At 73.9% G+C, this 55823-nt stretch carries 54 protein-coding genes, 1 pseudogene and 1 riboswitch; of the genes and pseudogenes, 35 read left to right on the top strand and 20 right to left on the bottom strand.

Annotation, left to right across the window (positions count from 1 at the left end):
* Nucleotides 1–8 precede the first annotated feature (8 nt).
* Both abc-f and BZZ08_RS17975 read left to right on the top strand, forming a co-directional pair.
* On the top strand, nucleotides 9–1643 hold the full coding sequence (abc-f, locus tag BZZ08_RS17980) for a ribosomal protection-like ABC-F family protein (RefSeq protein ID WP_104633259.1): 1635 nt from the start codon (nucleotides 9–11) through the stop codon (nucleotides 1641–1643).
* 78 nt (nucleotides 1644–1721) lie between these two features.
* Complete coding sequence (locus BZZ08_RS17975; protein WP_104633258.1) at nucleotides 1722–2177, top strand: NAD(P)H-dependent oxidoreductase; 456 nt, start codon at nucleotides 1722–1724, stop codon at nucleotides 2175–2177.
* Nucleotides 2178–2221: 44 nt separating this feature from the next.
* Here BZZ08_RS17975 and BZZ08_RS17970 read toward each other — a convergent pair whose 3' ends face one another.
* The 5 genes from BZZ08_RS17970 to BZZ08_RS17950 form a co-directional block, all read right to left on the bottom strand.
* A complete protein-coding gene (locus BZZ08_RS17970; RefSeq protein WP_104633257.1) occupies nucleotides 2222–2995 on the bottom strand; it encodes an ABC transporter ATP-binding protein in 774 nt (257 codons plus the stop codon).
* Nucleotides 2992–4017: a FecCD family ABC transporter permease gene (locus BZZ08_RS17965; protein ID WP_104633289.1), complete on the bottom strand. Its 1026-nt coding sequence runs from the start codon at nucleotides 4015–4017 to the stop codon at nucleotides 2992–2994. The genes BZZ08_RS17970 and BZZ08_RS17965 overlap by 4 nt, the downstream gene beginning before the upstream one ends.
* 32 nt (nucleotides 4018–4049) lie before the next feature.
* Nucleotides 4050–5126 (bottom strand): ABC transporter substrate-binding protein, encoded by a 1077-nt coding sequence (locus BZZ08_RS17960; protein WP_241965501.1) that lies wholly within the window; start codon nucleotides 5124–5126, stop codon nucleotides 4050–4052.
* A gap of 64 nt (nucleotides 5127–5190) precedes the next feature.
* Nucleotides 5191–5376, bottom strand: a riboswitch (cobalamin riboswitch).
* A gap of 195 nt (nucleotides 5377–5571) precedes the next feature.
* The gene (locus tag BZZ08_RS17955; protein WP_104633256.1) at nucleotides 5572–6504 is read right to left on the bottom strand and encodes a M56 family metallopeptidase; all 933 of its coding nucleotides are present in this window, start codon (nucleotides 6502–6504) and stop codon (nucleotides 5572–5574) included.
* Between the two features lie 6 nt (nucleotides 6505–6510).
* Nucleotides 6511–6939: a BlaI/MecI/CopY family transcriptional regulator gene (locus tag BZZ08_RS17950; protein ID WP_104633255.1), complete on the bottom strand. Its 429-nt coding sequence runs from the start codon at nucleotides 6937–6939 to the stop codon at nucleotides 6511–6513.
* A 94-nt stretch (nucleotides 6940–7033) separates the two neighbouring features.
* On the opposite strand from BZZ08_RS17950, the gene BZZ08_RS17945 reads away from it, so the two are divergent.
* On the top strand, nucleotides 7034–7609 hold the full coding sequence (locus tag BZZ08_RS17945) for a TerD family protein (RefSeq protein WP_104633254.1): 576 nt from the start codon (nucleotides 7034–7036) through the stop codon (nucleotides 7607–7609).
* Between the two features lie 91 nt (nucleotides 7610–7700).
* Here BZZ08_RS17945 and BZZ08_RS17940 read toward each other — a convergent pair whose 3' ends face one another.
* Together BZZ08_RS17940 and BZZ08_RS17935 are read right to left on the bottom strand one after the other, a co-directional pair.
* Nucleotides 7701–8393, bottom strand: a complete 693-nt coding sequence (locus tag BZZ08_RS17940; RefSeq protein WP_104633253.1) for a lytic polysaccharide monooxygenase auxiliary activity family 9 protein — start codon at nucleotides 8391–8393, stop codon at nucleotides 7701–7703.
* 228 nt (nucleotides 8394–8621) lie between these two features.
* Nucleotides 8622–10721 carry a DUF1996 domain-containing protein gene (locus BZZ08_RS17935; RefSeq protein WP_104633252.1) on the bottom strand — a complete coding sequence of 700 codons (2100 nt, stop codon included), beginning with the start codon at nucleotides 10719–10721 and terminating at the stop codon, nucleotides 8622–8624.
* 470 nt (nucleotides 10722–11191) lie between these two features.
* Between BZZ08_RS17935 and BZZ08_RS17930 the strand changes: the two genes are divergently transcribed.
* The 19 genes from BZZ08_RS17930 to catB all read left to right on the top strand — a co-directional run bounded on the left by BZZ08_RS17930 (nucleotide 11192) and on the right by catB (nucleotide 27404).
* A complete protein-coding gene (locus tag BZZ08_RS17930) occupies nucleotides 11192–11845 on the top strand; it encodes a class I SAM-dependent methyltransferase (protein ID WP_104633251.1) in 654 nt (217 codons plus the stop codon).
* A 42-nt stretch (nucleotides 11846–11887) separates the two neighbouring features.
* Entirely contained in the window at nucleotides 11888–12205 is a 318-nt protein-coding gene (locus BZZ08_RS17925) for a gas vesicle protein GvpO (RefSeq protein WP_104633250.1), read from the top strand.
* Between the two features lie 36 nt (nucleotides 12206–12241).
* Entirely contained in the window at nucleotides 12242–12754 is a 513-nt protein-coding gene (locus BZZ08_RS17920) for a gas vesicle structural protein GvpA (RefSeq protein ID WP_104633249.1), read from the top strand.
* Nucleotides 12751–13539, top strand: coding sequence for a GvpL/GvpF family gas vesicle protein (locus BZZ08_RS17915; protein WP_104633248.1), 789 nt, complete (start codon nucleotides 12751–12753; stop codon nucleotides 13537–13539). Before BZZ08_RS17920 ends, BZZ08_RS17915 begins: the two co-directional genes overlap by 4 nt.
* 4 nt (nucleotides 13540–13543) lie before the next feature.
* The gene (locus tag BZZ08_RS17910; protein ID WP_104633247.1) at nucleotides 13544–13822 is read left to right on the top strand and encodes a gas vesicle protein GvpG; all 279 of its coding nucleotides are present in this window, start codon (nucleotides 13544–13546) and stop codon (nucleotides 13820–13822) included.
* Nucleotides 13819–14415 (top strand): hypothetical protein, encoded by a 597-nt coding sequence (locus BZZ08_RS17905; protein WP_104633246.1) that lies wholly within the window; start codon nucleotides 13819–13821, stop codon nucleotides 14413–14415. The genes BZZ08_RS17910 and BZZ08_RS17905 overlap by 4 nt, the downstream gene beginning before the upstream one ends.
* Nucleotides 14412–15332 (top strand): SRPBCC family protein, encoded by a 921-nt coding sequence (locus tag BZZ08_RS17900; RefSeq protein ID WP_104633245.1) that lies wholly within the window; start codon nucleotides 14412–14414, stop codon nucleotides 15330–15332. The genes BZZ08_RS17905 and BZZ08_RS17900 overlap by 4 nt, the downstream gene beginning before the upstream one ends.
* Before the next feature lie 21 nt (nucleotides 15333–15353).
* On the top strand, nucleotides 15354–15701 hold the full coding sequence (locus tag BZZ08_RS17895) for a gas vesicle protein (RefSeq protein WP_104633244.1): 348 nt from the start codon (nucleotides 15354–15356) through the stop codon (nucleotides 15699–15701).
* Nucleotides 15698–16546, top strand: coding sequence for a GvpL/GvpF family gas vesicle protein (locus BZZ08_RS17890; protein ID WP_104633243.1), 849 nt, complete (start codon nucleotides 15698–15700; stop codon nucleotides 16544–16546). Before BZZ08_RS17895 ends, BZZ08_RS17890 begins: the two co-directional genes overlap by 4 nt.
* Complete coding sequence (locus BZZ08_RS17885; RefSeq protein WP_016325204.1) at nucleotides 16543–16791, top strand: gas vesicle protein; 249 nt, start codon at nucleotides 16543–16545, stop codon at nucleotides 16789–16791. The genes BZZ08_RS17890 and BZZ08_RS17885 overlap by 4 nt, the downstream gene beginning before the upstream one ends.
* Nucleotides 16788–17090 carry a gas vesicle protein K gene (locus BZZ08_RS17880; RefSeq protein ID WP_104633242.1) on the top strand — a complete coding sequence of 101 codons (303 nt, stop codon included), beginning with the start codon at nucleotides 16788–16790 and terminating at the stop codon, nucleotides 17088–17090. Before BZZ08_RS17885 ends, BZZ08_RS17880 begins: the two co-directional genes overlap by 4 nt.
* Before the next feature lie 114 nt (nucleotides 17091–17204).
* The gene (locus BZZ08_RS17875; protein ID WP_104633241.1) at nucleotides 17205–18308 is read left to right on the top strand and encodes a substrate-binding domain-containing protein; all 1104 of its coding nucleotides are present in this window, start codon (nucleotides 17205–17207) and stop codon (nucleotides 18306–18308) included.
* Nucleotides 18309–18433: 125 nt separating this feature from the next.
* Nucleotides 18434–19765 carry an ABC transporter substrate-binding protein gene (locus BZZ08_RS17870; RefSeq protein WP_104633240.1) on the top strand — a complete coding sequence of 444 codons (1332 nt, stop codon included), beginning with the start codon at nucleotides 18434–18436 and terminating at the stop codon, nucleotides 19763–19765.
* Nucleotides 19766–19791: 26 nt separating this feature from the next.
* Nucleotides 19792–20778 (top strand): carbohydrate ABC transporter permease, encoded by a 987-nt coding sequence (locus BZZ08_RS17865; RefSeq protein WP_104633239.1) that lies wholly within the window; start codon nucleotides 19792–19794, stop codon nucleotides 20776–20778.
* Nucleotides 20775–21638: a carbohydrate ABC transporter permease gene (locus BZZ08_RS17860; protein ID WP_104633238.1), complete on the top strand. Its 864-nt coding sequence runs from the start codon at nucleotides 20775–20777 to the stop codon at nucleotides 21636–21638. Before BZZ08_RS17865 ends, BZZ08_RS17860 begins: the two co-directional genes overlap by 4 nt.
* Entirely contained in the window at nucleotides 21635–22666 is a 1032-nt protein-coding gene (locus BZZ08_RS17855) for a hydroxyacid dehydrogenase (protein WP_104633237.1), read from the top strand. The genes BZZ08_RS17860 and BZZ08_RS17855 overlap by 4 nt, the downstream gene beginning before the upstream one ends.
* Nucleotides 22663–24561 (top strand): DUF2264 domain-containing protein, encoded by a 1899-nt coding sequence (locus BZZ08_RS17850; protein WP_104633236.1) that lies wholly within the window; start codon nucleotides 22663–22665, stop codon nucleotides 24559–24561. Before BZZ08_RS17855 ends, BZZ08_RS17850 begins: the two co-directional genes overlap by 4 nt.
* A 201-nt stretch (nucleotides 24562–24762) precedes the next feature.
* Nucleotides 24763–24990: a hypothetical protein gene (locus BZZ08_RS17845; protein ID WP_104633235.1), complete on the top strand. Its 228-nt coding sequence runs from the start codon at nucleotides 24763–24765 to the stop codon at nucleotides 24988–24990.
* Nucleotides 24991–25124: 134 nt separating this feature from the next.
* A complete protein-coding gene (catB, locus tag BZZ08_RS17840; protein WP_104633234.1) occupies nucleotides 25125–27404 on the top strand; it encodes a catalase CatB in 2280 nt (759 codons plus the stop codon).
* Between the two features lie 54 nt (nucleotides 27405–27458).
* Here catB and BZZ08_RS17835 read toward each other — a convergent pair whose 3' ends face one another.
* Nucleotides 27459–28340: a diacylglycerol kinase family protein gene (locus BZZ08_RS17835; RefSeq protein WP_104633233.1), complete on the bottom strand. Its 882-nt coding sequence runs from the start codon at nucleotides 28338–28340 to the stop codon at nucleotides 27459–27461.
* A 73-nt stretch (nucleotides 28341–28413) separates the two neighbouring features.
* The gene (locus tag BZZ08_RS17830) at nucleotides 28414–30012 is read right to left on the bottom strand and encodes an FAD-binding oxidoreductase (protein ID WP_198601551.1); all 1599 of its coding nucleotides are present in this window, start codon (nucleotides 30010–30012) and stop codon (nucleotides 28414–28416) included.
* 72 nt (nucleotides 30013–30084) lie between these two features.
* Between BZZ08_RS17830 and BZZ08_RS17825 the strand changes: the two genes are divergently transcribed.
* Together BZZ08_RS17825 and BZZ08_RS17820 are read left to right on the top strand one after the other, a co-directional pair.
* Nucleotides 30085–30702, top strand: coding sequence for a TetR/AcrR family transcriptional regulator (locus BZZ08_RS17825; protein WP_104633232.1), 618 nt, complete (start codon nucleotides 30085–30087; stop codon nucleotides 30700–30702).
* Entirely contained in the window at nucleotides 30699–32282 is a 1584-nt protein-coding gene (locus BZZ08_RS17820; RefSeq protein WP_104633231.1) for a glycerol-3-phosphate dehydrogenase/oxidase, read from the top strand. Before BZZ08_RS17825 ends, BZZ08_RS17820 begins: the two co-directional genes overlap by 4 nt.
* Nucleotides 32283–32395: 113 nt before the next feature.
* On the opposite strand, the gene BZZ08_RS17815 is transcribed toward BZZ08_RS17820, so the two are convergent.
* Entirely contained in the window at nucleotides 32396–32674 is a 279-nt protein-coding gene (locus tag BZZ08_RS17815; protein ID WP_241965504.1) for a hypothetical protein, read from the bottom strand.
* Between the two features lie 174 nt (nucleotides 32675–32848).
* On the opposite strand from BZZ08_RS17815, the gene BZZ08_RS17810 reads away from it, so the two are divergent.
* On the top strand, nucleotides 32849–33214 hold the full coding sequence (locus tag BZZ08_RS17810; protein ID WP_104633230.1) for an STAS domain-containing protein: 366 nt from the start codon (nucleotides 32849–32851) through the stop codon (nucleotides 33212–33214).
* Between the two features lie 8 nt (nucleotides 33215–33222).
* On the opposite strand, the gene BZZ08_RS17805 is transcribed toward BZZ08_RS17810, so the two are convergent.
* Nucleotides 33223–33651 carry an ATP-binding protein gene (locus BZZ08_RS17805; protein ID WP_104633229.1) on the bottom strand — a complete coding sequence of 143 codons (429 nt, stop codon included), beginning with the start codon at nucleotides 33649–33651 and terminating at the stop codon, nucleotides 33223–33225.
* 177 nt (nucleotides 33652–33828) lie between these two features.
* Nucleotides 33829–35175 (bottom strand): endo-1,4-beta-xylanase, encoded by a 1347-nt coding sequence (locus BZZ08_RS17800; protein WP_104633228.1) that lies wholly within the window; start codon nucleotides 35173–35175, stop codon nucleotides 33829–33831.
* 255 nt (nucleotides 35176–35430) lie between these two features.
* Between BZZ08_RS17800 and BZZ08_RS17795 the strand changes: the two genes are divergently transcribed.
* The 3 genes from BZZ08_RS17795 (at nucleotide 35431) to csnA (ending at nucleotide 41861) form a co-directional block, all read left to right on the top strand.
* The gene (locus BZZ08_RS17795) at nucleotides 35431–38007 is read left to right on the top strand and encodes a SpoIIE family protein phosphatase (protein ID WP_198601550.1); all 2577 of its coding nucleotides are present in this window, start codon (nucleotides 35431–35433) and stop codon (nucleotides 38005–38007) included.
* 121 nt (nucleotides 38008–38128) lie between these two features.
* Nucleotides 38129–40876 (top strand): SpoIIE family protein phosphatase/ATP-binding protein, encoded by a 2748-nt coding sequence (locus BZZ08_RS17790; protein ID WP_198601549.1) that lies wholly within the window; start codon nucleotides 38129–38131, stop codon nucleotides 40874–40876.
* Between the two features lie 142 nt (nucleotides 40877–41018).
* Nucleotides 41019–41861 carry a chitosanase CsnA gene (gene csnA / locus BZZ08_RS17785; protein ID WP_104633225.1) on the top strand — a complete coding sequence of 281 codons (843 nt, stop codon included), beginning with the start codon at nucleotides 41019–41021 and terminating at the stop codon, nucleotides 41859–41861.
* Nucleotides 41862–41972: 111 nt separating this feature from the next.
* Here the strand turns inward: csnA and BZZ08_RS17780 are convergent, their stop codons facing one another.
* Complete coding sequence (locus BZZ08_RS17780) at nucleotides 41973–42146, bottom strand: CsbD family protein (protein ID WP_104633224.1); 174 nt, start codon at nucleotides 42144–42146, stop codon at nucleotides 41973–41975.
* Nucleotides 42147–42321: 175 nt separating this feature from the next.
* On the opposite strand from BZZ08_RS17780, the gene BZZ08_RS17775 reads away from it, so the two are divergent.
* Nucleotides 42322–42468, top strand: a complete 147-nt coding sequence (locus BZZ08_RS17775) for a hypothetical protein (RefSeq protein ID WP_104633223.1) — start codon at nucleotides 42322–42324, stop codon at nucleotides 42466–42468.
* Between the two features lie 31 nt (nucleotides 42469–42499).
* On the opposite strand, the gene BZZ08_RS17770 is transcribed toward BZZ08_RS17775, so the two are convergent.
* Nucleotides 42500–43972 carry an MFS transporter gene (locus BZZ08_RS17770; RefSeq protein WP_104633222.1) on the bottom strand — a complete coding sequence of 491 codons (1473 nt, stop codon included), beginning with the start codon at nucleotides 43970–43972 and terminating at the stop codon, nucleotides 42500–42502.
* A 242-nt stretch (nucleotides 43973–44214) separates the two neighbouring features.
* Between BZZ08_RS17770 and BZZ08_RS17765 the strand changes: the two genes are divergently transcribed.
* Nucleotides 44215–45579, top strand: a complete 1365-nt coding sequence (locus tag BZZ08_RS17765; protein ID WP_104633221.1) for an FAD-dependent oxidoreductase — start codon at nucleotides 44215–44217, stop codon at nucleotides 45577–45579.
* Between the two features lie 90 nt (nucleotides 45580–45669).
* On the opposite strand, the gene BZZ08_RS17760 is transcribed toward BZZ08_RS17765, so the two are convergent.
* From BZZ08_RS17760 to BZZ08_RS17745, 4 genes are read right to left on the bottom strand one after another with little or no spacing between them, the layout of a single operon-like run.
* A complete protein-coding gene (locus BZZ08_RS17760) occupies nucleotides 45670–46044 on the bottom strand; it encodes a hypothetical protein (RefSeq protein WP_104633220.1) in 375 nt (124 codons plus the stop codon).
* 42 nt (nucleotides 46045–46086) lie between these two features.
* The gene (locus tag BZZ08_RS17755) at nucleotides 46087–46611 is read right to left on the bottom strand and encodes a roadblock/LC7 domain-containing protein (protein ID WP_104633219.1); all 525 of its coding nucleotides are present in this window, start codon (nucleotides 46609–46611) and stop codon (nucleotides 46087–46089) included.
* Between the two features lie 38 nt (nucleotides 46612–46649).
* Nucleotides 46650–47435 carry a hypothetical protein gene (locus tag BZZ08_RS17750; protein WP_198601548.1) on the bottom strand — a complete coding sequence of 262 codons (786 nt, stop codon included), beginning with the start codon at nucleotides 47433–47435 and terminating at the stop codon, nucleotides 46650–46652.
* Nucleotides 47432–47827 carry a hypothetical protein gene (locus BZZ08_RS17745; protein ID WP_104633218.1) on the bottom strand — a complete coding sequence of 132 codons (396 nt, stop codon included), beginning with the start codon at nucleotides 47825–47827 and terminating at the stop codon, nucleotides 47432–47434. Before BZZ08_RS17745 ends, BZZ08_RS17750 begins: the two co-directional genes overlap by 4 nt.
* A 192-nt stretch (nucleotides 47828–48019) precedes the next feature.
* Between BZZ08_RS17745 and BZZ08_RS17740 the strand changes: the two genes are divergently transcribed.
* Complete coding sequence (locus BZZ08_RS17740; protein ID WP_198601547.1) at nucleotides 48020–49102, top strand: YihY/virulence factor BrkB family protein; 1083 nt, start codon at nucleotides 48020–48022, stop codon at nucleotides 49100–49102.
* Nucleotides 49103–49145: 43 nt separating this feature from the next.
* On the opposite strand, the gene BZZ08_RS17735 is transcribed toward BZZ08_RS17740, so the two are convergent.
* A complete protein-coding gene (locus BZZ08_RS17735) occupies nucleotides 49146–49940 on the bottom strand; it encodes an SDR family NAD(P)-dependent oxidoreductase (RefSeq protein ID WP_104633216.1) in 795 nt (264 codons plus the stop codon).
* Between the two features lie 195 nt (nucleotides 49941–50135).
* Here BZZ08_RS17735 and BZZ08_RS17730 point away from each other — a divergent pair, with 195 nt between their 5' ends.
* The 4 genes from BZZ08_RS17730 to BZZ08_RS17715 all read left to right on the top strand — a co-directional run bounded on the left by BZZ08_RS17730 (nucleotide 50136) and on the right by BZZ08_RS17715 (nucleotide 55210).
* Nucleotides 50136–51311, top strand: coding sequence for a hypothetical protein (locus tag BZZ08_RS17730; RefSeq protein WP_104633215.1), 1176 nt, complete (start codon nucleotides 50136–50138; stop codon nucleotides 51309–51311).
* Nucleotides 51312–51499: 188 nt separating this feature from the next.
* Nucleotides 51500–52063 (top strand): 2Fe-2S iron-sulfur cluster-binding protein, encoded by a 564-nt coding sequence (locus tag BZZ08_RS17725; RefSeq protein WP_104633214.1) that lies wholly within the window; start codon nucleotides 51500–51502, stop codon nucleotides 52061–52063.
* The gene (locus BZZ08_RS17720; RefSeq protein WP_104633213.1) at nucleotides 52060–53052 is read left to right on the top strand and encodes an FAD binding domain-containing protein; all 993 of its coding nucleotides are present in this window, start codon (nucleotides 52060–52062) and stop codon (nucleotides 53050–53052) included. Before BZZ08_RS17725 ends, BZZ08_RS17720 begins: the two co-directional genes overlap by 4 nt.
* 28 nt (nucleotides 53053–53080) lie before the next feature.
* A complete protein-coding gene (locus tag BZZ08_RS17715; RefSeq protein ID WP_104633212.1) occupies nucleotides 53081–55210 on the top strand; it encodes a xanthine dehydrogenase family protein molybdopterin-binding subunit in 2130 nt (709 codons plus the stop codon).
* A 73-nt stretch (nucleotides 55211–55283) separates the two neighbouring features.
* Here the strand turns inward: BZZ08_RS17715 and BZZ08_RS17710 are convergent.
* Nucleotides 55284–55823, bottom strand: a pseudogene (locus BZZ08_RS17710) (hypothetical protein); the annotation flags it as partial.

Raw genomic sequence — 55823 nt, 5'->3', positions numbered from 1 at the left:
TCGTCTCCATGTCCGACGCCGTCCTGCGCTGCTCCCACCTGTCCTTCTCCTGGCCCGACGACACCCCGGTCTTCGAGGACCTGTCGTTCACCGTGGGCGCGGGCCGCACGGGTCTCGTGGCCCCCAACGGGGCCGGCAAGTCCACCCTGCTCAAACTGATCGCCGGGGAGCTGCGGCCCACCGCGGGCTCCGTGACGGTCTCCGGAGTCCTCGGCCATCTGCCGCAGACCCTCCCCCTGACGGGGAACCTGACCGTCGCCGAGGTCCTCGGTGTCGACGCCGTGATTCGGGCCATCGACGCCGTCGAGTCCGGGGACGTGGCCGAGGAGCACTTCACGGCCATCGGCGACGACTGGGACATCGAGGAACGCACCCGCGCCCAGCTCGACCGCCTGGGCCTGGGCGACCTCGCCCTGGACCGGCGGCTCCGCACGCTCAGCGGCGGTCAGGTCGTCTCCCTCGGACTCGCCGCCCAGTTGCTGAAGCGGCCCGACGTACTGCTGCTCGACGAGCCCACCAACAACCTCGACGCGGCCGCCCGGAGCAGACTCCACGACGTGCTCACGGACTACAACGGCTGTCTGCTGCTGGTCAGCCACGACCGGGAGCTGCTCGACCGCATGGAGCGCATCGCCGAACTCGACCGCGGCGAACTGCGCCTCTACGGCGGCAACTTCACCGCGTACGAGGAGGCCGTCCGCGCCGAGCAGGAGGTCGCCGAGAAGAACGTCCGCAACGCCGAACAGGAGTTGAAGCGGGAGAAGCGGGAATTGCAGCAGGCCCGCGAGCGCGCCGACCGCCGCGCGAGCAACGCCGCCCGCAACCTCAAGAACGCCGGGCTCCCCCGCATCTTCGCGGGCACCATGAAGCGCGGGGCCCAGGAGTCCGCGGGCCGGGCGGGCCAGACCCACGCCAGCCGGGTCGGTGAGGCGAGGGCACGGCTGGACGAGGCGGAGCGCTCACTGCGCGAGGAACAGCGCATCACGCTGGACCTGCCGGAGACCGACGTCCCCGCGGGACGCACCCTCTTCCTCGGTCAGGGGCTGCGGATCCGGCTCGGTGAGCGGGAGGTGTTCGCCGCAGCGGGCGTCGACCTGACGGTCCGGGGGCCCGAGCGGATCGCGCTGACCGGGTCCAACGGCGCGGGCAAGAGTACGCTGCTGCGGCTGTTCAACGGCGACCTGGAGCCGGAGGGCGGCGACCTCAGGCGCGCCGACGGGCGCGTCGCGTACCTCTCCCAGCGGCTCGACCTGCTGGACGAGGAGCGCACCGTCGCCGAGAACTTCGCCGCCTACGCCCCTCACCGTCCGGAGGCCGAGCGGATGAACCTCCTCGCGCGCTTCCTCTTCCGGGGTGCCCGCGCCCATCTGCCCGTCGGCCTGCTCTCCGGCGGCGAGCGGCTGCGGGCCACGCTGGCCTGCGTCCTGTGCGCGGAACCGGCCCCGCACCTGCTGCTCCTGGACGAGCCGACGAACAACCTCGACCTGGTCGGCGTGGGCCAGCTGGAAAGCGCCCTGAACTCCTACCGGGGTGCGTTCGTGGTCGTCAGTCACGACCGGCGGTTCCTGCGTGAGATCGGCGTCGACCGCTGGCTGCGGCTGGCGGACGGCGAGCTGACGGAGACGGCGGCGACCGAGGAGTAGGGCGCGGGCCGGGGGCGGACCCCCGGGTGCCGTGGGGTCCGTTTGCGGTTGGCGGGTGCCGCGCGGCAGGCTGCCGGTGTGGCCACTTTGCTGATCGTGCATCACACGCCGTCGCCGAACTGCCAGGCGATGCTGGAGTCCGTCGTGTCCGGGGCGACCGCGCCCGAGATCGAAGGGGTACGGGTGGTCCGGCGGGCGGCCCTGGCGGCCACGGCCGTCGACGTGCTGGAGGCGGACGGCTTCCTGCTGGGCACCCCGGCCAACCTGGGCTACATGTCGGGTGCGCTCAAGCACTTCTTCGACCAGGTCTACTACCCCTGCCTGGACGAGACGCGGGGCCGCCCCTTCGGCTACTACGTGCACGGGGGCAGTGACACCACGGGCGCGGTGCGCGGCATCGAGTCGGTCACGACCGGCCTCGGCTGGCAGCACGCGGCGCCCGCGGTGAACGTGGCCGGTGAGCCCGGCAGGGCCGACCTGCGGGCCTGCTGGGAACTGGGGGCCACGCTCGCCGCCGGTCTGATGGACGACTGAGCCGGCCGGCTGAGCCCGCTCCGGGTGACCGCTCGCACGGGCTCCTAGCGCGGCAGTGTGCCCAGGAAGCGCACGTGCGGGCGGCCTGCCGGACCGGCGCGGGTGATCTCGGCGTCGACCCGGTAGACCTTCGCGACCAGGTCCGTCGTCAGGACCTCCGTCGGTTCGCCGCAGGCCACGACCCGTCCCTCCGAGAGGACGACGAGGTGGTCGCAGTACATCGCGGCGAGGTTGAGGTCGTGCAGCGCGACCACGCTGGTGACCGGCAGGGCGGCGACGAGGGCCAGCACGTCCAGCTGGTGCTGGATGTCGAGGTGGTTGGTCGGTTCGTCGAGCAGGAGTTCACGCGGCTCCTGGGCGAGGGCGCGGGCGATCTGCACGCGCTGGCGTTCGCCACCGGAGAGGGTGTGCCAGAGGCGGTCGGCCTGACCCGTCAGTTCGGTGCGGTCCAGGGCGTCCGTGACCGCCTCCTCGTCGGCCGCCGACGCCGGTGACCAGGCGCGGCGGTGCGGGATGCGGCCGAGCCGGACGACGTCCCGGACCGTCAGTTCCACCTGCGTGTCCGTCTGCTGCTCCACCACGGCCACGCGCCGGGCGACGTCCCGGCGGCCCACCCGGTCCAGGGGGCGTCCGTCGAGGGTGACGCGGCCGGAGGTCGGGGAGAGTACGCCGGCGAGCAGCCGCAGCAGGGTGGACTTGCCGGAGCCGTTGGGGCCGAGCAGGCCCGTCATGGCGCCGTCGCGCGGGCTCAGGTCGACGCCGTCCAGGATCAGCCGGCCACCGGCGGTGCGGGAGACCCGCTCGGCGTTCAGGGTCACCGTGTCCTCCGCGTGCGGTACAGCACGAGCACGAAGGCCGGTACGCCGATCAGCGAGGTCACCACTCCCACCGGGACCTCCTGGGGTGCGAGGACGGTACGGGCCAGGGTGTCGACCCACACCAGGAACACGGCACCGGCGAGCGCGCAGACCGGCAGCAGCCGGGCGTGTCCGGGACCGGTGAGCGCCCGTACCGCGTGCGGCAGCACCAGCCCGACGAAGCCGATCGCGCCGGCCGAGGCGACCAGGGCGGCGGTGAGCAGGGCGGTGGCGCACAGCAGCACCAACCGGGTGCGGGCCACGTGGACGCCGAGCGCGGCCGCCGCGTCCTGGCCGAAGGCGAAGGCGTCCAGCGTCCTGGCGTGACCGAGGCAGACGGCCAGGACCAGCAGCAGGACGGCCGTGCCGGTCCACACGTCGCTCCAGCCCGCGCCGCCGAGCGAGCCGAGCAGCCAGAACAGCACGCCGCGGGTGGTCTCGGCGTCGGCGGCGGTCATGACCACGAAGGAGGTGAGCGCCGAGAACAGCTGCATCGCCGCCACGCCCGCGAGCACCACCCGGTCCGTGGTGCCGCCGAGGCTGTGGCTGAGCAGCATCACCAGCGCGAAGGAGCAGACCGCGCCGATGAACGCCCCGCCGGGGACGGACAGCGCGCCGCCGCCCACGCCGAGCACGACGACCAGGACGGCGCCGGTCGAGGCGCCGGAGGAGACGCCGAGGACGAAGGGGTCGGCGAGCGGGTTGCGCAGCAGGGACTGGAGGACGGCCCCGCACACGGCGAGTCCCGCTCCGCACACCGCGGCCAGGAGGGTGCGGGGCAGCCGCAGGTCCCAGACGATGCCGGCGCGGATCGGGGACACGTCCCCGGCGTCGGTGCCGGCGCCGAGGTGGGCGGCGATCACGGACCACACGTCGGCGACACCGATGTCCGCCGGTCCGATGGTGACGGCGACGGCCACGGAGACGCACAGGGCGACGGTCCCGGCCGCCGCCCACACGAGGGCGCTACGCGGCGCGCGTATGCCGGAGACGGGCGCCGTCCGGCTCGCGGACGTCACTTGGCGAGCCCGAACTCGCGCAGGGCCGCCGCCACCTGTTCCACGCCCTCGACGGTACGGATGGTGGGGTTCATGGCCTGCCCGCTGAGCAGCACGTAGCGTTTCTCGCGGACGGCGGTCATGTTCCTGGTCACGGGGTTGGACTCCAGGAACTCGATCTTCTTCGCGGCCGTCTCGGCCGTCTGCGACTTGCGGGTGAGGTCGCCGAGGACCAGGACGTCGGGGTCCCGGTCGGCGACGGTCTCCCAGCCGACCTGCGGCCACTCCGCGTGGGTGTCGTCCATGGCGTTCTCGGCGCCGACCGCGCGGGTGATGACGCCGGGGGCGCCGCAGCAGCCCGCCAGGTAGGGGGAGGTGGAGTTGGCGAACCAGTACATGAGGGTGACGCCGGAGGCGTCGATGCCGGAGGTCGCCTTGTCGACCCTGGACTCGAGTTCGGCGACGAGTTCCTCGCCGCGCTGCTCGACGTCGAAGAGGCGGGCCAGGTCCCGGACTTCGCCGTAGACGGTGTCCATGGTGAGGGGCTCGTTCCGGACCCCGTCGCCGTCGCCGCTGTTGTCCTTGCCGGCGCAGTCGGACGGCGACAGGTAGGCGGGTACGCCGAGTTCCGTGAACCGTTCGCGGGTGGCCACGCCGCCGGTGCCGAGGGTGGAGGCGAAGGAGGCGGCGACGAAGTCGGGTTCGGCGTCCAGGACCGTCTCGAAGGACGGCATGTCGTCGGCGAGCCGGGGGACGCCGGCGTTCGCCTTCTCCAGTCCCTTCATGACCGGGTCGGTCCAGGTGGCGGTGCCCGCCAGGCGGTCGGCGAGCCCGAGCGAGAGCAGGATCTCGGTGGTGCCCTGGTTGAGGGAGACGGCCCGGCGCGGCGGCGCGTCGACCCGGACGTCGCGCCCGCAGTCACGGACGGTGCGCGGGTAACCGGCCGCGTCGGCCCGGGCGGCCGGGTCGTCGGTGCCCGCGCCGGACCCGCAGCCGGACACCAGCAGGGCGCCGGACAGGAGCAGGACGGGACCGCGCAGGGCACGGCGGGAAAGGAGGAGTCGCCGGGGGCCGGCGGGGCGTGCTGCGGGCAAGGAAGGATCCTCTGGCGTCGAGGGCTCATGCGCGAAGCCCGTCCGTACGATGCGGCCCGCGCCGCACGCGGCACGGGTGCCAGCAGGTCTTCGGACTCGGGATCGACCGGACGGGACGCCTTCCCGGACGGCGTACGCCGCCCAGTGGCCCGTGTCCCGCCCGTCCCCCTCACCGCTGCGCGTCAGTTCCGGATTCGCACCGGATTCCCTGACCCACCAGGTGGGTTCGACTGGCTTGCGCAAGCTACCACAGGGGCATCGCCCCGCCGGGGGACGGGCCACTGCCTGCCCCGCTCCCCCGGCCCCCGGCCCCCGGACCGCCACGGGGATCCGGAGCGGCCCCCGTTGCGGATTGGCCCCTCACCCGATCGAGTGAGGAAGTTTCGGCGGCACCTCAGTGACCTGCGGGTTTCCTCGCATGCGTGCGTCGAGGAGTGCCAACCGGTCAGAACGGCGTCGCGGCCCGCAGGATGAGGAACATCGTGACGGCGGCGTTCGCGGACGACATCGCCGAGACGGCGGTCCCGGCGGCCGCCGCCCACGCCGCCAGGCCGACCGACGTGAACACCGGGGGCCAGGTGCGGACGGCGGGAGCGGGCCCCAGCAGGGCCGCCACCCGGCGGGGCACCGGGCCGGGCGCCGCGAGGCCGGCGAGGGTGGCGACGGGGGTGCCGCGGGAGACGAGGGCCGCCTTGCCGATCGCGGTCGCCACCGCGCGGCGGTCACCGACCGCCCGTGCGGCCGCCTCGTCCGCCCACCGCTCCGCCGTGTAGGACACGGCCGTCCGCAGGGGGCGCAGGAACGGGTTGGCCAGCGCGGCGAGCCGGACGGTGAGCAGGAAGCGGTGGTGCCGGGCGGCGAGGTGGGCACGCTCATGGGCGAACAGGGCGCGCCGCTCGCCCGGTTCGAGGCAGTCCAGCAGGGCCGTACTCACCACCACGCGGTCCCGGCGTCCACCCGGCAGCGCGTACGCGTAGGGCACGTCGTCAGGCAGTACGGCCACCCCGGTGCCCGGCAGCCCGGCCAGTGCGCGGTGGGCGCGGCGGCGCACCCTGCCGTGCCGCCACAGGGCCCGCGCCGAGGCCGCCACCACCGCGCAGAGCGCGGGGATGGCCGCCTTGCCGACGACCTCGTCGTAGGGCACCGCCGCCCGTACCTCGGGGTCGGACCAGCCGTCGGGGAGTGGATTGCCGGGCAGCTGGGCAGTGCCGACCACCATCACCAGGGCCAGGCACACGGTGCTGCACAGGGCCATCACGGCCGCGACGGCGGTGAGCAGCCTGGTCGCGGTCCGCGGGTGCAGGTGCTGCTCGGCGAGCCTGGCGATCGGCCACGCCGTCAGCGGCAGGACCAGGGGCAGGAAGACGAAGACCCCCATGCGGTGTCAGCCGTCCTCCGCGGCGCGCGCGTGCCCGAGCAGTTCGCGCAGCAGTCGCTCGTCGTCGGGGTCGAGGCCGGTGACGAAGCTGGCCAGTACCGCTTCCCGGTCGCTCTCGGCGTCCAGCACCTTGCGCATCTTCCGCGCGGCCAGACCCGCCTGGTCCGAGGCGGGCGTCCAGGCGAAGGACCGGCCCGCGCGCTCACGGCTGACGGCGCCCTTCTCGAGCAGCCGGGTCAGGATCGTGATCACCGTGGTGTAGGCGAGGTCGCCGCCGAGGCGTTCCTGCACCCAGCCGGCCGTCGCGGGTCCGTCCGCCTCGCACAGCGCGGACAGCACCAGCGCTTCCAGCTCACCCTGGCCCCGCCGCCGCGGACGCCGGTCATCCGTCACGGCCCGCCTCCTTCCGCCGCCGATCGTGTTCCGGAGCGACATCGTATAGAAGGCTTACTTCTACAGTGTTGTAGATTGTCAGCAGGCACAATGAACGCGGAACGCGGAAGCAGTGAACACGACGAAGGAGAACGCAGTGGGAGTTTCCCTGGCCAAGGGCGGCAACGTCTCGCTCAGCAAGGAGGCGCCCGGCCTGACCGCCGTGCTGGTCGGTCTGGGCTGGGACGTGCGCACCACGACCGGCACCGACTACGACCTCGACGCCTCCGCGCTGCTCCTCGACGCGTCGGGCAAGGTGCTCTCGGACGGGCACTTCGTCTTCTACAACAACCTCACCAGCCCGGACGGCTCGGTCGAGCACACCGGTGACAACCTCACCGGCGAGGGCGAGGGCGACGACGAGGCGGTCAAGGTGAACCTCGCCTCGGTCCCGGCCGAGGTGGACCGGATCGTCTTCCCGGTGTCCATCCACGACGCGGAGAACCGCGGCCAGAGCTTCGGCCAGGTCCGCAACGCCTTCATCCGGGTGGTCAACCAGGCGAACAACCAGGAACTCGCCCGCTACGACCTCTCCGAGGACGCCTCGACCGAGACCGCGATGGTCTTCGGCGAGCTGTACCGGCACGGCGCCGAATGGAAGTTCCGGGCGGTCGGACAGGGCTACGCCTCGGGCCTCGCGGGCATCGCCGCGGACTTCGGCGTCAACGTCTGATCGGGCACCCCGGCCGACGGTACGACCGGTCTCCCCGCCGGGCGCGGCGCGCCCGGCGGGGATGCGGGTGGGGGGGTGGGAGTGGGGCGGGTCAGCCGAAGTCGACGTCGCTGCACAGGAAGTACGTCTGGTCCATGTGCGAGGCCTGCCAGATCGTGTAGACGACGTGGCGGCCGCTCAGCCCCGAGGTGCTCACCGGGATCTCGTAGTTCTGGCTGGGCCCGTAGCTGCCCGTGCGCGCGACCTGCTGGAGGTCTTCCCAGGTCAGAGCCTGCGTGGCGGGGTCGAAGCCCTGCTTGGTGACATAGACCAGGAAGTAGTCGGCGCCGTGGCTGGCCTGGTCGTGGAGCCTGACGGTGAAGTCGTCGGTGACGTCCGTGGTCTGCCACGGGCCCACGGCGTCGAGGGAGTTGTAGCGTCCGCCCTCGGTGCGGCCGCCGCTGCAGAGCTGGCCGTCGGGGACGACCGCCTCGAAGTCGCCGGCCGAGCCGTTGCGGTACAGGCCGTTCCAGTTCCACATGGCGTTGGGGTTGTCCTGCCACGCCTGCCAGCACATGGGGTCCTCGTCGGCCATGGCCGGGTTCTGGAAGTCGTCGCCCCAGCGTTCCCAGCAGCCGTAGTTGCGGGAGGCGGGGTCGACGACCGAGCCGTGGGCGACGGCGGTGCCGCTCCAGGGGATCAGGGTGAGCAGGACCGCGGTCAGGGTGCTGAGGGTTAGGGTCGCGGCCCGCCGGGCGCCTCTGATCGGTGTCACTATGGAATTGTTGTGATCATGACAAGTCATGACGTCCTTCTCTCGCGTGGGGGGACAGGGGGAGCACGCGGCATCGCGAGCGCGAGTGGGAGCGCTCCCAAGGGCGGCTCGAAATCCAGGCTGCGCCTGGGTAAAGGAATTGGCAACATCCGAAATGAGCCACTTCCCGCCCTGTGGTGGCGTGGTGGATGCCTTCGACGCGACGGGTGGGCGGGGCACGTCCCCCGCCCACCCGTCGTCATGCCGGTGGCGCGTTCGTCACAGCGCACGCCGCCTGGAACGGATCAGCAGCACACACCCACCGGCGAACAGCACGCCGCCGACCGCCGCGGGCCACAGTCCGAGCCCGGAACCGGTTTCGGCGAGTCCGCCCTGCGCCTGCGGTCGGGGCGCCGACCCGGCGCCGCCGGCGTTGCCACCCTTGCCGGTGTTGCCGGTATTCCCCGACGCCTCGGTCGCGGCCCCGGCGCTGCTCACGTCGTCCGGGGTGTCGGCGGCCGGCGTCGTCGCGGCCCTGGGCTCGGCGCTCGCGGAGGCGTCGGCGTCCTGGTCCTCGGCCGGGGCCGCGGGCTTGTCCCCGCCGGCCCGTCCCTCGTTCTGTCCCTCGTTCCGTCCCTCGTTCTGCTCCTCGTTCTGGCCGGGGGCCTTCCCGTGGTCCTTCCCGCCGCCCTGGCCGTTCTGCTGGTCTTGGCCGCCCTGGCCGGGGTCCGCGGGTGCCGAGGCCGTGGCGGTCTGCTCGGCCGGGGGCTCGGTGGTCTGGCCGCCGTCGTCGCCGCCGCCGGGCTGCTCCTCGCCCTCGCCCGGCTCTGACCCCGGGGGCGTGTCCGGACCGCACTCGCGGCCGGAGTTGATGCACTCGACCATCTCGCGCATCAGATCCTCGTCGAAGACGTTGATGAAGTCGCTGTGGTCGGTGACCGGCTTGTGCAGCTGCTCGGGGAAGGAGTCCACGGCGAACAGTGGGACGCTCCTGCCCCCGTCCTCCAGGCTGGGCGCGGCCACGTCGTAGACGACCCGCTGCACCAGTCGCGGAACGGCCCGGAATCCCTCCGGGCAGCTGCCGTCGGCGGCGGCGAAGGCCATGTGGGTACGGTGGTTGGCGCTGTCGATGTTGCGGCCGTCCCAGCAGCTCTGGAAGGTGAAGGTGCGCACCACGTCACTGCCCGAGGGACAGAGCGGGTACTTGTCCTTCAGCTGCCGGTCCTCGAAACCGGTGCAGCTCCAGGAGGCGTTCGCGTTGGTGTTGCCGTTGACGAACGCCTTGGCGTCGCCGGTGATGATGCGCAGCAGCCGCGGCATCTCCGTGACGCTGCCCCGCTCGTTGCCCTCGAACGTAAGAGTGACCTCGGCCGGCGTGACGATCTCGCCCGCGTTGCCCTCGATGCCGCCGCCGGGTGACTGGGCGTCCTGTTCGGCGGTGCCGTTCTGGAGCCGCAGCACGGGCCAGTAGTACGAGGACTTGTCGCCCTGGTCGGCGCAGCTGGTGTCGCCGGCGGCCAGGTCGTCGTCGCTGGCGAGGGCGTCGTTGGCCTGGTTGCCGACGTAGTCGTGGAAGTGGTGGGCGCCGTTGCTGACGCCGGGGGCGGCGATCAGGTTGTCCGAGTTGAACAGGCCCTCGGCGTTGACGCCGCAGCTGGTGGCGAAGGAACCGGTCGAGGCCTGCTTCTGCCGGGGCGCCCGCACGACGTCGGGCTGGACGGACTCGATGTCGACGTAGTCCGCCGCCACGGGGCCGTTGCCCGCCTGTCCGCCGTTGCCGGGCTGCTGCTGCCCGTCACCGGGCTCTTGGCCCTTGCCGTCCTGCTGCCCCTGCTCCTGTCCCTGACTCCCTTCCTGCTCCTGCTCCTGCCCCTGTCCCTGCTGGTCCGGGCTGCCGCTCCCCGCGTCCGCCGACGCGATCTCGGTGCGGCGCAGGGTGCACTCCGCCAGGGTGTCCAGGCCCTCGGGACGGTCTCCGGCCTTGTCGATGGCGGCGGCGATGCGCTCGATCGTCGCCGCGCGCTCCTTCCGCAGCGGGTCGAGGATCGCGCCCTCGTCGAGGGTGCCGTCGTCCGCGGTGCGGGCGGCGTCCTGGAGGCCGCGGTAGGCGGTGGCGATCTGCTCGTCGAGGTGGGCGAGTTCGGTGTCGACCTCCGGCCTGGCCTGCTCCGGAACGGCCGTGAGCCGTTCGGTCAGGTCGGGGCAGTCGACGGTGGCCGCGACTCCGGAACTGCCCAGGGGGACGGCGGCGTTGCCGGACTCCGTCGCGGAGGCGAAGACGTTCACGGCCACCAGGCCGCTGCCCCCCAGTATCAGCGCGACCGCTCCGAAGGTCGCGCGCCGCGCCCCGGTCGGGCGTCTGCGCCTGTTGTGTCCCAAGGCGTGCTCCTGTGTCGTGACGGACTCGGACGTGAAATGCCCCCGGCTCCATACGGAGTCGGGGGCCGGAGCGTTCAAGTGCCCTCGGAATTCTCAGGTTTCCCTCACGTCACGGGTGCGGGGGCGTGCCGGCGGGGGACGCCCCCGCACCCGTGACGTGGCTGGACGGGCGATGTGGCTGAACGGGCGATGTGGCGGTGGACGACTCACCGGGTCCGGGCTTCGTCGGCCGGGTCGCCGCCGTGAGCGGCCCGGGCGCGTGACCCACCGGCATCATGAAGGTTCGGATCGGGGGAACCCGGCGGTCGTCAGGGCGCGGGTGCGCCGAGGCCGGGTGGGCACGGCACGGAACGCCGGCGACCGCTGGTACGTCCGGTCGGGGCCTGTCGCCCGAAGGGCCCCTTGTGGGCGGCTCGCTCCCGGTGGAACGATGCCCGGGCACCGGCTCACCGCACCGAAGGGACCGCGCCGTGACCGACGACCGGGAGCGCCCACGGGCCGCCGCCGCGTTCGACGCGCTGGGCGTCGAGTACGAGAAGGCGTTCGCCAGGTCGAAGACGCACCGCCACTCACTGGAGTGGCTGCTGGCGCGGCTCGCGCCGGGCAGCCGGGTGCTGGACGTGGGCAGCGGCACGGGCCGGCCCACCGCCGAGACCCTCGCGGACGCCGGGCACGAGGTGCTGGGCGTCGACATCTCCCCGGTCATGGTGGAGCTGGCCGCGCGGCAGGTGCCGACCGCCACCTTCCGGTGCGCCGACATCCGGGACGTACCGCTGGCGGACGCCTCGTTCGACGCCGTCTGCGTGTACTTCTCCCTGCTCCAGCTGGACCGGCAGGAGCAGAAGGACCTCGTACGGCACCTGGCACGGTTGCTGAAGCCCGGGGGTTACCTGGTCCTGGCCACCGTGCCCCTGGACGTGGAGGACGTCGACGCCACCTTCATGGGTCAGCCGGTGCGCGTGACCAGTTTCCCCGCACAGGAACTGATCACCCTGGCCGAGGAGTCCGGCCTGGAGGTGCTGGCGCAGGAGGCGTCGATGTTCACCCCGGCCCACCCGGACGCCCGGCCGGAGCCGCACCTCTTCCTGCACTGCCGGCGCACGGGACAGCCCCGGATGGGGTAACTGCGCACGCGGGGTCCGGGCACCCGCGGTCACAGTGGGCACATGACCGAACCTGGCGAGCGACGGCGCCGCACCACTTCCACGACCACGCGCGAGCGTGGCGTGCCGGACGCCCGGGACGCCGCCCGGCGCGCCGCCGACGCCCTGTCCGAGCTGATCCGGCACCACCTCGAAGGGGTCTCCGCGGTGTGCCGGAGCAAGGACGGCGGCTGGATCGTCGACGTGGACGTGCTGGAGGTGGCACGCATCCCCGACACCACCAGTCTGCTCGCCACCTACCAGGTCGAGTTGGACCCGGCGGGCGACCTGGTCCAGTACCGCAGGACCGCCCGCTACCGGCGTGGTGCCCAGGACCAGTGAGCGGGCCGTGAGGCCCGCACCCGGAAGGACCCCCGCATGATCACCTACGACGACGAGGTCGTCTGCGCGCCCCGCGCCGGAACCCTCTACGACGTCCTCGAACTGATCCTCGACCGCGGCATGGTGATCGACGTCTTCGTGCGCGTCTCCCTGGTCGGCATCGAGATCCTCAAGGTGGACGCGCGCATCGTGGTCGCGAGCGTCGACACCTATCTCCGGTTCGCCGAGGCCTGCAACCGGCTGGACCTGGAGCACGACGTGCGGTCCAAGACCGTGCCCGAGATGTTCGGCAGCCCGGTGGCCAAGACCGTGGGCAAGGCCGGTGCCAGGCGGACGGCACGCTCCCTGACCGACAAGGTGCGCGACGTCCTCACGCCCGAGCACGAGCCCGAGCCCGACGAGGAGGAGGCGGAGGACCGTCCCCGCGCACGCGCAGAGCGCGGCAGGAGCCCGCAGCGATCCCGCAGCCGGCCCGCCGCGCGCCCCCGCGACGAGGACGACCGCCCCCGTCCCCGCCCCCGCCGGCGCACCGAGGAGGAGGACCGATGACCGCGCCCGCCACCACCGCCACCGGCACCGCCACCGCCGACGCACCGGCGCCCGCCCCGAAGGCCCTGTACGTCTACGGCATCGCCCCCGCCGGGGTCCGCTCCCCCCGCTCCCCGGGCGTCGACGGTGCCCCGGTACGGCTGCTGAGCCAGTCCGGACTGTGCGCCGCGGTGTCCGACGCTCCCCCGCGGCTGCGTCCCCGGCGCCGGGACCTGCTGGCCCACCAGGCCGTCCTGGACGAACTGGCGGCCCAAGGTCCGGTGCTGCCCATGCGGTTCGCGGTCCTCAGCCCGCGGCCCGACACCCTGCTCTCCCAACTGCGTTCGGACACCGCTCACTTGACGGCACAGCTCGACGGCGTACGGGGGTGCGTGGAGTTCAACGTCAAGGGGACGGTGGTGCCCGGCCACTTCGCCGATCTGGTACGCCGGGACGACAAGCTGCGCGGCCTGGCCCTGCGGACCCGGCGCCGGCCCGACTACGAGGCCAACGTCCGGCTGGGCGAGGCGATCGCCCTCGGTGTACGCCGCGAGGCGCGGCGCGCGGCCCGGGAGGTCGTCGACCGGCTGGCCCCGCTCGCCGTGCGCACGGTCCAGGGCACGACCGACGACGAGCAGGTGCTCAGCGCGTCGTTCCTGCTGCGCTCGGCCGACGAGGAGCGGTTCAGGGAGGCGGTGGCGGCACGGGCCCGGGCCTGCGGGGACCGGCTGGCCCTGAGCGTGACCGGACCGCTGCCCTGCTACAGCTTCGTCGACCCGTGCCCCACGACACCGGCCGGCCGGTGACCGCGTGGGCATCGTGAGCGGTCTCCTCCTGCTGCCCCTCGCGCCGGTGCGCGGCACGGCGTGGATCGCCGACCACCTGCTCCAGGAGGCCCGGCGCCAGGCCCACGACCCGCGCGCCGTACAGGCGCGGCTCGCCGCACTCAACCGGGCCCTGGACGAGGGCGCCGTCGACGAGGCGGCCTTCGAACGCGAGGAGGAACGGCTGCTCACCCTCCTCGAACGCCCGGCCCGGACCACCAGCCCCACGACCACCACGAATCCAGCGCGGAGACGACACCTATGAACGACAGCAGGACGGCCATGGCGGCTGCCGTGGCGGGCGGATACCTCCTGGGACGCACCAAGAAGGCCAAGCTCGCCTTCGCGGTCGGCTCCTACCTGGTGGGCCGACGCGTCGGTCTCTCCCCCGGCCAGGTGCTCGGCCAGGGGCTGGGCAGCCTACGGCAGGCCCCGCAGTTCCAGGAGTTGAGCGACCAGGTCCGGGGCGAGCTGCTGACCGCCGGACGCGCGGCCGTCACCGCCGCGGCGAACCGCCGGCTCACCGGCCTCGCGGACAGCCTCCGCGACCGTACCGACGCGCTCACCCGCCAGGACGGCGGGGAGCGAGGGGACGACGGCCGCGACGACTACGACGACGACTCCTGGGACGAGAACGCTCCGGACGAGGAGGCTCCGGACGAGGACGCCTACTTCGACGACGAGGACCGGGCGGAAGACCGGCGGCCCGCGCCGGCACCGCCCCGCAAGTCGGCCGAGAGGGCGGCGAAAAGGCCGCCGGCCAAGAAGGCTCCGGCCAAGAAGTCGGCCGCCAAGAAGGCCGCACCGGCGAAGCGGGCCGCGGGTCCGGGCGGCAGGCGCGGAGGTGGGCGCGCATGACCCCCGACCGGCAGGGCGACGGCGGACCGTCCCCCCTCGGCGACCTCAAGGACGCCCTGGGCGGCTACCTCTCCGCCGCGGGACACGGGCTCGTCGGCAGGGCCGGGGAACGGATCGGTTCCCTCACGGACCGCCTGACCGAGTCCACCGACGGCGGCGGTTCCCCAGAGGGCGGTGGCGATGCGAAAACCGGTGGCGATGCGAAGAGCGGCGGCGGTTCGAAGAGCGGCGGCGGCAGCGTCAAGGCGACGCACATCATGGAGACCGTCGACATCGGCGTCCCCCTGCGCACCGTCTACGACCAGTGGACGCAGCTACAGGACTTCAGCGGCTTCACCAAGGGCGTCCAGAGCGTCAGCCCGCACGACGAGGTGACCTCGGACTGGACCGCCAAGATCGCCTGGTCGACCCGCAGCTGGAAGGCGACCGTCCAGGAGCAGATCCCGGACCAGCGCATCGCCTGGACCTCCGAGGGCGCCAAGGGCAGTACCAACGGGGTGGTCACCTTCCACGAGCTGGCACCCCGGCTCACCCGGGTCGTCGTGGTCGTCGAGTACTACCCGGCGGGCTTCTTCGAGAAGACCGGGAACCTCTGGCGCGCCCAGGGGCGCCGGCTGCGGCTGGACCTGAAGCACTTCGCGCGGCACGTGTCCCTGACGGACGGCGAGGAGGTCGAGGGCTGGCGCGGCGAGATCCGCGACGGCGAGGTCGTCAGGAGCCACGAGGAAGCGCTGGAAGAGGAGGAGCACGCCGACGACTCCGACGACTCCGACGACGCGGAGGACGCCGAGGACGAGTACGAGGACCGGTACGAGGACGACGAGGAAGGTGAGTACGACGAGGAGGAGCCGTATGCGGACGAGGAGGACGACGCCGAGGACGACGAGGACGACGAACGTGGTCGCCCGCGTCGCTGACGCCGCCGCGGGGAGCAGGCGGTGACCGACCTCGACCACCGGTACCCGGGCGCGGGGACAGAGCCCTACGGGCCCCCTTCCGGCAGCCTCGCCGACCTCCTCGAACGCGTCCTCGACAAGGGCATCGTCATCGCCGGCGACATCAAGATCGACCTCCTCGACATCGAACTGCTGACGATCCGGCTGCGGTTGTTCATCGCCTCCGTGGACACTGCCAAGAAGGCGGGCATCGACTGGTGGGAGACCGATCCCGCCCTGTCGTCCCGGGCCGCGCGGGACGCGCTCGCCGAGGAGAACGCGCGGCTGCGGGAGCGCCTCGACGCCCTGGAGGGGGCCGCCGAGGGCGAGACGACGGGAGCCGTGCGATGAGCGCGTCCGCCGTCTCACCGGCGGCGACCGGCCTCGTGTGCGCCTTCGCCGTCACCCGCACCCCGCCCGACCCGGACGGTCTGGCGGCGGCCAGGGGGCACGAGGAAGGCGGTCCGCTGCGCGTGCTGCGCGCGGGCGGCCTGTGCCTGGTCGTGCAGGACGTGCCCGCGGCCCTGTTCGGCGAGGAGGCCCTGACCGAGCGCCTCAACCGGCCCGAGGACCTGGAGCGCTGCGCCCGCGCCCATCACCGGGGCGTCGAGGCCGCGGCCGGGCGGGGCCCCGTCGTACCGCTGCCGATGGCGACGCTGTACCGGGGCGACCTCACCGCGGCGCGGGCGGTGGCCGCCCGGCAGCCGGTGCTGGACACGCTGCTGGACCGGCTGCGGGACCGTACGGAGTGGGCGGTGAAGGTGCACGCCGCCGAGGCCGTGCCCGAGGCCGCCGGAGACGGCGGCACCGGTGCCCCCACCGGCTCCGGCGGCGGTGGGCGGGCCTACCTCAGCCGGGTCAGCGCACGGCGGCGCGAGGAGCGGGGGACGCGCGGGAAGGTGCTGGCCGAGGCGGAGGCCGTCGACGCGGCACTGCGGCGCCACGCGGTGGCCGCGACCCGGCACCGCCCGCAGAGCGAGCGGCTGACGGGCCGCCGGACCCCGCAACTGCTCAACGCGGCCTACCTGGTGGAGGACGCGCGGCGCGGCGACTTCACCGCGGCCCTGGCCCGGTTCACCGCCGGCGGGCCGGACCCGGCGGTGCGGGTGGAGGCCTCGGGCCCGTGGATCCCGTACTCCTTCGCCCGCTGGGACGAGGACCCGCAGGCCGGACCGGACCAGGAGGCCCGTTCATGACCGTCCCGGACGCCCGTACGCCGGGCCCGGCTCCCGTGCCCTGGGGCGGCCCGGAGCCGTACGCACCGGTCGGGGTGCCCCTGGTCGACCTGCTGGACCGGGTGCTGGCGACCGGTGTCGTGGTCAGCGGCGATCTGGTCCTGGCCGTCGCGGACGTGCCGCTGGTGCGGATCTCCCTGCACGCGCTGCTGTCGTCGGTGAACGAGCGGGTGCCCGCTCCCTGGCCGGACAGCGGGCCGCTGTGACCGCGCCCCGGGACCGCGTCGCCCACGCCCTCGACCTGGATCCCGAACGGGTCACCAACGACCTCGCCGCGCTGGTCCTCACCGTGGTGGAGCTGCTGCGCCAGCTCATGGAACGGCAGGCCGTGCGCCGCTTCGACGAGGGGACGCTGAGCGCGGAGCAGGAGGACCGGCTCGGCACGGCGCTCATGCTGCTCGACGAGCGCATGGACGACCTGTGCGCGCAGCACGGTCTGCGCCGCTGCGACCTGAACCTCGACCTGGGCCCGCTGGGACCGCTGCTGGCGGACCCGGAGCCGTAGGACGCTCCTGGCGTGAGGCGCCCGGTCGTGGGGAAAGGCCCGGACGCCCGGCGCGAGCGATCGTTATGATGACGCGGAATCGCTCAAACGAACATTCTCGGGTGGGGAGACCTGATGCGGGAGCCGGTCGATCTCAGGCGCCAGCGGATACTCGCGGCGGTCCAGGCGCGCGGTACCGCGCGGGTGCGCGACCTCGCCGCCGAGTTGCAGGTCTCGGTGGTCACCGTGCGGCGCGACGTCGAGGAGCTGACGCGCGAGGGCAGGCTGAGCCGCGGGCACGGGGTCGTGCGGTCGACGCTGCCGGCCCGGGAGACCGTCGCCGAAGCGGTCCCGGCGGCCGGGGACCGGGTGGCCGTGGTGGTTCCCGTGCGGCACTCGTACCTGACCGAGACCCTGCACGGGGCCCGCACGGTCCTGGAGCGGGCGGGGGTGCGCATGGCCCTGCACCTCGCGCCGCAGGCGTCCGGCGCCGAACGCCCGCTGGTGGAACGGGCGCTGGCGGACGGCGCGGACGGGCTGCTGATCGCCCCGCGCTGGCGCGGCCGGGCCGACGAGGAGGCCGACCACGAGTGGCTGGCCGGGGTCGGGGTGCCCACGGTGCTGATGGAGCGCCGCCCGTGGCGCGGCAGCGCGCTGCACGCCCTGGACTCGGTGTGCTCGGACCACTGGTACGGCGCGCACCTGGCGGTGGAGCACCTGGTGGGACTGGGGCACCGGCGGATCGTGTTCGCCACCCGGCACGACAGCCCCACCGCCCGCTCGCTGCGTGCCGCGTTCACCCGGATCGCCGGGGCGCACCCCTTGGTGGAGCAGTGGGCGTGGGCGCTGGTGGCGCGGGAGGCCGGGGCCGACGGGCCGTACTCCGCGGACGAGACCGCCGAGCTGCCCGCGCTGATGCGCAAGCTGGGCGCGTCCGCGATGGTGCTGCACGGCGACGTGGACGCGCTGATGGTCGTCCAGCGGCTCACGGAGGAGGGGGTACGGGTGCCGCAGGACTGCTCGGTGGTCGCGTACGACGATGTGGTGGCCGGTCTCGCCTCGCCTCCGCTGACGGCCGTGTCGCCGCCGAAGGCCGAGGTCGGGCACGCGGCGGCGGAGCTGCTGCTCCAGCGGCTGGCCGAGGCGCCCGGCAGCCGGCCGGGCCGCCGGGTCGAGTTGCTGCCGCGGTTGATGGTGCGCGGTTCGACGGACCGGCCGGCCGAACCGCTCGCCGAATGAGCGTTTGAGCGTTTTATTTTCTTCTGATCGATCTATTGACCGTTTGAGTCGGGGCGTTCAGGATTCCGGTGTCTCGAAGAGTCGTGTCCGCACCCGCGCGGACCCGCAGGAGCCGCGGAGGCGCCATGCCCGGACGACCCAGCCGTCGCTCCGTGCTCGCCGCGATGACCGCCCTACCCCTGGCAGGAGCCGCGAGCGCCTGCAGCGGGGGGAGCGGCGCATCGTCGGCCCGCACGGGCACCACCACGCGCATCACCTTCTGGTCCGCCCTGCGCGGCAGCCAGGAGGTGGTCGACGCGTTCAACCGCACGCACCGCACCGTCCAGGTGGAGTTCCAGCAGATCCCCTCCGGGGGACAGGGCGGTTACGCCAAGCTCAGCAACGCCGCCCGGGCCGGGAACGCGCCCGATGTCGCCACCCTCGAATACCCGCAGGTCCCGGGGTTCGCCATCGACGGCGTCGCCCGCGACATCACCGACCTGATGAGCGACGGGCTGCGCCGCAAGCTGCTGCCGCAGGCGCTCGGCCTGACCACCTTCGAACGCCGGGTGTTCGCCGTGCCGCTGGACGTCGAGCCCATGGTGATGCACTACCGCGCCGACCTGTTCGACCGCTACGGGCTGGAAGCCGCCCGTACCTGGGACGAGTTCGCCGAGCAGGCCGCGACGGTGCGCCGCAAGGCGCCCGACCGCCGGCTGGTGCTCTTCCCCACCGACGGGATGACCCAGTTCGCCTGCTACGCCTGGCAGGCGGGTGCCCAGTGGTTCGACACCTCGAAGGGCGCCTGGAACGTCTCGCTCGCCGACGCGCCCTCCCGGCGGGTCGCGGAGTACTGGCAGGGGCTGATCGACCGGGACGACGTCTTCATGAACGCCGTCGAGAGCAGGCAGTCCGACGCGCAGATCGGCAACGGGCTGGTCCTGACCCGGCTCAGCGGCGCCTGGGACGCCGGTGCGCAGATGAACGCGCGGCCGGGACAGAAGGGCCAGTGGCGGATCGCGCCGCTGCCGCAGTGGGACGCCGGCAGCCCGTCGGCCGGCACGCACGGCGGCTCCACCTTCGCGATCACCGAGGACAGCAGGCACCCGGAGGCCGCGATGGAGTTCATCGAGTGGCAGGTCTCCCACCCCGACGCCCTGCGCGCCCGGCTCTCCAGCGGCACCAGCAGCCAGTACCCGGCCGCACCCGGCCTGGTCGCGGTGGGCCGCGAGGCCTTCGACCGCTCGTACTACGGCGGTCAGGACATCTACCGCCTGTTCGAGCAGGAGGCCGAGAAGATCGGCGACCAGTGGCTGTGGGGTCCTCGGATGAGCGCCACCCAGAAGGTCATGCAGGACTCCTTCGCCCGCGTCAGCGGCGGCCAGGGCAGACTCGTCGAGTCGCTGCGCACCGCCCAGGAGGGCACCATGCCCGACCTCAAGGCCCTGGGCCTGTCCACCACCCAGCACAGCACCTGAGCCGACGAAAGGCAGGTGACACCCCCATGACCACGACGACCCCCGCACGGGTGGCGACCGGTGCCTCCCGCGCCACCGCCCCGGACGGCCCCGCCTCCGGCCTGCGTGCCCGCAGAGCGGCCAGGCGCCGTCAACTGACCGCCGCCGGCGTCCTCATGACGCCGTTCTTCGCCCTGCTGGTCACCGTCTTCCTGATCCCCGTCGGCACCGCCGTCTACCTCAGCTTCTTCAGCGACGACCAGCCGGGCCTCGGCTTCGGCCCCGAGCGCACGGTCTTCGTCGGACTGCGCTCCTACGCGGCCGTGCTCACCGACCCCACCTTCCTCGGCGGCCTCGGCACGGTCGCCCTGTACTGCCTGATCTACATCCCGCTGATGGTCGTCGGCGCGCTCGCGCTCGCCCTGCTGCTCGACTCCGGCGTGGTGCGGCTGCGCGGCTTCGCCCAGCTCGGTCTGTTCCTGCCGCACGCGGTGCCCGGCATCATCGCGGCGCTGATCTGGCTGTACCTGTACACGCCCGGCATCAGCCCGGTGATCGAGCTGTTCGCCAAGGGCGACATCACGATCGACTTCCTGGGCGTGCACACGGTGATCCCGTCCATCGTGAACATCGCCCTGTGGAGCAACCTCGGCTACAACATGGTGGTCTTCTACGCCGCCCTCCAGGCCGTGCCGCGCGAGGTGATCGAGGCGTCCGTCGTCGACGGCGCCGGACCGGTGCGCACGGCGCTCCAGGTCAAGACGCCGCTGGTGCGGGCCTCCATCGTGATGGTCTCGATCTTCACCCTGATCTGGGCGCTCCAGCTGTTCACCGAGCCGATGCTGCTCAGCCAGTCCTCCCCGATGATCAACTCGCGGTTCTCGCCCAGCATGTACATCTACGACGCGGCCTTCACCCGCAACAACTACAGCCTCGCGGCGGCCGCCTCGGTGGTCCTGCTGGTGTGCACCATCGCCCTGTCGTACGGCGTGACCCGCTTCACCAGCCGCGCCGACTCCGAGGAGGCCCGATGAGCGCCACCGACAGCTCCCTGCTCCGCCCGAAGCTGCTGGGCCGCGCCACCGTCAACGTGGTCGTCGCCGTCTCCGTCCTCTACACGCTGCTGCCGGTGCTGTGGCTGGTGCTCGCCTCGGCCAAGAACCGCGACGCGCTGTTCAGCAGCGATCTGCTGTCCCTGAGCGACTTCTCCTTCCTGCAGAACCTCAAGGACGTCTTCGCCATGGACGGCGGGCTGTACGGCCGCTGGTACGTCAACAGCCTGCTGTACGCGGTGATCGGCGCCGCCGTGGGCGCGCTGGTGAGCGTGGCCTGCGGCTACGCCTTCGACAAGTACCGCTTCCGGCACAAGGAGAAGCTGTTCGGCCTGGTCCTCGCGGCGGTCATGGTGCCGCAGACGGTGCTCGCGCTGCCGCTGTACCTGATGGCCTCCGAGGCCGGCCTGGTCAACACCTTCTGGTCGGTGTTCATCCCGGTGCTGTTCAATCCGTTCGGCGTCTACCTCGGCCGGATCTTCGCGCGGGGCTACGTGCCCGACGAGGTCCTGGAGGCGGCGCGCGTGGACGGGGCCGGTGAGCTGACCATGTACGCCCGGGTGGCGCTCAGGATGCTGGGACCCGGTCTGATCACCGTCTTCCTCTTCCAGCTGACCGCGATCTGGAACAACTTCTTCCTGCCCATGGTGATGCTGTCCGACCAGGACCTGTATCCCGTCAGTCTCGGCCTGTACCAGTGGAACAGCTCGGCGTCGGTGTCGCCCGAGTACTACCCCGTGGTCATCATGGGCTCGCTGCTCGCCGTACTGCCGCTCATCCTCGCCTTCGTGCTGCTCCAGCGTTTCTGGCGCAGCGGCCTGACCGCCGGAGCCGTCAAGTGACCGTGCACGCCCCGGGCCCCGGCTTCCGGCCCCGTGCCGCCGTGGCCATGTCCCCGGACGCCGCCTCGGCCGTCCTCGACCCCCAGTCCCTCGCCGCGTTCCGCCGGGTGTGCGACCTCGCGCCGTTCCCGGTGCTCGACGACCTGACCACGGCACGGGCGAGATCCGTACTGGCGGACGTGGAGCTGCTGATCACCGGCTGGGGCTGTCCGCCGCTGGACGCGGACGTGCTGCGGGCGGCGCCCCGGCTGCGGGCCGTGGTGCACACGGCGGGCAGTGTCCGCGGGCACGTCACCGACGCGTGCTGGGAGCGGGGCGTCGAGGTCTCCTCGGCCGCCGCGGCCAACGCGCTGCCGGTGGCCGAGTACACCCTCGGCATGATCCTGCTGACCGGCAAGCGGGTGCTGGAGCGGGCCCGCGACTTCCGGGTGTCCCGGACGCGCGGCAACTGGCTGCGCACCCCGCGCGGCGTCGGCAACTACCGCCGCACGGTGGGGATCCTGTCGGCGTCACTGATCGGCCGCCGGGTCGTCGAACTGCTGCGGCCGCACGACGTGGAGGTCCTCCTGCACGACCCGTACGTCACCGACGCGGAGGCCGCCGGGCTGGGCGTCGAGAACGTGGGGCTGCCGGAGCTGTTCGCGCGCTGCGACACCGTCAGCGTGCACACCCCGCTGCTGCCCACGACCCGTGGTCTGGTGAGCCGTCCGCTGATCGACGCGATGCCCGCCGACGCGGTGCTGATCAACACCTCCCGCGGGGCGGTCGTCGACCAGGAGGCGCTCACCGACGCCGTGCTGGCGGGCCGGATCAGGGCCGTCCTCGACGTCACCGACCCCGAGGTGCTGCCGCCGGACCACCCGCTGTGGGACTGCGAGCACGCCCTGATCACCCCGCACCTCGCCGGTTCCGAGGGCAACGAGTGGCGCCGTCTCGCCGACCTCGCCCTCGCCGAGACGACCCGCTGGGCGTCCGGTTCCGGTTTTCTCCATCCCGTACGACGCGAAAGGCTGGCGTTCCTGGCATGAGCATCCCGTTCGAACTGCCCACCGAGGACCGTGCGTCCAGCCCGTACACCGGTTACACCCGGGCCCACTGGGAGGCCGTCGCGGACGGGCTGCTGTGGGCCGCGTGGCGCTGGAGCACCCCGGGCCGCGCCCTGCTCGACCTGCCGGGACGGCCCTCGCGCTCGGGGGTGCGCTCCGACGGTCTGGAGGGCTTCGCGCGGACCTTCCTCGCGGCGGGCTTCCGCGTCGCGGGCGCGGACGGCGCGGACCCGCACGGCTGGCTGGACCGCTACGCCGAGGGCCTCGCCTCCGGCACCCGGGCCCCCGGCCGCGACGACACCGAGTCCTGGCCGCTGATCCTCGACCACGACGTGCAGGGCCAGCCCATGGTCGAGTCGGCGTCGGTGGCGCTGGGGCTGCGGCTGACCGCGCCGTGGCTGTGGAAGCACCTGGACTCCGGGGTGCAGGACCGGGTGGAGGAATGGCTGCGCGGGGCGCTGCGGCACGTGCCGGCGCCGAACAACTGGTACCTGTTCCCCTATACGGTCGCCGGGTTCCTGGAGTCGGTCGGCCGCGGTGACGCCGAGACGGCCGCGGCCCGGCACCGGGCGCTGGAGCTGATGGAGGGCTGGTACCGGGGCGGGGGCTGGTACGCCGACGGCGACGGCCGCGCCTTCGACCACTACAACGGCTGGGCGCTGCACCTCTACCCGGTGCTCGACGCCCACCTCGGCGGCGACACCGACGCCCTCGCCCTGTACGGGGACCGGCTGCGCGCCCACCTCGACGGCTTCGCCCTGATGTTCGGCGCCGACGGGGCGCCGCTGCACTTCGGCCGCTCGCTCACCTACCGTTTCGCCGCGTCGGCGGCCGTGGGCCTGGGCGCGCTGACCGGGCACACCCCGCTGGCGCCGGGTGCGTCGCGGCGGCTGGTCAGCGGCAGTCTGCGGTACTTCGTGGAGCGCGGGGCGCTGACGGACGAGGGGGTGCTGAGCCTCGGCTGGTACGGCCCGCACGAGGCGACCCTGCAGCCGTACTCGGGCCCGGCCTCCCCGTACTGGGCGTCGAAGGCGTTCGTGTCGCTGCTCGCCCCGGCGGACCACCCGCTGTGGACGGCGCCGGAGGAGCCCGCGCCGGTGGAGGAGGCGGACCGGGTCCTGGCGCTGCCGGCGCCGGGGCTGCTGGTGCAGGCGACCCGCGGCGACGGGATCGTACGGCTGCACAACCACGGCAGCGACCACGTCCGGCCGCACGAGGGCGAGTCGGCCGCCGAGGACGACCCGCACTACGGCCGGCAGGCCTATTCGACCCGGACGGGTCCCACGGCGCGGGAGAACGTGGCGGACAACCACCTGTCGGTCGAGGTGGACGGCCACTCCAGTGTGCGCCGCCGCGTCCATCCGCTGGGAGCGGGGCACGGCGACGGCTGGGGCTGGGCGGCGTCCTGGCACCGCCCCGTCTTCGCGGCCGGGCCGCCGATGGTGCCGGGGCTGCGGGTGGAGAGCGTGACGGTGGCCCGGGGGCCGTACGAGCTGCGGGTGCACCGGGTGGTCGGGGCGCCGCCCGGGGCGCGGGTGACCCACACCGGCTGGGCCACCGGTCCCGAGGAGCCCCTGGCCTCCGCGCTGCACGGCCTGTACGGCTGGGAGCCCGAGGCGGAGACCGTGCGCGCCCCGCAGGGCACCGCGTATGTGCCGTGGGCGGAACTGCCCCGGCTGTCCGGCCCGGCGGGCGGCACCTCCGTGCACGTCAGCCTGGCCGCGCTGACCGGTGAACCGGTGAGCGTCCCGGCTGCCGGGGCCGTCGCGGAGGTGGTGCCGGCGGGCGAGGACGGCGTGGAGGTGGTCTGGTCGGCCGACGGCGCCCGCACCCGGGTCTCGTTCGAGCCGGTGGGAGTGACGCACACGGAGGCGTAGGCGCGTACGGCGCTTCGAGGGCTCCGACCCGTGTCCGCGGTCGGAGCCCTCCCGCGTGCGCCCTCCCGCGTGTGCCCTCCCGCCTGCGCCCTCCCGCCTGCGTCCTCCCGGACCCGCCCTCCCCCGTGCGCGCTCCCCCGGTGGCGTGCCGCGTCCGGGCCGGTGACGCTGGGACGGCACCCGCGAGAAGGAGTCGTCCCCATGCGCAAGTCGTCGTGCACCGTGATCGCGGCCCTGGTCCTGTCGGTCCTGTGCGCCACCGGAGCGCGGGCCTCGGTGCCGCGCGCCCCGGGCCTTTGGCGCGACGTGACGGCGACCGCGTGCATCGAGGGCGGCGGAGTGATCGTCATCTCGGCGGACGGTGACGGGACCGGCTCCTTCACGGCGCTCTGCCAGGGCGGCACCCACGACGGACAGACCGTCACCTGAGCCGACGGCTTCCGTCGCCCGCGCCCATGCCTTGAGTCCCGAACCCTGGGTACGCGGTCACGGTCCACCACGGCAGTCGGTACTCGAACACGACCGGGCGCGTGCAACGGCCCGCCCAGAACGGAGAAAGGCCGATGAGCGAGGCCAATCCCCTCAAGCGAGCAGTCCACAAGGTGACCGAGGGCCTGCACGGCGAGGCCGGTGGTCCGCCGGACGGGATTCCGGGCCGGCCCGGCCCCGAGTCGCCGCCCGTCGCCGAGCCCACCGAGCCCCGCGAGCCGCTGCCCCCGAAGCCGGACCAGAGCGGCCCGGACACCGTGTCGCCGACCGGTCAGCCCACGGGCGCCGACCAGGCCCGGGTGGCGCAGTCCGGCAGCTACCTGACGGACGCTCAGGGGACCCGCCTGTACGACACCGACCACTCGCTGAAGGCCGGGCCGCGCGGGCCCGTGCTGCTGCAGGACCACCACCTGCGCGAGAAGGTCATGCACTTCGACCACGAGCGCATCCCGGAGCGCGTGGTGCACGCGCGGGGCGCGGGCGCGCACGGGGTGTTCCAGAGCTACGGCACGGCGGCCTCGGTGACCAAGGCCGGGTTCCTGGCCGCGGACGTGGAGACGCCGGTGTTCACCCGGTTCTCCACGGTGGTCGGCTCGCGCGGGTCGTCGGACACCGTGCGGGACACCCGCGGGTTCGCGACGAAGTTCTACACCAGCGAGGGCGTCTTCGACCTGGTCGGCAACAACATCCCGGTCTTCTTCATCCAGGACGCCATCAAGTTCCCGGACGTCGTGCACGCCGCGAAGCCGCACCCGGACCGGGAGATCCCGCAGGCGCAGAGCGCCCACGACACCTTCTGGGACTTCGTCTCGCTGCACACCGAGGCGACCCACCACACCATCTTCTTCATGGGCGACCGCGGCATCCCGCGCTCCTACCGGATGATGGAGGGCTTCGGCGTCCACACCTTCCGGCTGGTGAACGCCGAGGGCGCCACGACGCTGGTGAAGTTCCACTGGAAGCCCAAGCTGGGCGTGCACTCGCTGGTCTGGGACGAGGCGCAGATCATCAACGGCGTCGACCCGGACTTCCACCGCCGGGACCTCGCCGACGCGATCGAGGCGGGCGCGTACCCGCAGTGGGAGCTGGGCATCCAGACCTTCCCCGACAACCCGGAGCAGACCTTCGAGGGCATCGACCTGCTGGACCCGACCAACCTCGTGCCCGAGGAGCTGGCGCCGGTGCAGCCGGTCGGCCTGCTGACCCTGAACCGCAACCCGTCCAACTTCTTCGCCGAGACCGAGCAGATCGCCTTCCACGTCGGCCACCTGGTGCCCGGTATCGACGTCACCGACGACCCGCTGCTCGCGGGGCGGCTGTTCTCGTACCTGGACACGCAGATCACGCGTCTGGGCGGCCCCAACTTCCCGCAGCTGCCGATCAACCGGCCGCAGGCGCCGGTCAACGACATGCTGCGGGACGGCATGCACCAGACCGCCGTGCACCGGGGTGTGGCGCCCTACCGGCCCAACTCCCTGGACGGCGGTTGCCCGTTCACCGCGGGCGCGGACACGAGCGCGTTCATCGAGGCTCCGGTCCGGGTGCCGGAGGGGAGGAAGGTCCGGGAGGCCCCCGAGTCGTTCGCGGACCACTTCAGCCAGCCGCGCCGGTTCTGGCTGAGCATGAGCTCGGTGGAGCGCGAGCACATCATCGGCGCCTACACCTTCGAGCTGGGCAAGTGCTACGAGCAGGCGATCCGGGAGCGGACGCTGCAGGTCCTGGCCAACATCGACCCCGAGCTGTGCGCGGGCGTCGCCGAGGGTCTCGGCCTGCCCGCCCCGCAGCCGACCGTGCCGCTGGCCGACGTCGAGCCCAGCCCGGCGCTGTCCCAGGTGGGCGGTACCTGGCCGCTGGACGGCAGGGTGATCGGCATCGTGACCGGCGGGGCCGACCTGGAAGGCGTGGGCGCGGTACGGGAGGCGGTGCTGAACGCCGGGATGGTGCCGCTGGTGGTGGCGCCGACCGGCGGCACCCTCGGCTCCGGCGACGCCGCGCTGACCGTGCAGCGCAGCTATGTCACCGCGCGGTCGGTCGAGTTCGACGCGGTGCTGCTCGCGGGGACGCCCGACATGGGCGGCGACGCCTACACCCCGCGCGACTACAAGGCCGGGCCGGCGCCCGCGGGTCCGGGGACGATCGACCCGCGGGTGAGCCTGCTGCTGTCGGAGGTGTTCCGGCACGGCAAGGCGATCGGTGTCTGGGCGGGCGGCGAGCCGGCGCTTGCGGCGTCGGGTGTGCCCGCCGACGCTCCGGGTGTGGTCGTCGCCGACTCCGGCACCGCGGCCCTGGAACGGGTCACGGAGCTGATGGGTTCGCACCGGGTGTGGGAACGCTTCACCACGCCGCGAGGCTGAACCGACGGGCCGTGGGGCCGGGCGCCGTTGCGGGCGTCCGGCCCCGCGGTGTGTTCAGCGCAGGACGCGCAGCGCGCCGGGCAGCACCCTGGCGGTGACGGGCACGACGGCCTCGACCTCGCCGTCGGCGCCGTAGGGTATCGCCCGGTCCGCCTCGATGCGGACCTCCCGGCCGCGCAGGACGCGTACTTGGGGCCGGCGGAGGTGGGCGCCCGTCGAGAGTTCGTTCATCAGGGCGAAGAACAGCCGCCGCGGGGCGTCGTGGATCATCACCACGTCCAGCAGGCCGTCGTCCACCCGGGCGGAGGGGGCGACGAGGCGGTTGAAGCCGTAGTAGCCGGAGTTGGCGGCCACCACCGTGTAGCCGCTGAAGGCGTGCTCCTCGCCGTCGACCGTGACCCGGTAGCCCGCCGCACGCCAGCCCGCCACGGCCCGCACCGCCCCCGCGTAGTAGGAGGCGGCGCCGCGCAGCAGCCGCGCGTGGTTGGCGTGCCGGTTGGCGAGCGCGTCGACACCGGCGTACACGCTGCCGAGGACGACGGTGCGGTCGTGGACGGCGGAGGTGACCTCGACGGTGTCGACGGGGCGGGGTTCGGCGTGCAGCAGCACCTCGGCCAGTTCGGCGGGTGCGGTGGGCAGCTCCAGGGCGCGGGCGAAGTCGTTGCCGCGTCCGGCCGGGACCAGTCCGAGCACGGCTTCGGTGCCGCTGAGTGCGCCGCCGATCCCGCCCGCCATGCCGTCGCCGCCCACGGCGAGCACCACCCGCCCCCGCTCCCCGGCCTGCCGGGCGAGTTCACGGGCGTGCGCGAGGCTGTGGCTGTACTCGGTCTCCAGCCCGGCCCCCGCCTCCCGCAGCAGGCGGGCCACCCCGAGGAGCGCGGCGGCCGAGGTGGCTCCGCCCGCGGTGGGGTTGACGACGGCGGTGAACTGTCGCATCGAGATGCCTCCGGGCTGACGGGTGGTGCCGGACTGTTGTCTCACGGGGTGGGGAGCGGGCCGTGCGGCGGGGTCAGTCCGCGGGCAGCAGGACGCCCGGGCTGAGCAGTCCGGCGGGGTCAAGGACCCGCTTGACGGCGCGCAGGGCCTTGACGCCGAGGGGGCCCGCCTCCCGGACGTACCAGTCACGGTGGTCGGTGCCCACCGCGTGGTGGTGGGTGATGGTGCCGCCCGCGGCGAGGATGGCGTCGTTGGCGGCGTGCTTGGCCCGGGTCCAGTGCGCCACGGCGTCCTCGCCCTGGGCGGAGACGACCGTGAAGTACAGGGAGGCGCCGTTCTCGTAGACGTGCGAGATGTGGCACATGACCAGGGGCGGGGTGCCGGCCCCGGTGAGGGTGGCGGTGAGCGCCTCGCGGACGGCGGCGTACAGGGCGGGGAGGCGGGACCAGCGGGCCGCGGTCTCCAGGGTCTCGGCGAGCGCCCCGGCGTCGAGCAGGGAGTCGCGCAGGTACGGCGCCGCGTAGCGGCCGTGGGCCCAGCGCTCCCCCGGCTCCTGTCCGGCGAAGGTGCCGCCGCTCTCGCGCAGGACGGCGGCGGCGCCCTCGCGGCGGTGCGCGGTGTCCTCCTCGGTGCCCTCGAAGCCGACGACCGCCAGGCATCCGGCGTCCTGGCGCTCCAGGGAGGCACCGATGGCGTCGGGCTGGGCGAGGCCGATCAGGGTCTCGGTCTCGTCGGACAGCCGCAGCACCGTGGGGCGCGGGCCGTCCTGGGCGAGCCGGCGCAGGGCGGCGGCGCCCTCGTCGAAGGAGGCGAAGCGCCAGCCCTCGTAGCGGCGGACCTCCGGTACGGGTCGTACCCGCACGGTGACGGAGGTGATGACGCCGAAGGCGCCCTCCGAGCCCAGGACGAGCTGGCGCAGGTCGGGTCCGGCCGCCGAGCGCGGGGCACGGCCGGTGTCGAGGGTGCCCTCGGGGGTGGCGAGGGTGAGGCCGAGGACCATCTCGTCGAAGCGGCCGTACCCGGCGGAGGCCTGTCCGCTGGAGCGGGTCGCGGCGAAGCCGCCGATGGTGGCCCACTCGTAGGACTGGGGGAAGTGGCCGAGGGTGTATCCGTGTGCGGCGAGCAGCGCCTCGGCCTCGGGGGCGCGCAGGCCGGGCTGGAGGGTGGCGGTGCGGGAGACCTCGTCGAGGTCGAGCAGCCGGTTCATGCGGCGCAGGTCGAGGGCGACGAACGCACCCCGGCGCCCGGGGGCGAGGCCGCCGACGACGGAGGTGCCGCCGCCGAAGGGGACGAGGGGCAGGCGGTGTTCCGCGCAGGCGGCCAGTACGGCGAGCACCTCGTCGTGGCTGTCCGGCAGGACGACGGCGGCCGGGGTGTCGGTGACGTCACCGGTGCGCATCCGGAGCAGGTCGGGGGTGGACTTGCCGCGGGTGTGCCGGATGCGGCTCTCCGCGTCCGTGCGCACGTCCGGCGCGCGCTGTCCGACGGCGGCCTCCAGCGCGCGGCGGGCGTCCGGGTCCAGCGGCGACTCGGGTACGTCGATCTCCTCCAGCGGGAGGGGCGCGGCCTCGCGGGGGGCGACGCCGAGCAGCTCGCGCAGCAGCCCGGTCACCGTGTCGGGCAGCGGCGTCGCCCTGGCCGGGTCGCCCCAGCCGTTCCACAGCATGTCCATTGCCTGTCGTCCTCACGGTCGCTTTCGAGGGATGCCGTACGCACCGCCCCACTGGGCGTTACACTGTTACACATGACGCCCAAACGTCACAACCATGCGAGCAGGCAGACCCCCTCGGACAACGACACGGTGCTGGACGCCGTGCGCGACTGCGTGCTGGCCGTCGGGGTGCGGCGCACGACGATGACCGACGTCGCCCGCCGCGCCGGTCTCTCCCGGATGACGCTGTACCGGCGCTGGCCGGACGTGCGGTCCCTGGTCGGCGACCTGATGACCCGGGAGTGGATCGCGGTGGCCACCGGCGCCGTCCCCGGACCCGGACAGGACACCGACACCCGTTCGCGCATGGTCGAGGGCCTGGTGGCGGGGGTGGAGGCGTTCCGCGCCCATCCCCTCTTCCGCAAGATCGTCGACGTCGATCCGGAGCTGCTCCTGCCCTACGTCCTCGACCGGCGCGGGGCGAGCCAGGAGGCCCTGCTGGAGCTGCTGGCCGACGTGCTGGAGGAGGGCCACGCCGACGGGTCGGTCCGCCGGGCGCACACCGGGCGGCAGGCACGCGCGGTGCTGCTGGTGGTGCAGTCCTTCGCCCTGTCGCTGCGGACCATGACCGACGAGGACGACGCCGAGCTGACCCCCGCGGCCCTCCTCGCGGAGCTGCGCACCATCCTGGAGAGGACCCTCACGCCATGAGCCCCGCCAGCCGCCCCGCCGCCGGGGCTTCCCTGTCCGCCGCACGGCGCTCCCGGGAGGTGGCCGACACCGTCGGCGGCCCCGTCGTGGACGTCCTGGTCGTCGGTCTCGGCGCGACCGGTGCCGGTGCCGCCCTCGACGCCGCGGCCCGGGGCCTGAGCGTCGCCGCCGTGGACGCCCACGACCTGGCCTTCGGCACCTCCCGCTGGAGCTCCAAGCTCATCCACGGCGGCCTGCGCTACCTCGCCTCCGGCCAGCTCGACGTCGCCCACGAGAGCGCGGTGGAACGCGGGGTGCTGATGGAGCGCACGGCACCCCACCTGGTACGCGCCCAGCCGTTCGTCCTGCCGCTCACCCCGCTGGTCTCCCGCGGCCAGGGCGCGCTGGCGTGGGCCGGGTTCCGGGCCGGTGACACCCTGCGCCTCGCGGCGCGCACCGCACGGGCCACGCTGCCCGCGCCGCGCCGGCTGTCCGCGGTGGAGACCCGGCACCTCGCCCCCGTGCTGCGCTCCGACCGGCTGCGGGGCGGGCTGCTCTCCTGGGACGGCCGGCTCACCGACGACGCCCGGCTGGTGACGGCGCTGGCCAGGACCGCGGCGGCCCGCGGCGCGCGGATCCTGACCCGGGTCAGGGCGCTTGAGCTGACCGGATCCGGCGCCCGCGTACGCGACGAGCTGACCGGTGAGGAGGGCGTGATACGGGCTCGCGCGGTGGTCAACGCCTCCGGGGTGTGGGCCGACGGCCTGGTGGACGGCATCCGGATCCGCCCGTCCCGCGGCACCCACCTCGTCCTGCGCTCCGAGCGGCTCGGCCCGCTCCCGGCCGGCCTGCACGTGCCCGTCCCCGGCGAGACCAACCGCTTCGTCCTCGTCCTGCCCCAGGGCGACGGCCGCGTCTACGTCGGGCTCACCGACGAGCCCGTGGACGGAGACGTTCCGGACGTGCCGGAGGTACCCGAGACGGACGTCGGCTTCCTGCTCGACGTGCTCGGCTCGGTGCTTGACGTGCCGGTCCGCCGCGAGGACGTGGTGGGCGCCTTCGCGGGCCTGCGCCCCCTGCTCGACACCACCCCATCGGACCGGCCCGGCGCCGGGCCCCGCACGGCCGACGTCTCCCGCCGGCACGCCGTGCTCACCTCGTCCGAGGGCGTGATCACCGTGGTCGGCGGCAAGCTCACCACGTACCGGCGCATGGCCGAGGACGCCGTGGACGCCGCGGTCGCCGCCCGCGGACTGGCCGCCGGGCCGTCCCGCACCGCCGCGCTGCCCCTGGTCGGCGCCGCCGCCCCGCACACCCTGGCCGTGGTCCGGGCGCCGCGCCGCCTGGTACAGCGGTACGGCACCGAGGCCCCGGCGGTCCAGGCCCTCGCGGCCCGTGACCCCCGCCTCGCCGGACGGGTCCTGCCGGATCACCCCGTCACCGGGGCCGAGCTGGTGTGGGCCCTGCGCCACGAGGGTGCCCTGGACGAGGCCGACCTGCTCGACCGGCGCACCCGCATCGGCCTGGTCCCCGAGGACCGCGCGGCAGCCCTGACCGCCGTCCGCGACCTCGTCGGCGAGATCACGGCGGAACCCGCCTGACGCCCGGCCGCCCGTCGGATCTCACCGCGCCGCGACCTGCGCGCCGACCGGTACGGGCCGCACCCGACCAGGCGGGTTGTCTCGCAACGCCCGGGCCGGGCCGGCCTGATCGGTCAGCCGTTGCGGTCGTCCTCCTGGACGGCCCTGCGGAGCCTCGCCTCGATCTTGTGCCGGGACTGGCCTCCCTCCTTGACGTACTCCGACATCGCGGTCCGCGCGTCCCGGTCCAGGTCGCGCCAGGCCCGCACGGCGGTCTCGTACGTGTCCGACTGCCGCGGGGTCCACTGATGCTGCGTGGGAGGCCCGTACGAGTCGCGCAGCTCCTCGACCCGGTGCTGGGCCAGGTCAGCCGCGCGGCGCTTGTGCACGAGTTCCTCGAATGTGTGTGCCACCACACCTCCGACGGTAGTCAGAGGAACGCCGTCGCGCGCGTCGAGCGCCTCGCGGCCGTCCGGCCGATGTGTTCCGGTCCGCTCAACTGGGCCACGCGGGCGGCGAAGAGCCTTAACATCAAGCCACCGAAGACGGCCGGGGCATATGCGGCGCACACGAGAGATGGGGTCGGCGTGGCGGAGATCGAGGGAGCGGCAGTACCGGAGCGGCTGCTGATCACCCGTACCACCACGGGCGGCGGTGTCAGCCTCGTGAGCCTCTCCGGGGAGGTCGACCTCGACGGCAGCAGTCAGCTGCACGAGGTCCTGCTGGCATCGGTGGAGTCGGCGCCGGGCACCGTGGTGGACTTCGGCGAGGTGGGGTTCCTCGACTCCAGCGGCATCAACGTCCTCATCTCCGCGCACCGGGCCGCCGAGTCCCGCGGCGTCTGGTTCCGGCTCGCCGCACCGCGCGACGCCGTCGAACGCGTGCTGCGGCTGGTGGGCGTCGACGCGCTCATTCCCTGCTACCCGAGTGTGGAGCAGGCCCTGACCGCCTGAGCGGGGGGTCAGGCCAGCGGCAGGCGCGCGTACACCGTCTTCCCGGTCGCGTGCGGCTTGGTGATGACCTCGCCGCACAGCCGCGTCACGATCTCCAGTCCGTGCCGGCCGACCCGCAAGGGATCACGGGGCAGGAACGTGGGGAAGGCGTCCCCCGTGTCCGACACCGCGAACTCCACCCGGTCGTCCACCAGGGTCAGCTCCAGCCGGCAGGGGCCGGGCGCGTGCCGCAGCGCGTTCGTCACCAGCTCGGTCGCGACCAGACGGGCGGCGTCCAGGAAGGCGTCCGACAGGTCCAGGCCCCGCTCGGCGAGCCGCGCGACGAAGCCGTGCACGACGTCCCTGGAGGCGGGGATCATCGCCGATCCGCCCCTGAACTCGGCGACCGCGGACACGACGGAGGCATCCGCGGCGTCGCATCCGTGCGCCGGAGTCATACCGAGCCTCACCGTCCGGTCCGGGGCCGAGTGGAGGAAGCGAAGGTCCCCCGGTTCTCACGATACGCACCAGGACGCTTTCCACGATCCCTTTGCCCCAACTTCGGCCGGACACACCGCCTTTCGAACGGGCCCCGGGCCGACCGCGCCCGCGGACGGCCGGCCCGGGCCACCGGGTCAGGACGCGGTGCAGGCGCCGACCGTGGGCGCGGCGTCACTGCCGTTCTTCGCCACGGTGAACCCGAAACTGGTCGACGCGCCGGCCGCCAGGGTGCCGTTCCAGCTCGGCCGCACCGTCATGACGTCGCCGCTCCGGGTGGGCGTGCCGTTCCAGAGGGACGAGACGGTCTGCTGCGCGGGCAGGGTGACCGTCGCGGTCCAGGAGCTGATCGGCTCACCGCCCGCGGTGATGGTGACCTGGCCGTTGTAGCCGCTGCTCCAGTCCGCGGTCCTGGTGTACGTGGCCGTGCAGCTCACCGCGCCGTCACCCGGGTCGCCGGGCTCTCCGGGGCCGCCCGCGCCGCCGAGGGCGGCCAGGACGGCGTCGTAGGCCGGCTTCTCGTTGTAGTTGCCGTCGAACAGCAGCGGAGTGCCGCTGCTGCGCCACGAGTACGTGTCGGTGACGCCCCAGACCGTCATGCCGGTGCAGCGGCTCACCGCGAGGCAGGCCCCCACCACCTTGGTGTAGTCGGCGGCCTGCGCGGAGCCGGAGCCCTCGATGTCCAGCTCCGTGATCTGTACGTCGACGCCGAGGTCGGCGAAGCGCTGGAGGTTCTGCCGGTAGTCGGACGGGACCGGGGAGTTGCCGTTGAAGTGGGACTGGAAGCCGACGCAGTCGATGGGCACGCCGCGGGACTTGAAGTCCTTGACCATGTTGTAGACGGCATTGCTCTTCGCGTTGACGCCGTCGGTGTTGTAGTCGTTGTAGCAGAGCTTGGCGGCCGGGTCGGCGGCGCGGGCGGTGCGGAACGCCTCCTCGATGAATCCGTCGCCCAGCTTGTCCTGGAAGGGCGAGCTGCGCCGGGCGCCGCTCCCGCCGTCCTGGAACGCCTCGTTGACGACGTCCCAGCTGTGGATCTCCCCCTTGTAGTGGCCCATCAGGCCGTTGATGTGGTTGTTCATCGCGGTGCGCAGGTCGGAGGCGCCCAGTGAGCCGACCCAGGAGGGCAGTTGGGAGTGCCAGACGAGGGTGTGGCCCCGCACGTCCATGCCTTCGCTCCGGGCGTGGTCCACGATCCGGTCGGCGGAGGTGAAGGTGAAGGTGCCGCGGCCGGGCTCGGTGGCGTCCCACTTCATCTCGTTCTCGGGCGTCACCGAGCTGAACTCGCGGTCCAGCGTGGCGGTGTAGTCGGCCTCGCCGAGGTGGCTCGCCGCGACGGCGGTGCCGAAGTAGCGCCCCTGTCCGGCCGCCGCGGAACCGAGCGTGTCGGCGGCTTCGGCGGAGTGGGCCGCGGCCGTCAGCGCGGCCGCGGCCACGAGACCGGCGGTGGCCGCTCTCGCCAGGCGTCTCACGATCATGCTCATGTCATCCCGTTCCTTGCATCGGCGTGCGGGGGCGTTCGGAGGGGCGGAGGTCGCCGGACTTCAGCCGGGGATTCGAAAGTTTCGGTCAGATTTCCGAATGTCGCGGAGGAGATTACGGACTCCCGTCCGTCGGGTCAACGCCCCGTCACCACCCGGTCACGCTCACCCGTGTGGCCCGATCGGGTGCGCGACCCCGGGGGGTGGCGCATTCTTGCTGTGTCGCCCGCGCGGCGGCGCACGGACGAGGTGGGGCCGATGAGTACGGGCGCCGAGCACACCGAGAACACCGAGGGCACCGCCGGGACGCCCGGACGGCTGGCGGCGCTGCTGATCGACGCCTCCACCCGGGCGATCGGCGCGGCCGACGGCCGTGCGGGCGGCGTGTACCTGCGTTCCCCCACCCCCCGGCTGCTGCGGCTGGCCGTCCTCGCCGGGCTGCCGGGCCCCCTCTTCCGTCCCTGGTGGCGCCTGCACGCCGACAGCCCGTTCCCGGTCGCCGACGCCTACCGGCTGGGCGTGCGCGTGGTGCTGCCCAACGCCGCGGAGACCATGCGCCGCTATCCGCAGTTCGCGGCGGGGCTGCCCTTCCCCTTCGGGTCCCTGTACGTGCCCGTCGCCGGAGTGAGCCGGACCTACGGCGTCCTGACCGTCCTGCGGCCACCCGTCCCGGACGCCGCCGACCTGCTGGAGGGCGCGGACCGTGTGGCCGGACTGGCGCAGGACCTCGGCGCGGCCCTGGAGCGGCTCGACGCCGGCCGGGACGCGCCGGCGGTCGCCTGGGAGGGCGGGCCGCTGTGCGTACGGCCGCCCGCCTCGGGACGGCACCCGTGGCGCGTCGGAAGTTTCGGCTGGGACCCGGACTCCGGTGCCGTCACCCTCGACGAGCCGCTGTGCGTCCTGCTCGGCATCCCGGCGAGGATCGCCGGAGCCCCGGCGCCGCTCGACACGCTCACCGGTGTCCTGGCCCCGGACGACGGCCACCGGATCGCCGCGGCGCTGCGGAACACGGCCGCGGGCCGGCCGCCCCGGCTGCCCCTGTACGTGCGCACGGCGGAGGGTCCGCTGCGGCTGGTGGAGCTGTGGCGGCCGCCGTCCTCGCCGCCCGTCGGCGGGCCGGTGCGCGGCGCCGTGCGCGATCCCTTCGACGGCACCGTGGCCGATGCCGCGGCCGACCTGCTGCCGGAGGGCGTCTGCTGCGTGGACCGCCTCGGCACCGTCGTCTACGCCAACCCCCGCGCCGCCCGGCTGCTGGGCAGGCCACGGGCGAGGCTGCTCGGCCGTTCCCTGTGGGAGGCCGTTCCCTGGCTGGACCGGGCGGCCTACGAGGACCACCTGCGCGGCGCCCTGCTCTCCCCGGAGCCGGTCGCCTTCCACGTCCGGCGACCGCCCGACGCGAGCCGCCGCACGGCGCCGCGGCCCTACGAGGGCGACTGGCTCGCCGTCGGCGTGCATCCGGGGCCGGACCTCCTGACGGTCACGCTCCGCCCGGCCAACCGGGTGGCCGACGCGTCCGCCGGCCTCACGCCCGAGCACGGCGGGCCCGAGGGCGGCGCCGGGCCCGAGGACGGCGCCCCCGCGCCGCCGGTCATCACGACGGCACCGGAGTACCGCCCCATCGTCCTGGCCGTGGCCCTGACCGAGGCGGTCACCGCCCGCCAGGTCTCCGAGGTGGTCGTACGGGAGCTGCTGTCGGCGTTCGGCGGCCGCCGGCTCGCCATCTACCTGCTCCAGGACCGGCATCTGCACCTGGCGTGGGAGACGGGTTTCCCGCCCGGCTTCCTCGCGCCCTTCGAAGGAGTGCCGCTGGACGCCCGGCTGCCCGGCGTCGAGACGCTGACCAGCGGCCGGCCGCTGTTCTTCGACTCGATGCAGGCGCTCGCCGCCGCGTACCCGGGCATCCCGCTGGACGCCACGGAGGGCGCCCGCGCCTTCCTGCCGCTGATCGCCACCGGCCGCCCGGTCGGCTCCTGCATCCTCGGTTTCGAGCGTTCCCGGGGCTTCGGCACCGAGGAGCGCACGGTGCTCACCGCCCTCGCCGGGCTCATCGCCCACGCCATGGAGAAGGCCCGGCGCTACGAGTCCGAGACCGCGCTCGCCCGCGGGCTGCAGGAGGTGCTGCTGCCCCGGCGGCTGCCCGCGCACCCGCTGCTCGACACCGCGGGCCGCTATCTGCCCGGCACCCAGGGTCTGGACGTGGGCGGGGACTGGTACGACGTGGTGGCCTCCGGCGACGGCATGGCCCTGGTCATCGGGGACGTGCAGGGGCACGGCGTGCAGGCCGCGGCCACCATGGGGCAACTGCGCAGCGCGGTGCGCGCCTTCGCCCTCGGCGACCGTCCGCCCGACGAGGTGATGAGCGGCGTCAACCACCTGCTGGCCGATCTGGACCCGGGCCTGTTCGCGAGCTGCTGCTACATCCGGCTCGACCCGGCCACCGGGCGGGCCTGCGCGGCGCGCGCGGGGCACCCGCCGCCGTTGCTGCGCCACCCGGACGGACGCACCGAGACGCTCGACCTGCCCGGCGGGGTGGTGCTCGGGGTGGACCCGGGCGCGCCGTACCCGCTGACCGAGTTCACGGTCGAGCCCGGCGCCGTCCTCGCCCTGTACACGGACGGTCTCGTGGAGCGGCCCGGCACCGACATCGACGAGGGGATCACCGCCCTGCGCCTCGCGCTGGCCAGGGCCGGCGCGCCCGCCGCGCGGCCGGGGAGCCGTTCGCTCGCGGGCGTCGCGGACCGGATCGTCGTGACCGCCCGCCGCACCACGGACCGTCCCGACGACATCGCGCTGCTGCTCGCCACCCGCCGGGCCCGCCCGGGGAGTCCCGGGTGAACACAGCCGTGCCCGACCCGGTAAACCGCGGCGCCCACGCCCGCGGCCCCCGTCCGGCCGGCCCCCGTGTCACGGGGGGTGCCCCTCGCCACTCGGGGCCCGGCAGTGTAGACATGGGCACATGGTCCGACTGATGGGTCGATCGGGAGAACGGTCACCCCGTCGTCCCGGCGGCCCGCACGCCCGACACCGGCAGGACGCGGACCGGTCACGGCGGGGAGGGGGCGCGAGGCGGCCTGCCTCGGCGCTGCGCTCGGCGCTGTCCGGACGCAGCGTGGCCGGCCAGGTCTTCGTGATGAACGTGGTCATCGTGCTGCTCCTGGTGGTGGCCGCCGCGGTCGCCCTGGTGCTCCAGGTGCGGCGCGACAGCACGGTGGAGGCCCGCAACCGGTCCGTCTCCGTGGCCGAGACGTTCGCCAACTCCCCCGGCATCCTCCAGGCGCTGCGCAGCCCCGACCCCACGGCGGTGCTGCAGCCCCGCGCCGAGGCGGTGCGCAAGGCCACGGACGTGGACTTCGTGGTGGTCACCAACCCCGAGGGCGTCCGCTACACCCATCCCAAGCCGGACCGCATCGGCAGGAAGTTCGTCGGGAACACCGCCCCCGCACTGGCCGGGAAGACGGTGACCGAGGAGATCGAGGGGACCATCGGCCCGCTGGTCCAGGCCATCGTGCCCGTCGAGGACCCCGACGGCAGGGTGGTGGGGCTGGTCTCGGCGGGCATCACGACCGAGAACGTGGGCGGTGTCGCCGACCGCCAGCTGCCCCTGGTGCTGAGCGCGGCGGCCGTCGGACTGGCCCTGGCGACCGGGGGCACGGCCCTGGTGAGCCGCCGGCTGCTGCGGCAGACGCACGGCCTGGGGCCGCACGAGATGACCCGGATGTACGAACACCACGACGCGGTGCTGCACAGCGTCCGCGAGGGCGTGCTCATCGTCGGCGGCGAGGGCAGGCTGCTGCTGGCCAACGACGAGGCGCGGCGGCTGCTCGCCCTGCCCCCCGATGCCGAGGGGCGGCACGTCAGCGCGCTCGGGCTGCCGTCCGACCTGGCCGAGCTGCTGGCCTCGGGCCAGGCCGCCACCGACGAGGTGCATCTGGTCAAGGACCGGCTGCTGGCCATCAACCAGCGCCCCACGGACGTCCGGGGCGGCCCGGCCGGCAGTGTCGCGACGCTGCGCGACTCCACCGAGCTGCGGGCCCTGTCCGGCCGGGCGGAGACCGCCCGGGAACGCCTGGACATCCTCTACGCGGCCGGCGTGGGCATCGGGACCAGCCTGGACGTCACCCGCACCGCCGAGGAACTGGGCGAGCTGGCCGTGCCCCGGTTCGCGGACTACGTCACCGTCGACCTCTTCGACACCGTGCTGGCCGGCGGCCAGCCGGGCGGCGTGACGCCGCTGCGCCGCGCCGCGCTGAGCGGCATCACCGAGGACGTCCCGCTCTATCCGGTGGGACGGCAGATCCGCTACGTGGACTCGTCCCCGCAGGGCCGCACCCTGCGGAGCGGCCGGGCCGTCCTGGAGCCCCGCCTCGGCGAGGCCCCGGGCTGGCAGGCGCAGGACCAGGAGCGTTCCGCGCAGGTGGTGGAGTACGGGGTCCACTCGCTGATCACCGTCCCGCTGCGCGCGGGGACCCTGGTGCTCGGCGTGGTGAGTTTCTGGCGTTCGGTCAAGCCCGAGCCGTTCGACGAGGACGAGCTGGCGCTCGGCGAGGAGCTGGTCGCGCGGGCCGCGGTCTCCATCGACAACGCCCGCCGCTACACCCGCGAGCACAGCATGGCGGTGACCCTCCAGCGCAGTCTGCTGCCGCGCAGACTGCCCGAGCAGAACGCGCTGGACGTCGCCTACCGCTACCTGCCCGCGCAGGCGGGGGTCGGCGGGGACTGGTTCGACGTGCTGCCGCTGTCCGGGGCCCGGGTCGCGCTCGTGGTGGGCGACGTCGTCGGGCACGGGCTGCACGCCGCCGCCACCATGGGCCGGCTGCGCACGGCGGTGCACAACTTCACCGCCCTCGACCTGCCGCCCGACGAACTGCTCGGGCTGCTGGACGAGCTGGTCGGACGGATCGACCAGGACGAGGCGGCCGACGACAGCAGCGCCCCGGTGACCGGTGCAACCTGCCTCTACGCGATCTACGACCCGGTCGCCGGCTCCTGTGTGATCGCCCGGGCGGGTCATCCGCCGCCGGCCCTGATCCGGCCGGACGGCACCGTGGAGTTCCCGGAGGTGCCCGCGGGGCCCCCGCTGGGCCTGGGCGGCCTCCCGTTCGAGACGACGGAACTGCGGCTGGCGGAGGGCAGCCGGCTGGTGCTGTACACCGACGGGCTGGTCGAGGACCGCGTGCACGACATCGACGTCGGGCTGGAACAGCTGCGCCGGGCTCTGGAGACGGCCGGCGAGACGCCCGAGGAGACCTGCCGGACCGTCCTGGACGCCCGGCTCCCGGACCGGCCGGGCGACGACATCGCCCTGCTGGTCGCCCGGACCAGGATGCTGGGCCCGGACCAGGTGGCCGAGTGGGACGTCCCGAACGATCCGGCGGCGGTCGCCGAGATCCGGTCCCAGGTCACCCGGCGGCTGGACGAGTGGGGTCTGGACGAGCTGGCGTTCACCACGGAGCTGATCCTGAGCGAGCTGGTCACCAACGCGATCCGGTACGGCGGTGACACCGTCCACGTGCGGATGGTGCGCGACCGCAGCCTGATCTGCGAGGTGTTCGACAGCAGCAGCACCTCCCCGCACCTGCGCTACGCGGCCATGACGGACGAGGGCGGACGCGGACTCTTCCTGGTCGCCCAGCTCGCGGAGCGCTGGGGCACGCGCTACACACCGGCCGGCAAGGTCATCTGGGCGGAGCAGCCGGTGCCCTGACGGACGCGGGAGGGCCGTGGCCGACCCCTGTTCCGTACCGATTTCGCGCCGGACGGGTGCCCAGGACGCCGATTGTCTGGTAGGAAACTTTCCTATCAGTGCCCGGCACTCCCTCCCCCACTCCCCCACACCTGGAGATCCCGTGAGGCACCCCATCCCCGACCCGGCGCGCCCCGCAGGCCCCTCGCGCCGTACCGTGCTCGCCATGGCATGCGCGTCCCTGGCGACGGTCCCCCTGCTCACCCCCTCGCGCGCCGCGGCGGCGTCCGCGCGCGCGACGGGACTCGACGACCCGGCGAAGAAGGAGATCGCCATGCAACTGGTGTCGAGCGCGGAGAACTCCTCGCTCGACTGGAAGGCGCAGTACCGGTACATCGAGGACATCGGTGACGGCCGCGGCTACACCGCTGGCATCATCGGCTTCTGCTCCGGCACCGGCGACATGCTCGACCTGGTGGAGCTGTACGCCGAGCGCCGTCCCGGGAACGTGCTCGCGCCCTATCTGCCGGCGTTGCGCCGGGTGGACGGCTCCGACTCGCACGAGGGCCTCGACCCCGGCTTCCCGGACGACTGGCGCCGGGCCGCCGACGAGGACCCGGAGTTCCGCGGGGCCCAGGACGACGAGCGCGACCGCGTGTACTTCGACCCGGCCGTGCGGCGGGGCAAGGAGGACGGGCTGCGGACGCTGGGGCAGTTCGCGTACTACGACGCGCTCGTGATGCACGGCGACGGCGGCGACCTCGGCTTCGGCAGCATCCGGGAGCGCGCGCTCGGCCGGGCCCGGCCGCCCGCCCAGGGCGGCGACGAGGTCGCCTACCTGCACGCCTTCCTCGACGAGCGGGTGTGGGCGATGAAGCAGGAGGAGGCGCACAGCGACACCAGCCGGGTCGACACGGCCCAGCGCGTCTTCCTGGACCAGGGCAACCTCGACCTGGAGCCGCCGCTGGACTGGCACGTGTACGGGGACGCCTACCACATCGGCTGACCCGCGGTCCGGCCTACGGCCCCCACCGGGGCGTCCGGACAGGAGACGGGCCGCGGAACCGGCCCCACGCCGGGTTCCGCGGCCCGTGTGCCGCCGGTTCCGTGTTCCGCGTCAGTGCCGGAACACGTCCTTGCCCTTCTCCTTGGCCTGCCGGGCGTCGCCCTTGGACTGCTCGGCGCGCCCCTCGGCCGTCATCCTCTCGTTGCCGACGGCCCGGCCGGCCGCTTCCTTGGCCTTCCCCCTGGCCTGCTCCATCTTGGACTTGGACTTCTCCTTGCCGGCCACTGTGGTTCACCTCTCGGCGTTCGTGTGCGATGTCCTGTCCGGCGGGTCGCCGGGTGCGGCGGGTTCAAACGTGCGAACGCCCGGCAGGGGTGTCCGGCGGGGCTCCGGGTACGAGCACCGGCAGGACAGCTGGACAGCTGGACAGAGCGTCACGTCGTCGACTCGGAGGAACGTCATGGCCGGAGTACTGGACCGGATCAAGCGGTTCGCGCGCAGCCCGCAGGGGCGCCGGGCGACCGAACAGGTGCGCCGGGCCGCCTCGGACCCGCGCCGCCGCGCGCAGGCCCAGGAGATGCTGCGCAGGTTCGGCAAGCGCCGCTGAGCGCCCGCCCGGGGAGGTGCCGGCGGGGCGGTCAGTTCTGACCGGCGTGGGTGTGGCTGTGGGACGTCTCCGGCGGGCAGCCGCGGTCGCCGCCGGGGCGGTCCCGGTGCCAGTCGCGGACCGCGACGGTCAGCGCGCACAGCATGGCGGCGACGCCGGTGCCCACCGCCAGGGCGACGGCCTCGTGGTAGTCGTCGTGGGTGGCGTTCAGCGTCAGGTAGAAGAGTCCCGGCAGCGCGGCGGTGCCCACGGCGCCGCCCAGCCGCTGGCCCGTCTGCAGAGCGCCCCCGGCGGCGCCCGCCATCCGCACCGGCACGTCGCGCAGCGTCATGGTGATGTTCGGGGAGATCACGCAGCCGCTGCCGAGCCCGCCGAGCAGCAGGGCCGGGGCGGCGAGCCAGGCGGCCAGGCCGGAGGGTGCGAGCCAGAGCAGCAGCGCGGTCGTGCCCAGCCCCACCATGACGGCGACCAGTCCCCAGACGGTCAGCAGCCGCCCCAGCCGTTCCACCAGCCGGCCGGCCACGGCGGCGGCGACGGCCGAGCCCACGGCGAACGGGGTCACCGCCAGGCCGGACATGAGTGGTGAGTAGCCCAGGCCCTTCTGGAAGAAGAGCGCGAAGACCAGCCACACCCCGCTGAACCCCACGAAGTACAGGGCGCCCAGGCCCGCGCCGGTGGCGTAGCCGCGGGTCTCGGTGAGCAGTCCCGGCTCCAGGAGCGGCTGCCCGCCCCGCCGGGCGACCCGGCGCTCCCACCGCGCGAAGGCGACGAGGACCAGCGCGCCCGCGGGGAACAGCCACCACACCTTGGTCAGGCCCCCGCTCTCGGCGAGCACCAGCGGCAGCATCAGCGCCAGGATGCCCGCGCCGAGGAGCACCACGCCCACGGGATCGAGCCGTCCCCGGCCGCCGGGCGCCACCCGGGGCAGCAGGCGGAAGCCGAGGAGCAGCGCGAGCACGCCGACCGGCACGTTCACGTAGAAGATCCACCGCCAGCCCTCGGGGCCCGCCAGCGCCAGGATCAGACCGCCGACGACGGGTCCCACGGCGCTGGAGACCCCCACGGTGGCGCCGAACAGCCCGAACGCGCGGCCGCGTTCCGCGCCCCGGAACAGCTGCTGAATCAGTGCCGAGTTCTGGGGCGCGAGGCTGCCCGCGGCGACTCCCTGGGCGAGCCGGGCGGCCACCAGCAGTTCGATGCCGGGTGCGGCCCCCGCCGCGGCGCTGCAGAGCACGAAGGCGGCCAGGGCGGCGAGGAAGACGCGGCGCCTGCCGAACGCGTCGCCGACCCGGCCCGCGGTCACCAGGGTCAGGGCGAACGCGAGCGCGTAGCCGGAGACGACCCACTGCACGGCCGCCGGTGAGGTGTGCAGCCCCTCCTGCATGGAGGGCAGGGCCACGGCGACGATCGTCACGTCCAGCAGAGTCATGAATCCGGCGACCAGGGTCACCCACAGGGCCCGCCAGCGGTTGGGGTCCGAGCTGTCGTCGTCCGGACGCTGCACACGGGCTCCTCTCGGGAGGCGGCACGGGGCGCACCACTGCGTCCCCACGCCTGCGTCACCCGTGACCAGGGCTTCAAACCCGCGCCCGGCCGGGTACGCGCACCCGACCCCCAAACCCGAACCATGAGATCCCATAAGATGTCCTTATGACCTCATAGACCGGACCCGCGTACCGACTTAGGCTTGCCTTAGCTTAGGCTTCCCGGAGAGTCGATCTGTCACCGCTCGAAGGGAACCTGAACATGCCCCGCCCTCTGCGGGTAGCCATCGTCGGATCCGGCCCGGCCGGGATCTACGCCGCTGACGCCCTGCTCAAGTCCGAAGTGGCCGCCGACCCCGGTGTTTCCATCGACATCTTCGAGCGCATGCCCGCCCCGTTCGGACTCATCCGTTACGGCGTCGCGCCCGACCACCCACGGATCAAGGGCATCATCACGGCCCTGCACCAGGTGCTCGACAAGCCGCAGATCCGCCTCTTCGGCAACGTGAACTACCCCGCCGACGTCAGCCTGGACGACCTGCGCGCCTTCTACGACGGTGTGATCTTCGCCACCGGCGCCACGGCGGACCGGGCCCTGTCCCTTCCCGGCATCGACCTCGACGGTTCGTACGGCGCGGCCGACTTCGTCGCCTGGTACGACGGCCACCCCGACTTCCCGCGCACCTGGCCGCTGGAGGCGGAGAAGGTCGCCGTCCTCGGTGTGGGCAACGTGGCCCTGGACATCGCCCGGGTCCTCGCCAAGACCGCGGACGAGCTGCTGCCCACCGAGATCCCGCCGAACGTGTACGAGGGCCTGAAGGCCAACAAGGCGCTGGAGGTCCACGTCTTCGGCCGCCGCGGCCCGGCGCAGGCGAAGTTCAGCCCGATGGAGCTGCGGGAGCTGGACCACTCCCCCAACATCGAGGTGATCGTCGACCCCGAGGACATCGACTACGACGAGGGCTCGATCGCGACCCGGCGCGGCAACAAGCAGGCCGACATGGTCGCCAAGACCCTGGAGAACTGGGCGATCCGCGACGTCGGCGACCGCCCGCACAAGCTGTTCCTGCACTTCTTCGAGTCGCCCGCGGAGATCCTCGGCGAGGACGGCAAGGTGGTCGGCCTGCGCACCGAGCGCACCGAGCTGGACGGCACGGGCAACGTCAAGGGCACCGGCGAGTTCAAGGACTGGGACGTCCAGGCGGTCTACCGGGCCGTCGGCTACCTCTCCGACCAGCTGCCCAAGCTGCCCTGGGACCTCGAGACGGGCACGGTCCCGGACGTGGGCGGCCGGGTCGTCCAGGAGTCCGGCGAGCACCTGCGGTCGACGTACGTCACCGGCTGGATCCGGCGCGGTCCGGTCGGTCTGATCGGGCACACCAAGGGCGACGCCAACGAGACGGTGGCCAACCTGCTGGACGACTACGCGAACGGCCGTCTCCAGACGCCCGCCTCGCCCGCTCCCGAGGCCGTGGACGCCTTCCTCGCCGAGCGCAACGTCCGCTTCACCACCTGGGACGGCTGGTACAGGCTCGACGCCGCGGAGAAGGCGCAGGGCGAACCGCAGGGACGTGAGCGCGTGAAGTACGTCGAGCGCGAGGACATGCTCCGCGAGAGCGGCGCCTGAGCCAGGACGCCCGGCGCCGGTGGCCCCCTCGCGGGGCACCGGCGCCGGACGCGTCCGCGGGGTCCGCGGGGGGCGAACGGGCGGGCGGGCTCAGACCTCCAGGTCGGTCTCGATGCGGCGCAGCTGGTGGCGGGCCATGGCCAGGTTGGCGCGGCTCGCGTCCAGCACCAGGTAGAGGAAGAGCCCGTTGCCGCCGCGCCCCTTGAGCAGGCGGATCATGTGGTACTGGGTGTTCAGGGTGATCAGGATGTCCTCGATCTCGTCCTTGAGACCGAGGTGCTCCATCGTGCGCAGTTTGGACCGTACGACGTCGGTGTTGCCGGCGGCGGCGACCTCGAGGTTGAAGTCCTTGCCGCCGCCCAGGGTGCCGAGCGCCATTCCGCTGGTGTAGTCGACCAGCGCGACGGCGGTCGCTCCGTCGATGGAGCTGAGGCATTCCTTGAGCGAGGTCTCCAGGTTGGCCATGGTGGTTTCCTTTCCGGACGTGATCGGTACGCGAGGGGTGGCTCAGGTCGGCCGGTGGTGACCGCCGGCCTGGGGGGTGGGCTGGTGTGCGGGCCGTTGCGGGGTGCGCACCGGCAGGGTGCCGATGGGGCGGGCCGGCTGGGCGGGCAGCGCCGCACCGTGCTCGGCGGCCGGGGCGCGGACGCGTTCCGCCCCGGTCCCGGCGGCGACCAGCTCCCCGATCCGCGCGCCGCTGCGCCGCCCCTCCAGGTGCAGGCGGCCCACGTTGACCCGGCCGTCGGCGAGCAGGGTGAGCACGGCGGCCGGACCGGCGGCGTAGGTGGCGACGTAGCCGTCGGTCCCGCGCAGCAGCAGTTCGCGGAAACCGCCGCGCGCGGTGGCTTCGGCCATGCGGTGCGCGACGCCGAGCGCGGCCGCGGTGAGCGCGGCGAGACCCTCGGGTTCGGTGCCCGGCGCGTCGTGGGCCAGGACGAGGCCGTCCACGGTGGCCGCGAGCGACCCGGTCAGCTGGGGCACGCGGTTGCGCAGCCGGTGCAGTTCGTCCAGGACGTCGCTCTCGACGGCCATGAGCAGTCTCCTTTCGTCGCGCCGGCGGCGCGCGCGGATCACAGGGCCTCCAAGGCGTCTCGAAGCCGTCGCAGCAGGGCCGTGTCGGGGTCGTCCCACACGACCGCCCGCGGTTCCGGGCCGGGGGGAAGCGGCGGGGCGGCGGGTGGCGCGGCACGGACGAGGCCGTCGGCGGCCAGGCGCCGCAGTTCGACCAGGGTGTGGTAGGTGCGGCAGGCGAGCGCCGACGCGATCTCCGCGGCGGTGCGTACGCCGTCGACCTGGGCCAGGGTGCGGCCGCGCCGCACGGGCAGCTCGGCGGTGTCCGTCCCCGGCACCCGGGCCAGGGGGAGCGCGTCGACGGCGGGGTCGGGCCAGATCCGGTCCAGCAGGTCGCGCCGCCGCCCGCACTCGCGGACGACGACGTCCACCGGGACGGAGCGGACCGCGCCGAGCCAGTGCACCGCGCCGGGCCGGAAGCGCTGGGCGCGTGTGTCGTGGGCCAGGACGAAGTACGCGGCGTCGAACAGTGCGCCCAGGTGGCAGACCTCCAGCGCGCCCGCGGCGAGCCGGCCGCCGGCCACGAGCCGGTGGCCGACCCGGTGCTGGGCGCCGCCCCGGGCGACCGCCTCCCACCAGCCGTCCGGCGGGACCGCGCCGCTGCGGGTGAGCAGCGCGCCGAGGTCGGGTGTGAAGGCCGACTCCACGTGCACGACGCGGCCCGCCGAGAGGTAGACGATGCCCCGCTCGCCCGACAGGGCACCGGTCGCCCCTTCGGCCGCGAGGGCACCGAGCGCCTCCGCCGTCGTCCCGTGCGTGGTCCATGCGGTCGTCACCCGGGTCATCCGAGCACCAGCCGGTCCGCCATCTCGGCCAGCCGGATGCGGGCCAGGGCGAGGTTTCCGTCGTTGCGGTCCAGCCACAGGTGCAGGAAGACGGTGCTGTCGAACGGGGTGCTGACGAACCTGAGCAGGTGGTAGGCGTCGCCGGTGGTGGCGATCAGGTCCTCCACCGGGGGTTCCTTGCCGGGCTCCGCGATGCCGCCCGCCGCCAGGGAGCCGCTCTCCGCGACGTGCCGGCCCAGCTCCGCCGTCTCCGCGGCGGTCGCCTCCCAGTCGCCGCCCGGTGCCTCGCCGACGGCACCGAGAGCGAGCCCGCTGATCCAGTCGACCAGGGACGCTCCGCGCGCGCCGGGCAGTCGCATGGCTTCCAGCAGACTCTCGTCGATTCCGGGCACGCCGGATCCCCTCCCCTGCACGGCTGTACCGCGAACGTGACGACGACACTACGGAAAGTGCACGCATCCGGTGAGCGCTTTGGCATTTTCCAGAGGAACGTGCGCGCGCTCGGGCATACTGCGGAGTTCGGCCCGTCCAGGGCCCGCCCGGCCAGGGAGCGTGCGACCGCCGAGACGGGCAACCCGGGGGGCATGGCCCGACTCCACCTCCCCCGCGGGGGGAAGCACCCGAAGGACACACCGGCGGACGAACCGGCCGACGGACCGGACGACGAGAAGACGGCCGAGGACTACGGTCCCGGCGCCGCCACCGAGGACGCCGCCCCCGACTCCCCCACCGAACTGCCCCGGCGTTCGTGGTTCGCGCTGTCGCGGCGCGTGGTCCACGAGTTCAAGGACGACGAGCTGACCGACCGGGCCGCCGCGCTGACCTACTACGGCATCCTGTCGCTGTTCCCGGCCCTGCTGGTGCTGGTCTCGCTGCTCGGCATCGCCGGGGAGTCCGCCACCCAGGAGGTGCTGGACAACGTACAGAAGCTCGCGCCGGGTTCCGCGCGGGACGTGATCACGAACGCCGTGGAGCAACTGCAGGCCAAGGCGGGCCTGGGCTCCGTGCTGGCCGTGGTCGGTCTGGTGGGCGCGGTCTGGTCGGCGTCCGGCTACGTGGCCGCGTTCATCCGCGCCGCCAACGCGGTCTACGACGTGCCCGAGGGGCGCCCGGTGTGGAAGGTGCTGCCGCTGCGGGTGGCCCTGACGGTGGTGCTGCTCGTGCTCGCGGTGGTCAGCGCGCTCATCGTGGTGTTCACCGGGAGCCTGGCCCGGCAGGCCGGCACGGCGCTCGGCGTCGGCGACACCGCGCTGACCGTGTGGTCGATCGCCAAGTGGCCGGTGCTGGTCCTGCTCGTCACCTTGATGATCGCGATCCTGTACTGGGCCGCGCCGAACGCCCGGGTCAAGGGATTCAAGTGGATCTCCCCGGGCAGCCTGGTCGCGCTGCTGATCTGGCTGCTCGCCTCCGCCGGGTTCGCCTTCTACGTGGCCAACTTCGGCTCGTACAACAAGACGTACGGCACCCTCGCGGGCGTCATCATCTTCCTCGTGTGGCTCTGGGTGACGAACCTGGCCATTCTGCTCGGCCTGGAGTTCGACGCGGAGCTGGCCCGGCAGCGGGTCATCGACGGCGGTTTCCCGCCGGACGAGGAACCGTACGTCGAACCGCGCGACACCCGGGCCTGGAACGAGGCGGACCGGCGGCGCGCGGCCGAGGACGACTGAGGCCGAGGACGACTGAGGCCGAGGACGACTGAGGCCCAAGACGCTACGGAAGGATCGAGTCGACGTATCCGCCGTCGACCCGGACGGCCGCACCGGTGGTGGCCGAGGCGAGCGGGGAGCTGAGGTACACCACCAGGTTGGCGATCTCCTCCGGCTCGATCAGCCGCTGGAGGAGGGACTGCGGGCGGTGTTCGCGCATGAAGACGCGCTGTGCCTCGTCCCAAGGCAGGTCGCGGTCGACCAGCTGGTACACGAAGTCCTCGACGCCCTCGGTGTGGGTGGGACCGGCGATGACGCAGTTCACCGTGACGCCGCTGCCCGCGGCCTCCTTGGCGAAGCCGCGGCCGACTCCGAGCAGGGCCGTCTTGGACACCCCGTAGTGGATCATCTCGGCCGGGATGACGACGGCCGAGTCGCTCGCGATGTACAGCACCCGGCCCCAGCCGCGGTCCCTCATCCGGGGGAGGTGGGCGCGCGTCAGCCTGACGCCCGCGAGGACGTTGATCTCGAAGTAGCGGCGCCACTCGGCGTCGCTGATCTCCAGCGCGGGCGCGGCACCGAAGACGCCGAGGTTGTTCACGAGGATGTCCACGTCGGGCAGCGCCTCCAGGGCCCGCTCGGCGCCCTCCTCGGTACCGAGGTCGGCCGCGACCGGCACGAACGCGCCGTCCGGCACCTCGGCCCGCAGCTTCTCGACGCTCTCCGCCAGACGACCGGCGTCGCGCCCGTTGACGCCCACGGTGGCCCCGGCCCGCGCCAGTCCGGCGGCGATCGCCGCCCCGATGCCCTGCGAGGAGCCCGTCACCAGTGCGGTGCGTCCGCCGAGGTCGAGGTTCATCAGGTCGCTCCTTCTCATGCCGTACGGTCGGTCGGGCTGATCCTGCCCACCCTCGCTCATGACGCACCCGCGCCACGGCCGGCCGCACCGTGCGCGGCGCCGCGGCCCGCCCGGTCGGCGGACCCCCCGGTGCTCTCGACTGACCTGCGGCGACGATACTTGCCTACGTCCGTGCCCCTGCTGCCCGATGGACCCATGCCGACCTCTCCCACCGCCCGCCCCACGCATCCGCCCACGCTGTGGGCCGCTCGCGGCCGCCATGTCGGCTCCGCGGCCGAGGACACCGTCCGGCACCGGCTGCGGCGGCTCAAGGACGACCACGTCATCGACGACTTCCTGGAGCCGCCCGAGGAGCCGGCGGCCGAGCCTGCGGCCGCCGGGACCCCCGGCCCACGGATCTTCGAGGCGCGCTGGAAGGCCCCCGGGGCCGTCACCGTGCGGGCCAGAATGATCCTGGAGCCCGGCTCGGCGGGCGGCCAGGACTGGACGCTGCTCGCGGAGGCCGAGGATGCCTGGGATCTCGCCTGGCCCTCCCCCGCCACCGTGTTCTGGCCCGACGACCCGGACGTCACCTGGGACCGGGACGCCGCCACGGGGCTGCGGCTGCGGGGCATCAACACCCTGCCCGACGACGACAAGGCCGTGCGCCGGCTGCTCAAGGAGGCCGGGCGCAGCCCGTGGAACATCCACGTCGTCGTGCACGAGGCGATGACCCCGGACCACCGCGGCCGGGTGCCGCTGGCGCAGCGGCTGCCGCCCGGTCTGCGGCACCGGGTGGTCGAGCACCGCGCCGCGCCGCAGCAGTTGCGGGTGGTGAACTGGGCCCTGGAGGACTTCGGGGTCCAGGTGCCGCGCGGCGGCGCCGTGGTGCTGCCCGGCACGCCGGCCCCGGCCGACTACGCCGCCGACGACTTCTCCGTCCGCACCGTCTTCCTGGACGGCTCCGAGCCCACCGGGCTGATCGCGGCGGTGACGTCCTTCGCCGCGCTGCCCAGGCCGCTGCCCGACGACGCGGTGGCGGCCCTCGGCTCGCTGCGGGAGGACTGGCGGCTGCTGACGCTGGAGGAGGAGCTGGAGCGCGAGCGCAAGCTGGTGAAGATGTACGCCGAGGCACTGGAGGCCATGACCCAGTCCCGTGACCTGTACCGGGAGGCGGCGGAACGCGCGGCCGAGGCCCTCGCCGTGTACCGGGAGTCCGCCGAGGCGGCACCGGCGGGGCCCGCACCCGCCCAGACACCGTCGGTGTCTCCCCTGCGGGGTCTGACCCGCACGCTGGAGCGGTTCAGGGGCTCCGCCCGGACCTCCCGCGCGGACGCCACCGCCCCCCGCGACACGGCGGAGCCTCCCGGGCCCCGGGCGACCGACGACTGACGCCCGGCGCCGGGCGCCGGGCGCCGGGCGCCGGGCGCCGGGCGCCGGGCGCCTTCGGTCGCTCGGGGGCATCGAACCCGGGGTCTCCCCTGCGGGGTGCGGTGAGGGCACCCTCACGTGTCATCCGGCGCGAGGTGGATACGCGGACGGCACAGGAGCACGGCCCGTCCCGGAAGGTCATCGACGCCATGGACAGCCAGCACGACAGCGCCCCCGCTTCCCGCCCACCGGCACCCTCCCGTTCGCAGACCACGCTGCGCGTCAACGGCAAACCGCACACCCTCACCGTCGATCACCGTCGCGTCCTGCTGGACCTCCTGCGGGAGGACCTCGACCTCGCGGGCGCCAAGAAGGGCTGCGACCACGGGCAGTGCGGCGCCTGCACGGTCCTGGTCGACGGGCGGCGCGTCAACAGCTGCCTGCTGTTCGCGGTCGCCCTGGACGGCTGCGAGATCACCACCGTGGAGGGTCTCGCCGGGGACGGCGAGGAACTGCACCCGGTGCAGCGGGCCTTCCTGGGCCGCGACGCCTTCCAGTGCGGCTACTGCACCCCGGGCCAGATCTGCTCCGCGGTCGGCGCGCTCGCCGAGGCCGCGGCCGGGCATCCCTCCCACGTCACCGACCCGGCGACACCCTCCGGGGAGCCCGTCGCGCTGGGCCGGGACGAGATCCGGGAGCGGCTGAGCGGCAACCTGTGCCGGTGCGGTGCGTATCCGCGGATCGCCGACGCGGTCGAGGACGTGATCCCGTGAAGCCCTTCGCCTACGTACGCGCGGGCAGCGTCGAGGAGGCCACCGATGCCTTCGCGGCCCACCCCGGCGCCCGCTACCTCGGCGGCGGCACCAACCTCGTCGACCTGATGAAGCTCGGCGTGGAGACGCCCGCGGCGCTCGTCGACGTCACCCGGCTGCCGCTGGACACCGTGGAGGAGTTGCCGGACGGCGGGCTGCGGGCCGGGGCGATGGTCCGCAACAGCGACCTCGCGGCCCACCCGGCGGTGCGCGACCGTTACCCCGCGCTGTCCCAGGCGCTGCTGGCCGGTGCCTCCGGGCAGTTGCGCAACGTCGCCACCACCGGCGGCAACCTGTTGCAGCGCACCCGCTGTCCCTACTTCCAGGACGTCTCCAAGCCCTGCAACAAGCGGGAGCCCGGCAGCGGCTGCGGCGCGCTGGAGGGCGTGCACCGCGATCACGCGGTGCTCGGCCACTCCGACCAGTGCATCGCCACCCACCCCTCGGACATGGCGGTGGCGCTGGCCGCCCTCGACGCGCGCGTGGAACTGCACGGCCCCGAGGGCGCGCGCAGCGTGCCCGCCGCCGACTTCCACCGGCTCCCCGGGCTGCATCCGGAGCGGGACACGGAGATTTACCCGGGCGAGCTGATCACCGGTGTGGTCCTGCCCGCGGCCACGGCCGGGCTGCCCTCGGCGTACCGCAAGGCCCGCGACCGGGCGTCGTACGCCTTCGCGCTGGCCTCCGTCGCCGTCGTGCTGCACCTCGCGGACGGGGTGGTGGAGCGGGCCGGGATCGCCTTCGGGGCGCTGGCGCACCGGCCCTGGCGGGCCCGGCGGGCCGAGGACGCGCTGCTGGGCGCGGCGCCCACGACGGCGGCGTTCGAACACGCCGTCGACCTGGAGCTGGCCGCGGCCGAACCCCTGCGGGACAACGCCTACAAGGTGCCGCTGGCCCGCCGGCTGGCCCTGGACGTACTGGGCCGGCTCGCCCCGCCCGCCACCACCTGACGACCGAGGTGTCCACGAGGAGGACTCCATGACCGCCACCGATGCCGTCCTGGGCGCTCCCGTCGAGCGCCGGGAGGGGCGGGAGAAGGTCACCGGCACCGCCCGGTACGCCGCCGAGTACCCAGCGCCGGGCCGCGCCCAGGCCTGGCCCGTGCCGGCGACGGTCGTACGGGGCCGGGTGACCGGCGTCGACACCGCGCCCGCGCTCGCGCTGCCCGGCGTGCTCGCGGTGCTCACGCACGAGAACGCGCCCCGGCTCGGCACCCCGGACGACCCGACGCTGGCCGTGCTCCAGGACGCGCACGTCCCGCACCGGGGCTGGTTCGTGGGCGTGGTGGTGGCCGAGACGCTGGAGGCGGCCCGCGCCGGAGCCGCCGCCGTCCGGATCACCTACGAGACCGAGCCGCACGACGTGACGCTCACCGCCTCGCACTCCGGGGCGTACGTCCCCGAGTCCGCCAACGGCGGCTTCCCGGCCGTCACCGAACAGGGCGACCCGGACGGCGCCCTCGCCTCCTCGGCGGCCCGGGTGGACGTCGAGTACCGGGTGCCGCCGCTGCACAACCACCCCATGGAGCCGCACGCCAGTACGGCGCACTGGGACGGCGACCGGCTGGCCGTGCACTGCTCCAGCCAGGGCACCACGGCGGTGCGCAAGGAACTGGCGCGCCTGTTCGAGCTGCCCGAGGACCGGATCACGGTGCGCGCCGAGCACGTGGGCGGCGGGTTCGGCTCGAAGGGCACACCGCGTCCCGAGGTGGTGCTGGCCGCGATGGCGGCGCGCGAGACCGGGCGGCGGGTGACCGTCGCACTGCCGCGCCGCTACCTGCCCGCCGTCGTCGGGCACCGCGCGCCGACCCTGCACCGGCTGCGCCTCGGCGCGGACGACGGCGGCCGGCTCACCTCGCTCGTGCACGAGGTGACGACGCACACCTCGCGGGTGAAGGAGTTCGTGGAACAGGCGGCGGTCCCCGCCCGGGTCATGTACGCCGCTCCCGCCCTGCGTACGGTCCACCGCGTGGCGGCGCTCGACGTGCCCACGCCCTCCTGGATGCGCGCCCCCGGCGAGTGCCCCGGCATGTACGCCCTCGAATCGGCGATGGACGAGCTGGCCGCCGAACTCGGCGTCGACCCGGTGGAGCTGAGGATCCGCAACGAACCGGAGCGCGAGCCGGACAGCGGAAAGCCGTTCAGCAGCAGGCATCTGGTGGAGTGTCTGCGCGAGGGTGCCCGGCGCTTCGGCTGGGAGGGCCGCGACCCCCGTCCGCGGTCCCGCGAGGCCGGTCCCCTGCTGATCGGCAGCGGGGTGGCCGCGGCCACCTACCCGGTGCTGGTCTCCCCGTGCGTCGCCTCGGCGCGCGCCCTGCCCGACGGCGGATTCCTGATGCGGGTGAACGCCACCGACATCGGCACGGGTGCCCGCACGGTGCTGGCGCAGATCGCGGCCGACGCCCTCGGCGCCCCGCTGGACCGGGTGCGGGTCGAGGTCGCCGACAGCGGTATCGGGTTCGCCCCGATGGCCGGTGGTTCCTCGGGCACCGCGTCCTGGGGGTCGGCCGTGCACCAGGCGTGCGTCCGGCTGACCGCCCGGCTGGCGGAGCGCTCGGGGCCGCTGCCGGCCGAGGGGGTCACGGCCGAGGCCGACACCTCCGGGACGGTGGACGCGGAGAGCCCCTTCGCCCGGCACGCGTTCGGCGCCCATTTCGCCGAGGTGAGCGTGGACACCGTCTCCGGTGAGGTGCGGGCGACCCGGCTGCTGGGCGTGTTCGCCGCCGGGCGCATCCTCAACGCGCGTACGGCCCGGTCCCAGTTCATCGGGGGCATGACGATGGGCCTGGGCATGGCGTTGACCGAGGACAGCACGGTGGACCCGGTGTTCGGTGACTTCGTCGAGCGCGATCTGGCGTCGTACCACGTGCCCGCGCACGCCGACGTCGCGGACGTCGAGGCGCACTGGGTCGACGAGAAGGACGACCACCTCAACCCCATGGGCAGCAAGGGGATCGGCGAGATCGGGATCGTGGGCTCGGCGGCGGCCGTGGGCAACGCCGTCCACCACGCCACCGGCATCCGCTTCCGGGAACTGCCGCTCACTCCCGACCGGGTGCTCACCGCCCTGCTGGAACACGAGCATCCCGCGGGCACGCTGGGCGTCTGACGGCAGACGCGTGGTCCGCGCCGGTTCACCTTCCGGCGCGGACCACGCGCTGTCGGGAAGCGGGCAGTGCCGGTCAGTCCGCGGCGGTGCGGCTCGCCACGGCCACGGAGCGGGTCGGCCTGCGCCGCGCGGAGGCCGGCGCGGCCACCCGCACGCACAGTGCCGTCAGCGCGACGAGCGAGGCGACCACGGCCACCGCGACCGCGATCCAGACCGGTGCCAGCGTCAGGTCCGTGACCGGGGACACCCGCGCCGAGGGGGTGGCGCTGCCGTAGAGCTTGGCCGCGGCCAGCGCCGCCGGTCCCACGACCGCGGCGGCGAGCAGCGGTACGGCCGGCCGCACGGTCAGCAGCAGGGCCAGCACCAGGCAGAGCGCCGACAGGCCGAGCGCCACCCCGTAGGCCGGTGCGGAGGCGTCGCCTCGGTGCAGCGGGAAGTAGCCCACGCCGCACCCGGCCAGGACCGCGACGGTGAGCCAGGCCGGCCAGACCGGACCGCGGGCGGCCCGCCGTGCCGCGCGGTCCCGGTCGCGCGCCGCACGGGCCCTGTCGCGGTCGCGCGGAGCACGGGACTCCGCATGACGCGACGCGCGGGATTCCGCACGGTCGCGCGC

It is taken from the genome of Streptomyces sp. MH60, assembly GCF_002939385.1.
Classification (GTDB): Bacteria; Actinomycetota; Actinomycetes; order Streptomycetales; family Streptomycetaceae; genus Streptomyces.
This window is presented reverse-complemented; position numbering and strand designations above follow the sequence as displayed.

Coding starts and splice junctions, on each gene's coding strand:
- abc-f (WP_104633259.1), top strand. CDS start 9: ATGTCCGACGCCGTCCTGCGCTGCTCCCACCTGTCCTTCTCCTGGCCC.
- BZZ08_RS17955 (WP_104633256.1), bottom strand. CDS start 6,504: ATGGGGGTCTTCGTCTTCCTGCCCCTGGTCCTGCCGCTGACGGCGTGG.
- BZZ08_RS17950 (WP_104633255.1), bottom strand. CDS start 6,939: ATGTCGCTCCGGAACACGATCGGCGGCGGAAGGAGGCGGGCCGTGACG.
- BZZ08_RS17940 (WP_104633253.1), bottom strand. CDS start 8,393: ATGACTTGTCATGATCACAACAATTCCATAGTGACACCGATCAGAGGC.
- BZZ08_RS17925 (WP_104633250.1), top strand. CDS start 11,888: ATGACCGAACCTGGCGAGCGACGGCGCCGCACCACTTCCACGACCACG.
- BZZ08_RS17920 (WP_104633249.1), top strand. CDS start 12,242: ATGATCACCTACGACGACGAGGTCGTCTGCGCGCCCCGCGCCGGAACC.
- BZZ08_RS17915 (WP_104633248.1), top strand. CDS start 12,751: ATGACCGCGCCCGCCACCACCGCCACCGGCACCGCCACCGCCGACGCA.
- BZZ08_RS17905 (WP_104633246.1), top strand. CDS start 13,819: ATGAACGACAGCAGGACGGCCATGGCGGCTGCCGTGGCGGGCGGATAC.
- BZZ08_RS17900 (WP_104633245.1), top strand. CDS start 14,412: ATGACCCCCGACCGGCAGGGCGACGGCGGACCGTCCCCCCTCGGCGAC.
- BZZ08_RS17890 (WP_104633243.1), top strand. CDS start 15,698: ATGAGCGCGTCCGCCGTCTCACCGGCGGCGACCGGCCTCGTGTGCGCC.
- BZZ08_RS17885 (WP_016325204.1), top strand. CDS start 16,543: ATGACCGTCCCGGACGCCCGTACGCCGGGCCCGGCTCCCGTGCCCTGG.
- BZZ08_RS17875 (WP_104633241.1), top strand. CDS start 17,205: ATGCGGGAGCCGGTCGATCTCAGGCGCCAGCGGATACTCGCGGCGGTC.
- BZZ08_RS17870 (WP_104633240.1), top strand. CDS start 18,434: ATGCCCGGACGACCCAGCCGTCGCTCCGTGCTCGCCGCGATGACCGCC.
- BZZ08_RS17865 (WP_104633239.1), top strand. CDS start 19,792: ATGACCACGACGACCCCCGCACGGGTGGCGACCGGTGCCTCCCGCGCC.
- BZZ08_RS17860 (WP_104633238.1), top strand. CDS start 20,775: ATGAGCGCCACCGACAGCTCCCTGCTCCGCCCGAAGCTGCTGGGCCGC.
- BZZ08_RS17850 (WP_104633236.1), top strand. CDS start 22,663: ATGAGCATCCCGTTCGAACTGCCCACCGAGGACCGTGCGTCCAGCCCG.
- BZZ08_RS17845 (WP_104633235.1), top strand. CDS start 24,763: ATGCGCAAGTCGTCGTGCACCGTGATCGCGGCCCTGGTCCTGTCGGTC.
- catB (WP_104633234.1), top strand. CDS start 25,125: ATGAGCGAGGCCAATCCCCTCAAGCGAGCAGTCCACAAGGTGACCGAG.
- BZZ08_RS17835 (WP_104633233.1), bottom strand. CDS start 28,340: ATGCGACAGTTCACCGCCGTCGTCAACCCCACCGCGGGCGGAGCCACC.
- BZZ08_RS17830 (WP_198601551.1), bottom strand. CDS start 30,012: ATGGACATGCTGTGGAACGGCTGGGGCGACCCGGCCAGGGCGACGCCG.
- BZZ08_RS17825 (WP_104633232.1), top strand. CDS start 30,085: ATGACGCCCAAACGTCACAACCATGCGAGCAGGCAGACCCCCTCGGAC.
- BZZ08_RS17820 (WP_104633231.1), top strand. CDS start 30,699: ATGAGCCCCGCCAGCCGCCCCGCCGCCGGGGCTTCCCTGTCCGCCGCA.
- BZZ08_RS17805 (WP_104633229.1), bottom strand. CDS start 33,651: ATGACTCCGGCGCACGGATGCGACGCCGCGGATGCCTCCGTCGTGTCC.
- BZZ08_RS17800 (WP_104633228.1), bottom strand. CDS start 35,175: ATGAGCATGATCGTGAGACGCCTGGCGAGAGCGGCCACCGCCGGTCTC.
- BZZ08_RS17795 (WP_198601550.1), top strand. CDS start 35,431: ATGAGTACGGGCGCCGAGCACACCGAGAACACCGAGGGCACCGCCGGG.
- BZZ08_RS17790 (WP_198601549.1), top strand. CDS start 38,129: ATGGTCCGACTGATGGGTCGATCGGGAGAACGGTCACCCCGTCGTCCC.
- BZZ08_RS17775 (WP_104633223.1), top strand. CDS start 42,322: ATGGCCGGAGTACTGGACCGGATCAAGCGGTTCGCGCGCAGCCCGCAG.
- BZZ08_RS17765 (WP_104633221.1), top strand. CDS start 44,215: ATGCCCCGCCCTCTGCGGGTAGCCATCGTCGGATCCGGCCCGGCCGGG.
- BZZ08_RS17760 (WP_104633220.1), bottom strand. CDS start 46,044: ATGGCCAACCTGGAGACCTCGCTCAAGGAATGCCTCAGCTCCATCGAC.
- BZZ08_RS17755 (WP_104633219.1), bottom strand. CDS start 46,611: ATGGCCGTCGAGAGCGACGTCCTGGACGAACTGCACCGGCTGCGCAAC.
- BZZ08_RS17750 (WP_198601548.1), bottom strand. CDS start 47,435: ATGACCCGGGTGACGACCGCATGGACCACGCACGGGACGACGGCGGAG.
- BZZ08_RS17740 (WP_198601547.1), top strand. CDS start 48,020: ATGGCCCGACTCCACCTCCCCCGCGGGGGGAAGCACCCGAAGGACACA.
- BZZ08_RS17735 (WP_104633216.1), bottom strand. CDS start 49,940: ATGAACCTCGACCTCGGCGGACGCACCGCACTGGTGACGGGCTCCTCG.
- BZZ08_RS17730 (WP_104633215.1), top strand. CDS start 50,136: ATGCCGACCTCTCCCACCGCCCGCCCCACGCATCCGCCCACGCTGTGG.
- BZZ08_RS17725 (WP_104633214.1), top strand. CDS start 51,500: ATGGACAGCCAGCACGACAGCGCCCCCGCTTCCCGCCCACCGGCACCC.
- BZZ08_RS17715 (WP_104633212.1), top strand. CDS start 53,081: ATGACCGCCACCGATGCCGTCCTGGGCGCTCCCGTCGAGCGCCGGGAG.